Raw genomic sequence first — 56996 nt, forward strand, 5'->3', positions numbered from 1 at the left:
GGTCATGGCTGGGCCTCTTTTGCCATGCCCTCGTGGCCCTCGCCTGCGGGGCCGCGGCGCGGTGCGGCTGGTTGCCGCTCGGTGCAGTCGGTCATGGCTGGGCCTCTTTTGCCATGCCCTCGTGGCCCTCGCCTGCGGGGCCGCGGCGCGGTGCGGCTGGTTGCCGCTCGGTGCAGTCGGTCATGGCGGTAGTTCTCCTCGGCGTGGGATCGAGGCGGTGCCGGCCGGGCCGTGGCTGCGGCCCGACCGTCGAAGCGCTTCGATGAGGATCCGGAAAAGGCTCCGCCGGGACCAGGGATTACATCCGTGTTACGGCGGAGCCTTCTGAGGTTGGCACCAGGCATCGACGCCGGTCAAGAGGTACGGCGAGATCCGTCGATGCCCGGCGGCCGCTCACGCCGCCGGGGCCGGCAGCTTCCCCGCCTCGAGCCGGTCCAGCGCGAGCATCGCGCCGCCCAGCGCCGCCCCGTCCGGGTGCAGAGTGGACGCGGTGACCCGGCAGCCGATCTCACCCGGCGCGCGGGTCGCCAGCTCGGTCTCCACCGCCGGCAGCAGCCAGGGCGCGAGCGTGGCGAAGCTGCCGCCGAGCACCACGACCTGCGGGTCCAGCAGCTCGGCCAGCATCGCCACGCCGCGGCCGAGCAGCGTGCCGGTCTCGGTGAGGGCCTTGACGACGTGGGCGTCCCCGTTGCCGGCCAGCGCCGTGATCCGGTCCAGCTCCGGGGCGAAGTCGACGATCGGGCCGTCCTGCGCGGTGTCCGGCAGGGCGCGGCGGACCAGCGCCGGCAGTCCCGCGACGGCCTCCAGGCAACCCTGCCGCCCGCACCGGCAGACCGGGCCGGTGCAGTCGACCTGGAGATGACCGGCCTGCCCGGCGAAACCCCGCGAGCCCCGCAGCGGGCGGCCGTCGGCGACGATGCCGGCGCCGATCTCGACGCCGCCGATCACGGCCAGCAGATTGGGGGTGTCGGCGTCGGCACCGCCCCGATATTCCGCCAGGGCAGCCAGGTTGGCCGCGCTGTCGATGACCACCTCGAACTCGGGGTGGCGCAGGCCGCGTTCCAGGGCCGCGCCCAGGTCCAGCTCCGCGCGGCCGAGATGCGGCGCGAACCGGACCCCGCCGCCCGGCGCCACCATCCCGGGCGCGGCGACGGTCAGACCCAGCACCCTTCGCTCCTGGGCCGCCATCTTCGCCACCACCCGGCCGGCCAGCGCCGCGACGGCGGCCTCGGCCCGCCCGGGTGTGCCGTCCAGCCCGGGGTACGCCCGCCGCCACGTCAGCAGCCGCTCGCCGGTGAGGTCGACGGCGATCGCCACGAGGTGGTCGGCGGCCACCTCGATGCCGATGGCCGCGTACGGCCGGCTCTGCAGGGTCAGCATCGACGCCGGCCGGCCGATCCTGTTCTCGGTCAGGCCGGTCTCGCGCAGCAGGCGCCGTTCCAGCAGGTCGGTGACCAGGCTGGAGACGGTCGCCTTGTTGAGGCCCGTGGACGCGGCGATGTCCGCCCGCGAACAGGGCGCATGGGTCCGGACGAACCGCAGCACGACTGCCAGGTTCGTCGTTCTCACGTCGGACAAGTCCGCCGGCCGCGTCATGCCGTGCGTACTGATCACGTCAGTCCTGCCTCTCGCCGCCGGCCTTCCCCGGCCGGCCCGTTCATCATGCCGCACCGCCCCCGGCACCGGGTGCGGGCAGCTCTTGTGGGTCCATCGACGGTCGGCTAATTTGTTTGGCTACAAGCTAAACAAACTCTAGCGGGAGGCCGTCGCTCCCGTCGACCGTTTATCGAGGAGCACGTCGTGACACCACCCACGGGTCCCTCCGCCGACCGCCGGGGCTTCCTGAGCCTGCTCGGCCTCGGCGCCGTCGCCGTCGCGAGCGGGGGCACGCTGGCCGGCTGCGGTGACAAAGCCACCCGCGGTGGCGCCACGCAGAACCTGGACAAGCTCTCCGCCCTGATCCCGGAGCAGAAGGCGTTCCCCGGGATGCCCCAGGCCGACATCAAGGGCACCCGGCCGGTCCCGGACGGCTACACCAAGTACCCGGCCGAGCTGGTCGACGCCATCGCCGAGAAGCCCGGCACCGGGGGGCCGGCGATCCGGGCGATGGTCCCGGTGTGGGGGCCCGCGCCGCCGTCGGGCAAGAGCAACTCCTACCTGACCGCGATCAACGCCGAGCTCGGCGCGACCGTCGACTTCAGCGCCCAGGACGGCCTGGCGTACGCCGACAAGCTCGGCGCGATCCTGGGCGCCCGGGACGTGCCCGACCTGCTCTGCGTGCCCAACTGGGAGGTCGAGAAGCTCGCCCGGTTCAGTGACGCGGTCGGCGCGCTCTTCGAGGATCTGACGCCGTACCTGCAGGGCAGCGCGGTGCAGGCGTATCCCATGCTGGCCACCTTCCCGGCCGGGGCCTGGCGCGAGTCGTGCTGGAACGGGCGGCTGATGGCCGTGCCGAACCCGACCGACGGCCCGTTCCCGTGGGCTCTCTTCCAGCGCAAGGACCTGCTGGACAAGGCCGGGCTGACCGCGCCGAAGAGCATCGACGACCTGTTCGCCATCGGCAAGGAGGTGACCAACCCCGGCAAGGGCGTGTGGGCGTACTCCGACATCTTCGCCATGGTGCAGATGTTCCACAAAGCCCCGGGCACCGAGGACGGCTGGCGGCTCAAGGCCGACGGCACGCCCGAGTTCAAGTACGAGACGGCGGAGTTCCGGCAGGCCGCCGAGGTCATGGCCCGGCTCTACAAGGCCGGCTACGTGCACCCCGACATCGTGGCCAGCAAGGGCGCCGACGCCAAGCAGCTGCTGCAGAGCGGCAAGATCCTGTTCCACCAGGACGGCCCGGGCATGTGGCAGCCGATGCAGGCCGAGCAGCAGAAGATCACGCCGGGCTTCAACATCCAGCCGGTCCCGCTCTTCTCGGCCACCGGCGGCGACCCGCTGGCCTGGGGCGACGACGAGCCGATCTCGTACCTGTTCATCAAGAAGGGCCTCGGCAAAGCGCGGGTCGAGGAGCTGCTGCGCATCATCAACTGGTGCTCCGCCCCGTTCGGCACCAAGGAGTTCGACCTGCGCGAGTTCGGCGTCGCCGGCAAGCACCACACCCGCGACGCGGCCGGCCCGGTGAAGACCGAGCTGGGCTTCAAGGAGATCCAGAACCAGTACTTCTTCATCAGCGGCCGCAGCCCGGTGCTGCCGCCGTACCCGCAGACCCCGCAGTTCGTGCCCCAGGTGCTGGCCTACTCCAACGAGACGGTCAAGTACCTGGAGAAGGACCCGTGGGACGGCATCAAGTTCGAGATGCCGGCCAAGTTCAAGGCGGCCAACGTGCCCACCCAGGACAAGATCACCGACATCGTCCGGGGCCGGCGTCCGCTGAGCGACCTCGACACGGTGGTCAAGGAGTGGCGCGCGGCCGGTGGTGACGAGGCCCGCCAGATGCTCGCCACGGCACTGGCCGACGCCGGTAAATGAGCGCCGATCAGGCCAGCCGGCCGGCTCCCGCACTGCCACCGGAGCCGGCCGGGTCACCCCGGCCACCGCGCGACAGTCCGGCGGCCCGGCCGCGACGCTCACCACTGCGCGCCCGGCTGCGCCGCGACTGGCCCCTGCTGGCCATGGTCGCGCCGGGCGCCGTGGTCCTGCTGCTCTTCCACTACCTGCCCGTGCTGGGCAACATCGTGGCGTTCCAGGACTACAACCCGTACCTGGGTGACGATGCGCTGCAGGCGCTGACCTCGAGCCCGTTCGTCGGCCTGGACAACTTCCGGGATCTCTTCGCCGACCCGGCGTTCTGGGACGCGCTGTGGAACACGCTGTCCATCACCGCGTTCCAGCTGGTCTTCTTCTTCCCGCTGCCGATCGCCCTGGCGATCCTGCTCAACAGCATCCTGTCGCGGCGGCTGCGCGGCTTCGTGCAGACCGTCGTCTACCTGCCGCACTTCTTCAGCTGGGTGCTGGTGGTGACCTTCTTCGTGCAGATGCTCGGCGGCGCGGGGCTGCTGTCACAGGAGCTGCGCGACGCGGGCATCAACCCGCCGGAGATCATGTCCAACCCGGACACCTTCATCGTGCTGGTCACCGCCGAGGCGGTCTGGAAGGACCTGGGCTGGGGCACGATCGTCTTCCTGGCCGCGCTGGCCGCGGTCGACCCCAACCTGTACGAGGCGTCGGCCGTGGACGGGGCCGGCCGCTGGCGCCGGCTGTGGCACATCACCCTGCCCAGCCTGCGCCCGGTGATCGTGCTGCTGCTGATCCTGCGGCTGGGTGACGCCCTGTCGGTCGGCTTCGAACAGTTCATGCTGCAGCGCGACGCGGTCGGCCGGCAGGCCGCCGAGGTGCTGGACACGTTCGTCTACCACCAGTCCATCGCGACCGGCGACTACGGCTTCGGCGCCGCCGCCGGCCTGTTCAAGGCGATGGTCGGGCTGGTGCTGATCCTGGCCGCCAACAAGGTCGCTCACCTGCTCGGCGAACGGGGGGTGTACTCGCGATCATGACCGCGACCACGAATCTGCGCGCGTCGCGCCGCCGGCATCCCGAGCGGCCGGCCTGGGAGGAGGATCCCGGGATCGCCGGCCAGACCGCCAAGGGGGTGGTGCTGACGGCCGTCGTGCTGGCCGTGCTGGTGCCGCTGTGGGTGGTGCTGGTGACCAGCCTGTCGTCGCGGGAGACGATCAACGCCGCCGGTGGCCTGGTGGTGGTGCCGCGCGGGCTCGACCTCTCGGCGTACCGGATCATCTTCTCCGGTGGGCAGATCAGCAAGGCGCTGCTGATCAGCACTCTGGTCACCGTGGTCGGCACGGCGTTCAGCCTGGTCCTGACCGTGCTGGCCGCCTACGGCCTGTCCCGGCCCGGCTCGGTGCTGCACCGTGGCCTGCTCTTCTACTTCCTGCTGACCTTCCTGATCTATCCCGGCCTGGTGCCGAGCTATCTCGTGGTGACCGGGCTCGGTCTCAAGGACAGCCTGTGGTCGCTGATCCTGCCCAGCGCGGTCAGCGTGTTCAATCTCGTGGTGGTCCGGGCGTTCTTCCAGAACATCCCCAGTGAGCTGCTCGACAGCGCCCGGATCGACGGGGCGGGGGAGTTCCGCATCCTGCTCCGGATCGTGCTGCCGCTGTCGCGGGCGGTGGTCGCGGTGGTGGGCCTGTTCTACGCGGTCGGCTACTGGAACATCTGGTTCAACGCCCTGCTCTACATCGACGACAACGAGAAGTTTCCGATCCAGCGGATCCTGCAGAGCTACATCCTGGCCGGCCAGGCCCCGCAGACCTCGGGCGCGGTGGGGGTGGCCCTGCCACCCACCCTGGCGATCAAGATGGCCGTGGTGGTGGTGACGGTGGCCCCGATCGCCCTGGTCTATCCGTTCGTGCAGCGGCACTTCACCCGGGGCGTGATCGTCGGAGCGGTCAAGGGCTGAGGACGATCGGCACCGGCCGGCCGGCCGGCAGCGTCACCTTTCGGTACGCCGCCCCGGCCGCCGGTGCGCCCACCTCGATCCTGGCCTCGTGCCGGGCGCGGAGCACCGCCGCCACCCGGCCCGGTGCCCAGCTCAGCTCGAGGACGCGCACGGCGTCGCGGGCGGCCAGTCCGGTGACCCGGCCCCGCGGCCAGGCCCCGGGCAGCGCGGGCAGCAGATCCAGCCGGCCGTGCGCCGAGCGGACGAGCATCGCGGCGACGACGGCGGGCAGACCACCGGCGATGTCCACGTTGAACAGGGCGTCCCGGTTGTGGGTGGGCACCAGGTTGTCCCGCCAGTGACGGCTCGCCATCGTGACGACCGTGGCGTACGCCTCCTCGGCCAGCCCCAGCGCGGCCGCCGCCAGCCCGAGCTGCGCCAGCCCGTACCCCATCTCGTCGGACTCCGCGCCCGCCCACCAGGCCAGCCGGCTCCGCACGGTCGCCACCGCGGCCGCGCGCAGCGCCGGATCCCCGGTGATCAGCGGATCCGGCTCGTACCAGAGCGGCCACAGATGTGACGCGTGCCGGTGCGCGGGCTGATCGTCGAGCCCGTCGTGGCACCACTCGGCCAGCAACCCGTCCGCGACGCGATAGCCGGGCAGCGCCGCGAGCAGCGACCGCCACGCCGGCGCGGCCGGGTCGTCCGCGGCGTAGCGCAGCAGGTTGCCCAGCAGGTCGCGGACCACCGCGACGTCCATGGTGGCGTTGACGCAGGCCTGCGAGCCGGTCGAGGCCGGCGCGTTCTCCGGGGAGTACGACGGGCTGAACAGCGCCGTGCCGTCGCGCAGCTGCACGAAGTCGAGGTAGAAGTCGGCGGCCTCACGCAGGAACGGCAGCGCCCGGTCCCGCAGGAACACCCGGTCGCCGGTGTACCGCCAGTAGTCGACGTAGAGCCGGCTCATCCACGCCGCGCCCGCGGTCCAGAACGTCTGGCACCACACCGGGCCGAAATGGTTCTGCCGCCCGTGGCTGGACAGGTGCACCGGGGTCAGCAGGCCGCGGGCGCCGTACAGCCGGCGGGCGTTGTGGCGCAGGTCGTCGCGGTGGGCCTCGAGCAGGTCGAAGACCGGCAGCAGCAGCTCGGGGGTCGCGGTCGGCAGCAGCGCGGCGATCGCGGCGGGCAGGTTGCCGTCCAGCGTGTAGCCGCTGGACCAGGGTGGCGTCCAACTGCCGCTCCACACACCCTGCAGCGTCGGTGGCAGATCGCCGGCGCTGCTGACCACGGCGTACCGGCCGGCCTCGAACAGCCGCTCCACCAGGGCCGGACCCACCGGCTGGGCCAGCAGCCGGGCGGCGGGGGCGGCCCGGTCGGCCGGATCCGCGGCCAGATCCAGGTGTACGCGACCCATCAGCTCGCCGTGCACGGCCCGGTGAGCGTCGAGCAACGTGTCGAAGTCTCCGAGTACGTCCGGGTCGGGCTCGCCCGGCAGCAACGTCCGGATGACCAGGGTGGCGTCCGAGCGCACCACCGAGCCGTCGACGTCACCCGCCAACGCCCGGCAGCGCACCCGGTAGCCGGTCAGTGCGCCGGGCCACGTCGCGTCGAACTCGGCCGTCAGCAGGATGCCGTCCGCGCCGGAGTCGGTGCGAGCCCGGACCGGGCGTGGTGGCATGCCGTCGATCAGGCCCAGCGCCAGGCTGCCGGAGAAGCCCCCGGTCGCCGACAGCCGGACCACGATCGCGTCCGCCGGGCGCGAGGCGAAGATCTCCACCCGCGTCTCGCCGAGCTCGTCCCGCCATCGCAGGACGACCAGGCCGGTGACCGGATCGACGCTGCGCTCGAGATCCGCGGCCGGGCGGCGGGGGCGCACGGTGAGCGTCGCGGCGCCGACCAGGGGATCGATCCAGACCGTCTCCGCGTACGCGGGTTCGCCGGCCGCCGCGCGCTCGCACACCTCCTGAGCCGCCCGCGCGTACTGTCCCTGATCGAGCAGGTCCCGCAGCCGCGGCAGGATCGTCGCGGTGTCCGGCGCCGGCAGGGGCGCCCGCAGCGGCAGGAACAGCCGTTCGTGCGAGACGGTCAGCCGGATTCCGGCCGGGGTGCCCCAGCAGAGCGCGCCCTGCCGCCCGTTGCCGGTCACCAGCGCGTGCTCCCAATTGACAGCGTCCTGCACCGGCCCTAGTTTGGCGGGAATCCCAACAAACGACAAGCGGGGAGCGGCATGCCCGGGCTGCTGTACGGCGGGGACTACAACCCCGAGCAATGGCCGGCAGGCGTGCAGGCGGAGGACGCCGAGCTGATGCGCCGGGCCCGGGTGACCACCGCGACTGTGGGCGTCTTCGCCTGGTCGAAACTGGAGCCGGCCCCGGGCCGCTACGACTTCGGCTGGCTCGACGAGGTGCTCGACCGCCTGGCCGCCCACGGCGTCGGCGTGGCCCTGGCCACCCCCACCGCGTCCCCGCCACCGTGGTTCAGTCTCGCCCACCCCGAGGCGCTGCCGGTCAACGCCGACGGTGTGCGGCTCAGCCACGGCAGCCGCGACACGTACTGCGCGAGCGCACCGGCGTACCGCACGGCCGCCCGCCGCATCGCCGCCGCGCTGGGCGAGCACTACCGGGGCCACCCCGCGCTGGCGATGTGGCACGTGCACAACGAGTACGGCACCACCTGCCACTGCGACCTGACCGCCGCGGCGTTCCGGGCCTGGCTACGGCAGCGCTACGAAGGTCTGGACCAGCTCAACGACGCCTGGACCACGGCGTTCTGGGGCCAGCACTACACCGACTGGGCGCAGATCCGGCCGCCGCGGCGCACCCAGTACCTGCCCAACCCGGCCCAGGTGCTGGACTTCCGCCGCTTCACCTCCGACGAGCTGCTGGCCGCGTACACCGAGCAACGCGACGTGCTGCGCGCCGCCACGCCCGGCGTGCCGGTGACGACGAACTTCGTGCTCGGCGGATGGGTGCCGGTCGACCACGCCCGCTGGGCCCGCGAGGTGGACCTGGTCGCCATCGACCACTACCCGTCGGAGCCGGGGATGGCCGCGGAGGAACAGGCGGCGTTCGCGGCCGACCTGGCCCGCGGCTGGGCCCGGCAGAGCGCGGGCAGCCCGCACTGGCTGCTGATGGAGACAGCGCCGAACCTGATCTACACCGCCGACCGGATGCACACCAAGGAACCCGGGCGGATGGCCCGGCAGAGCCTGGCCGCCGTGGCCCGCGGATCGCAGGGTGCGCTGTTCTTCCAGTGGCGGGCGCCGCGCGGTGGGGCGGAGCTGTTCCATTCCGCGCTGGTGCCGCACGCGGGCCCGGACAGCCGGGTGTACCGCGAGGCGGTCGCGCTGGGCGAGGCCCTGGACCGGATCGGCGAGACGGCCGAGGGAGTGGTGGAGGCGCGAGTCGCGATCGGGTACGACGAACCCTCCGCGTGGGCGCTGCAGGGAGCGGGGTTGCCGTCCAACCGGCTGGACCACGCCGAGGAGGCGCAGCGGGCGCACCGGGCTCTGTGGCGGCGGGGGATTGTCTGCGACGTGATCGGTGTGCTGGAGCGGCTGCCGGCGTACCGGATGCTGGTCCTGCCCGGGCACTACCTGATGACCGACGGCCAGGCCGCTGAGCTGCGGGCCTGGGTCGAGGCCGGTGGGCATCTCGTGGTCACTCACCTGACCGGGATCGCCGATGAGCATGCCCGGGTACGGACCGGCGGCTATCCGGGGGCGTTGCGGGAGCTGCTCGGGATCCGGGTGGAGGAGTTCCATCCGCTCGGCCCGGACGACCGCGTCGCGCTCACCCCGGCGACCGCCGGCGACCTGTGGCCGGCGGCGAGCGGGGACCTGTGGAGTGAGACCGTGCACCTTGTCGGGGCGCACGCCCTCCTCGGGTATGCGGGTGGTGTCCTCGACGCCCTGCCCGCCGTCACGCGGCACGCGGCCGGGGACGGCATGGCGTACTACGTGTCCACCCGCCTCGATCCGGAGGCTTACGGGTACCTGCTGGCCACGGTGGCCGCGTCGGCGGGCGCCGGGCCCGAGCGGTCCGGCCTGCCGTCCGGGCTGGAGGCGGTGCGCCGGCAGACCGGTGACCAGTCATGGTTGTTCCTGCTGAATCACACCGGCGACGAGCACGAGGTGCCCGCCACCGGCGTCGATCTGCTGACCGGCAAAGCCGTGACCGGCGCGATCCGGCTGCCGGCCGGCGGGGCCGCGGTCATCCGCCAGGCCTGACCCGGGGCCGGGCCCCCGGTCCGCCGGCCGATCGCGCCGGGATCGCCGTCCGGCCGCGGCCGACGCCGCTAGCCGGTGACCGAGAAGGAGTTGGTGACGAAGTCCTTGCCGCCGGCCGCCGACGTGATCTCGTAGCCGAGCTGCACGTTGCCGATCGTCACGTCGCCGAACCAGCCGCGCGCCCGGATCCACTGGGCGATCGCCCGGATGTCCACCGTGCCTGCGTTGGTGTTGCTGGTCCGCACGAACGAGTAGACCTGGTTCGCCCCGTTCGAGCCGCGGTAGATGGCCCACGTGTGGCCGCCGACCGACGTGGTGGTCTGCAGGCTGCCCAGCGGGCCGACCGCGCCGTACTTGTTCATCCACAGCATGATCTCGTGCGCGTTGTCGGACGACCAGATGTCGTACGCCGTGGTGAACGCGACGCCGCTGGTCGGCACGGTGACGTTGAAGCTGCTGGTGGTCGTGCCCAGCGCGCTGACCCGCTTGCCGAGGTAGCGGGTGGCGTTCGGGTACGACTTGATGCCGCCGGTGTTGGGGTGGTCGGCCCACACGCCCCAGTTCGAGGCGGAGTTGGCCCAGATCGTCTGCGGGCCGTAGCCGGATCCCCAGACGTTGTTGTAGAGCGTGTAGCCGTTGCTCGACCAGGTGCCCCACCGGTCCGTCGACGACCACACGGCCGCCTGGGCCGGCGCCGCGACCACGGTGGCGGCCGCGGTCAGCAGCCCGGCGACGAGCACTCCGGTGAGCAGGCGCAGCGTACGTCTCATGATCACTCCCTCATTAGTATGGAGTCACAACTAACTAGAACGATACATGTCGACTAAACAGCGGACCTTGGCTGTGAGCGCTCCCAAACCCTCCGGCAACGTGTTTACAACATGCTCGTAACCGGATTACTGTGAGCGCTCCCAGCATTGAACGGCATCGATCGACAGGCGGTCGCGCATGTTCCTCCGTGAAGTCCGGAAGCGGATCGGCGTCCTCGGCGCCTTGTTCGCTGTCGCCCTGCCCGCCGCGGCCCTGGGCGCGCCCGCCGAGGCGCAGGCCGCGACGCTGTCGATGCGCGGCGCCGACGTCTCCACCCTGCAACGAGCCGTGGACCTGGGCGCGAAGTACTACACGGCGGCCGGCGCGGAGGCCGACCCGCTCGACATCCTCAAGGGCGCGGGCGTCAACTACGTCCGGCTGCGGGTGTGGAACAACCCGGCCAGCGGCTACAACAACGCCGCCAAGGTGCTGGCGTACGCGCGGACGGTCAAGGCCAAGGGTTTCAAGCTGCTGGTCGACTTCCACTACTCCGACACCTGGGCCGATCCCGGCGTGCAGACCAAGCCGGCGGCCTGGTCGAGCCACGGCATCAGCACGCTGACCAAGGACGTCTACGACTACACGTACGGGCTGTGCACCAGTCTCAAGGCGCAGGGCACCACCCCGGACAGTGTGCAGATCGGCAACGAGATCAACGTCGGCATGCTGTGGAACGACGGCAAGGTGGTCCACAACGACTTCACCAACCTGAGCCTGCTGCTGAAGGCGGGCTACAACGCGACCAAGGCCTGCAACTCCTCGACGCAGGTGATCATCCACACCGCCAACTCCGACAGTGACGCGCACGCCCGCTGGTTCTACGACGGCATCAGGGCCAAGGGCGTCGCCTGGGACATCACGGCCCTGTCGTACTACTGCAACTGGCACGGCACGATGGCCAACATGACCAGCGTCATCGCCGACATGATCTCCCGGTACGGCAAGCCGACGATCCTGGCCGAGACGGCAGCCCCGTTCACGACCAGCAACGCCGACAGCACGGGCAACAGCATCACCACCGCCTGCGCGGGCTACCCGGCGACCTGGGCCGGGCAGGCGGCGGCGTTCACCGCGGTGCAGAACGCGGCCAAGGCGGGCGGCGCGATCGGTGTCTTCTACTGGGAGCCGACGTGGACGGCGGTGCCCGGCAACGGCTGGAACCCGGCGAACATCGCGACCTCCGGTGACGGCTGGGACAACATGGCCGTCTTCAACTGGACCAACGTCTTCAACGGCTCCGTGAAGTGGATCAGCTGACCGGTCGCACTACCGGGCCAGGAAGTGCCACCCGAGCCAGAGCCAGGCCCCGAACACCACGACCCGTCCGCCGCGTGACCGCATCGCCGCGGTCAGCGCGGCGGACAACGGCCGTACGCCGGAATCCGGCCGCCGCGCAGCCAGCTCGATCGCGACGGCCACCGCCAGCAAGGCGGCGAAGCCGACGATGACGGCGGCGCGCGGCGTCACCGGTTCACCAGCCATACGCCGGAGCCCACCCACAGGCTGTAGCCGAGCACCCGGCCGGGATACGTGCTCAGCACCGGATCGGCCAGCGTGCTCAGCGTGGGATGCGCGAGGTCGTCCGGCCCCAGCCACAGGCCCAGCTCCAAGGCCACGCCCAGCGCCAGCAGGCCCAGCCACACGGCCGCCGAGCGCGCCCCGACCGGCGTCGCCGGCCGCGGCCGGCGACGCACTCCGAGCCAGCACAGCGGTGCGCCGGCCGCCAGCACGGCGACCAGGGCAGGACCGGTCAGGGGACGGCACGCCGCCGCGAGCAGCGCGTACGCCACCACCAGGCCGACGACCGCCGCCCGCCGGCGCCGTGCGTTCAATGGGCGCGCTGCCCGGCGCGCAGGGCGGTCAGGTACCGGCGTGACACCCGGTCGCCCATGTCCGTGCGGATGCGGTCGGCGATGGCGTCGAGCAACGGTTCGCGGATCTGCGGGTCGAGCTTGCGGTACAGCGACGTCGACCGCAGGAGGTCGGCGAATCCCTTGCCGTCGAACCACTGCACGGTCGGCCACCACCGCACGATCGGTGCATCGAACAGGGCTCCGGGTCCCTCGACCGCACCCCACCCCGTGTCGGTGGCACGCACCTCGTCTTCCAGCGGCGGGTGACCCCAGCCCGGGTTGCCGGGGGAGAACCGCTCGTGCAGATCGGCGGTCCCGGCGTACACCTCGGGCTCTCCCGGCCGGCGGACGACCACGTGGCCGAGCAGCGCCATCCACCCGCCCGGGCGCAGCAGGTCGTACGCCCGCGGCCAGCCGATCGACGGGTCCACCCAGTGCCACGACGTCGCCGCGACGAGGGCGTCGAAGCGCTGATCACGGGCGTCCCACTGCTCGAACGAGGACGTCAGCACCTCGACGTTGCTGAAGGCGGCGAGCCGTCGCCGGGCGATGGCGGCCAGCTCCGCGCCCGGTTCCACGGCGGTCACCGAGCATCCGAGCCCGGCCAGCGAGCGGGTCGCCTGCCCCGTGCCGCAGCCGACCTCGAGCACCGGGGACCCGGCGTGGATGCCGGTGAGGGCGGCCAGGTCCGCGAACAGCTCGTCGGGATACCCCGGCCGGACCCGGTCGTAGAGGTCGGGCACGTCGTTGAACACCCGGCCGAGGCGCCGGCGATCCGCGTCTGTCATCCCTCCATCCTGACGGATGCCGGGTTGCCTGCTGTCAGTAGTCTCGGTGTCATGGCTGAGCCACATCGGACGATGGAGGTCCCGGTTTGAACGCGGGTCTGGCCGTCAATCTCCTCGCCGTGCTGATCTCCGTATCCGCCATTGCCGCCTCCAGCCTGTTCGCCCTGCGCCAGCTGCGGTCGATGCGCCGGTCGGACGACACGCTGGTGGCGATCGAGCTGCTCACCCGCGAGTGCCGGACCACCGAATTCCTGCAGAGCGAGGACTACGTTCTGCACGAACTGCCGAAGACGCCGCCCGACGGCGGGATCGGCGCACTGCCCGCCGAGGCCCGGCAGCACGTCAGCCGGGTCGGCCTCTACTACAGCAGCCTGGGTTTCCTCGCCGTCTTCGGTGGACTCCAGGAGAAGATGGTCGTCAGCCTGATGCCGTGGCGGGTGCGCCGGGCATGGTTCGCGCTGGAGCCGTACATCGTGGCCGAGCGGGCGGTCCGCTCACCCACCCACTTCTCCTTCTTCGAGCATCTGGTCGTCATGGTCGCCGAGGCCGACCTGGCCGAGATCCACCGGAGCCTGCAGCTCCGCAAGATCGGGCCCAGGTCGGCCGAGTTCAAGCAGGCGATCCAGCCGCGGCCGGAACCGGCGAGCGCACCGCAGGTCAGCCGCCCTCGTACTTCTTGATGTCCTGGCGGAACGCGGTGCGCTGGCACTCCTGCTCGTCGTCGTAGGCCTTGTTGGCGCTGGTGTTGTCGCCGTACATCAGAGCCACCGGGTCGCCGCCGACGGTGACCTCGTGTCCCTTCTTCTTCAGGCACTTCGCCGTGTCGCGCAGCCGGTCGGTGTACTCCGGATTGGTGCGCGCCTCGCGTTCCATCCAGTTCTCCGGGTACAGGTGCTCGCACTCGGCGGTCGCCGCCTTGTGCTCGGCGATCGCCGGCTTGCTGCCCTTCGGCACGCGGGGCACGCCGTGGCTGAAGAGGCACTCCTGCCAGACCGCCACGTACCGTTCGAACTCCTCCTTGCCCTCGTCGGGGCGGACCACCGGCCGCTCCCGGACGGCCGTCGACGGGGGAGCGGCCGACGCGGGATCGGCGGTCCGCAGCGTGGCGATGTCGGGGCGTTTCTCGTCGGTCGCGGGTCCGCCACAGCCGGCCAGCGCGGCCACCGTCAGCACGGATCCGGCAACAGCGTGGAAGATCGTTGTACGCATGCGCCGACTCTCGACCACAACTGTGTGGATCCTGTCAGGTGGCGGCGAGCCGGGCGGCGTCGTGGATGCCGGCCGCGTAACGGTCCGGGTGCTCCCAGGCGGCGAAATGACCGCCGTGGGCCTCCTCGCGCCATCCGCGGACGTCGAAGAACCGCTCGGCGAACTCACGGGGCGCGTTCACCAGATCCCGCGGGAAGACAGTGAACACCGCCGGCGGCGTGATGCGGGCCGGCTTGGGTCCGGCCGCCACGTACGGCGTGAAGGACGTCCCGATGGCCCCGCTCACCCAGTACGCCGTGACCCAGGTCAGCAGCTCGTCACGGGTGAAGACGGACTCCACGTCGCCGTCGCAGTCGGTCCAGGTGCGCAGCTTCTCCACCAGCCACGCCGCGAGCCCCGCCGGGGAATCGCCCAGCGCGGCGGCCAGCGTGTGCGGCTTGGTGGACTGCTCGTGCATGTAGCCACCCTCGCGGGCCTGCCAGTCGCGGCCGCGCTCGACGTGGTCCCGCTCGGTCTTCGACAGGTCGGTGGGCAGCTCGGCCAGGAAGTGGTGCTGCGAGACGTCGGTGAGGTGCAGCGCCGCGACCCGCTCGGGAAAACGGGCGGCCAGCGCCTCGGCCACGTCGCAGCCGACGTCACCGGCCGAGACCACGTACCGGTCGTAACCCAGCGCGGCCATCGTCTCGGCGACCGGGCCGGCCATGTCGCCGGCCGACATGCCGTGCCCGGCGACCGGCGTGGCGAACGGGTAGCCGGGCAGGGCGGGCGTGACCACGTGGAAGTCGGTGAGCAGGGGTAGGAGGCGCTCGAAGCGCAGGACCGAGTCGGGCCAGCCGTGCAGCAGAAGCACAGCGGTGGCGTCGGCGCGTTCGGAGCGCTGGTGGATCGCCCGGGTGGCGGGCGTCAGCGTCCAGGGCAGCTGCCGGATCCTCTCCTCGTGGAGGCGCCAGTCGTACGAGTGCGCCCAGTAGTCCACGAGGTCGGCCAGGTAGTCCGGGTCGGCGCCGCGCTGCCATCCCCAGCCCCCGGGCAGCGGCACCCGCCGGTACGCCCGCAGCCGGGCCTCGAGGTCGTCGATGACCTCCTGTCTGGTGGTCTCGGGTGCAGAGTTCATCGTGACCCTCCGGTGAGCGGGCGGAAGAAGGCGGTCAGGTCGTCGGCCAGCAGCCCGGGCTCCTCGTGCGGGGCGAAGTGGCCGCCGCGGGGCATGACCGTGTACCGGGTGAGGTGGTAGGCGCGCTCGACCCAGCTGCGGGGTGGCCGGGCGCCGATCTCGGCGGGGAACAGCGCCACCGCGGTCGGGACCTCAACGGGCCCGCGGTCCGGCAGCAGCCCGCGGTCACCGGCGTAGTACGGCCGGAACGAGGTGGAGATCGAGTTGGTGAACCAGTACAGCGAGGCCTGGGTGAGCAGGAAGTCGTCGCTGAACCGGTGGGACACGTCGCCGCCGCAGTCGCTCCACGCCCGGTACTTCTCCAGGATCCAGGCGAGCAGGCCCGACGGCGAGTCGGACAGGCCCTGCGCGAGGGTCAGCGGGCGGGTGCGCTGCTGGTGGGAGTAGCCGCCCTCGGTGACGTGCCAGGCGGCCTTCGCGTCCAGGTAGGCGCGTTCCTCGTCGGTCAGGCCGGCCGGGTCGTAGGTGGGCGGGTCGCCGATGGTGAGCACGTGGATGCCGGCCACCGCCTCGGGATGGGTCTGCCCGAGCCGGACGGTGACGCCCGCGCCGAGATCCTCGCCGTGCGCGCCGTAGCTATGGAAGCCCAGCTCGTCGTGCATCAGCCGGTGCCAGATCTCATGCGTCGGCAGCACGTCGTCGGGGAAGGCCGGGCGTTGCGGTGACAGCCCGAAGCCGGGCAGGGACGGGACGATGACCGTGAACGCGTCGTCGGGGCTGCCGCCGTACCGGGAGGGCGTGGACAGTCGCTCGGCCAGGCCGGTCAGTTCCAGGAAGGAGCTGGGCCAGCCGTTGGTCAGCACGAGCGGCAGGGCCCCTTCGCGCTCGGCGTCGTAGCGCAGGTAGTGGACCGGGGTGCCGTCGATGTCGGCGTACCGGGACGGCAGCGCGTTGATGGCCGCCTCGTGCTTGCGCCAGTCATAGCCCGAGGCCCAGTAGTCGACCAGCCGGCGCAGCTCCTGGCCGTCGGTGCCGGCTTCCCAGGCGCCGACCGGCCACGGGGTGGCCCATCGGGTCCGGCGCAGCCGGTCACGCAGGTCTTCGAGTTCGGCGTCGGGGACGTTCATGGTTTTCTCCTCACATCGTCTCGACACCGTTGAACGCTAATACCGGTGTCGCATGTCCGTCAACACCGGTAATCGGTTAAGGTGGTGTCGTGGCCACGTTGCAGCTGATCGAGGAGTTCCTGAACACGGTCGACGAGCGGACTTTCAGCCGGCACGGGGAGAGTCACGTCGCCGGCGAGCACCTGACCTCTCCGGAGGCGCTGTCCGAGTGGCTGGCAGCTCACGAGCTGCCGGGCGCGGGGGCCGAGCCGCAGCCGGCCGACCTGGCCGCCACCGTCGCGCTGCGCACGGCCCTGCGGCAGGTGCTCCTCGGTGCGGCCGACAGTGTTACGGCCCTGGCCGGCTATCAGTTGCATCTCGCTGCGGATGCGTCGGGCGGACTGCGGATCGCCGCCGGGTCCGGCCGGCCGTGGCTGGACGTCATCCTCGAGACGGTGGCGCAGAGCGCCGCCCGCGGCGAGTGGCAACGGGTCAAGCTGTGCGTGGCGCCGGACTGCCACTGGGCGTTCTACGACACCTCGCGCAGCGGCCGCGGGCGCTGGTGTTCCATGGAGGTCTGCGGCAACCGCCACAAGACCCGCACCTACCGCGAGCGCCACCGGCAGGCCGGATGACGCTCGCGGTCGGTGGCGTCAGAGGTACGGGGTCTGCGTCAGCAGGTAAGCCTTGAAGCCCTCACCGACCCCGGGCTCCGGGGTGCCGGCCCAGTCCTTGATGAGCACGGCGCCGCCGGTGCAACCCCACGGGTTCCAGGTCCAGGCCAGGTAGCCCGGACCGTGCGCGTCGGCCCTGGAGGAGGGGCCGGGATCAGGCGGTCACGCCGTGAGGCGCAGGTAGTCCAGGTTGAAGCCGCCGGTCTCGCAGTACAGCGTCACCAGCTGGTCGCCCGCGGCCAGGTCGACCGGCACGTGCACCGACTGGTACGCCGCCCAGCCGCCCGTGTCCGGCACCGACACCTTGGCCAGCACCGTCCCGGCCGCGTCACGCAGGGACACCGCGTCGGGCGCCACCGCACCGGTGCCGTTGGCCACCCGCAGCTCCAGGTCGTAGCGGCCGGCCTGCGCCACGTCCACCCGGTAGGTGAGCCAGTTGCCGGGTGCCGTCCAGCCGATGTTCTTCCCGCCGCTGGCCGCCGGGTTGTTCTCGACGAACGACGCACCGCCTTCGACCCAGCCGTGCTGCGAGGTGTAGGACTCCGCCTCGACCCGGGCGCCGACCGGAGCGCCGTGCGGGCGTACGGTCACGTGCACGGTGACCTTGTCGGAGGCCGCGCCGTCGGTGACGGAGAACGTCAGGTCCTGCTCGCCGGCCACCGTCGGTTGCAGGGTCACCAGCCCGGTGCTCGCGTCCACGGTGACGCCGTCGGGCAGGTCGGTCGCGTAGTAGCCGAGCCGGTCGCGGTCCCGGTCACTGGCCGAGAGCTGGATCCGCGTGGTGCCGTACTGGTCGGCGACCACGGCGGGGAGCTCGCGCAGCACCGGCGCGTGGTTGCGGTGCGAGGACGGGACGTGGCCCGTCCAGCGGTACGTCGCGTACGAGTTCGCCGGCACGGTGGCGGTGAACGACTCGCCGCCGAGCACGACACGTACGGTGCGGTCGGCTGCCGTGCTGTTGCCCAGGACCGCCACGAAGCCGTCACCACGGTCGCGGAAGACCACATTGCTGACGCCGCCGGCGGTGGCGCCGGACTCGACCCGGACGTGCTGCGGGCCGAGGTAGCGGGCGAACTGGCCGAGCGCGTAGAGCTCGTCGCGCACGGTGAACGTACGGGCCGTGGTGTCCACCTTGACCAGCCGGTTCGGCCACTTGGTGGTGCGGCCGACCTCGTCCCAGTCGATGTTGTTGTCACGCGACGGCGTCCAGTGCAACGTCCCGCCGTCCTGATCGGTCGTCTGCGCCCACAACACGTACGACGAGGCGTCCAGTCGCAGGTAGCTCAGCACAGTGGCGGGGGACAGGTCGCTGGTCTCGGTCATGTGCACCGGCTTGCCGGTCTGCTCGTACGCGTCCCGCATCACCGCCGGATCACCCCAGTACGGGTGGAACGCGATGGCGTCACTGGCCGCCCGTACCCGGGGGTCGTCGAAAACGCGGTGGTAGTTCTTGGTCTCCGTGCTGTTCGGGTCCTTCCAGTCCCAGAAGTTGAAGTCGTGCACGTACAGCTCGGTGCGCAGCCGGTGCGCGGCCAGCTCGCGCTTGATGGCCAGGGCGAGCCGCTGCTGCTGGGCGATGCTGATGTCCATCGCCGGGTAGACCACGTCGATGCCGGGCTCGTTGAGCAGCGTCAGCGCGTCGATGCGGATGCCGTGCCGCGCGTACGCCTGCAGGTACTTCACGTAGTAGCGCGCGAAGACGTCGATCGCGTCATCGCGCAGCTTGCCGACCTGGTAGTACTCGGTGGTGCTGCCCGGCTTGAGTGCGACCTCGCCGGTGAAGCGGTTGTTGGTCTTCATCCACGCCGGTGCGCTCCACGCGGAGGCGAAGAAGGTAGCCTTCGGGTTGTAGCGCTGGATCAGCTTGACGGTGTCGATGATGTGCGCGTCGACGTCGCGCTTGATCGAGAAGTACTTGAGGTCGAAGTCCTCGCTGACCCCGGCGGGCAGCTCGTCGTAGGACCAGAAGGGCAGGTGCTCGATGAGGTCCGGGCTGCCGATGGTGAGCCGGAACCGGTCCAGGCCCGCGCCGGTCCGGGGATCGACCAGCAGGCGTACGGCCCGCTCGCGTTCGGCCGGGGTCAGCTTCCACAGGTTGGAGACGCTCGTCTCGTCCAGGGAGAAGCCGACCCCGGTGTAGTGCTGCCGCGCCCGGCTGGGGTCGATCACGACGGTCGCGTCGGTGGCCCCGCCGCGGTCGGGTCCGGTGCGGACACTGGGCAACGCCTGCCAGGCGTGGGCCCCGCCGGCCGAGTAGGTGCCGGTCACGACACTGCCGCGCACGGGCCGGCCGGCCGCGGCGGGCAGACCGGCGGCGAGCACGGTGCCCGCTGTCGCCACGACGGCGAGCGCCGCGCTGATGGAACGCCTCACGAGGCCTCCTGGGGATTGGGGGGAGGGCTTTTATTACAAGGTGACTTTACTGTGCCGACATCCAACCACGTCTATGCAGTCGCTCGATGCCCTCCAGCAGCAGGTCCAGGGCGAATTCGAACTCGAACTGGTCGTCGCAGCCCCCGCCGACGACCGAGTCCTCGGAGTGGGCGGCTGCCGTGGCGAGCTCGGCCACGTACGGGAACGCGCTCGCCAGCTGTGCCGCCATGGCCGCCGGGGGCGGCTCGGCAGCGGGCGCGGCGGTGAACAGCTCCTGGCTGAAGCCGATGATCCGGCTGCCCATCGCGTGCATGACGTGGTGGGTCAGGTCCAGGGAGAGCCCGCCCGACCGGAACAGACCGATCATCGAGTCCAGGTAGGCGAGCACGGCCGGGGTCGGTGTGCTGCGGGTCTCGATCACCTGCGCCGCCCAGGAGTGTCGTTGCAGGGCGCTGCGGGCCGAGAGGATCCGCTGCCGGACCGCGGCTTTCCAGTCCGTGTCGGCGACCGGCGGATCGATCTCGCCGACGACGACGTCGACCACGCCGTCGAGCAGTTCGTCCTTGTTGGCCACGTGCTTGTAGAGCGCCATCGGTACGACGCCCAGCGCGTGGGCGAGTCTGCGCATGCTGAGCGCCTCGATGCCGGCCTCGTCGGCGAGCGCGACGGCCGCCCGCAGCACCCGTTCCCGGCTCAAGGGCGTGCGTTTCTCCATGGGTGGCGACCTCCGGGGCTTGACAAGTGTACGGCGTACACCCTACCGTCCGCCATGTGGTGTACGCCGTACACCTGAACTGAGGAGGCCCGATGAAGGCGATCGTCCACGACCGGTACGGCCCACCCGACGTGCTGCGGTTCCAGGAGGTCGACAAGCCGGTGCCGACCGGGAACGAGGTGCTGGTCCGGGTCCGCGCCGCCGCCGTCAACGCTCGCGACTGGCACTTGATGCGCGGCGATCCGTACCTCGCCCGGGCGGCGTTCGGCCTGCGCGGCCCCAAGGTGCGGATCCGCGGCACGGACTTCGCGGGAGTGGTGGAGGCCGTGGGCGGCGAGGTGACCCGGTTCCGCGCCGGCGACGAGGTGTACGGCGAGGTCGAGGCGGCGTTCGCCGAGTACGTGAGCGTCCCGGACGACCTGGTGGAACGGAAGCCGGCCAACCTCAGCTTCGAGCAGGCCGCGGCGATCCCCCTGGCCGGCAACACCGCCCTGATGGGCCTGCGCGACGTGGCCCGCGTGCAGCCGGGCCAGCGGGTGCTCATCAACGGCGCCTCCGGCGGCGTCGGCACCTTCGCTGTGCAGCTCGCCAAGGCCTTCGGCGCGGACGTGACCGCCGTCTGCAGCACCCGCAACGCCGACCTGGTCCGGTCGCTCGGCGCGGACCACGTCGTCGACTACACCCGGGAGGACTTCACCCGGGCCGGACAGCGCTACGACGTCGTGTTCGACCTGGTCGGCAACCGTTCCCTGGCCGACCTGCGCCGCGCCCTCACGCCCACCGGCACGCTCGTGCTGTCCGGCGGCGGCGTGTCCGAGGGCGGCAGCCTGGTCGGGCCGATCGGCCTCGTGGTCAAGGGCCGGCTGCTGGCCCGCTTCGTCCGCCACCGGGTGACCACACTGGACGCGGTGCCCAGCGGAGCGAACCTCGCCACCCTGCGGGATCTCGCCGAGGCCGGCACGCTCACCCCGGTCATCGACCGCTCCCACCCGCTGAGCGAGACGGCCGAGGCCATCCGGTACGTCGAGGAGGAGCACGCCCGCGCGAAGGTCGTCCTCATCATGTGAGGGCCCCGGCGGGTCAGCTCTGCTGCTGCATGGACCACATCTGCCAGACCGTCGTACGCACCGAGCGGGGCTGCTCCAGCACGACCCGGACGGCGTGGGCCACGTCCTGCGGGCGCAGGTACTCGTCCAGCTCCGGGGAGCCCTCCGTGCGGCCCGCGCCGATGGCGAACTCCGTGGCGGTGCCGGCCGGGCAGATCAGCGTCACCCGGGTGCCCTCCGCGCGCAGCTCCCGGTCCAGCGAACCGGCCAGGCCCACCTGGGCGTGTTTGGTGCCCGCGTAGACGGCCTCGTCGGCGCCGCCGCGGAAGCCCGCCACCGAGCTGACGATCACCACGTCACCGCCGTCGCCCTGCTCCCGGAATCGGCGCACGGCCGACCGTACGCTCCACACCGTGCCCAGGTAGTTGGTCTCCACCATCTCGGTGAGCTGGTCGTCGCCCAGGTCGAGGATGCCGCCGTACGCGCCGATCCCGGCGTTGGCCACCATCGTGTCCAGCCGGCCCCAGCGCTCGACCGCGGCCGCCACCAGCGCGTCGTTGTGCGCCGGGTCACGGACGTCGCCGACGACCGGCACCACGTTGTCCTTGCCCAGCTCCTCGACGAGCTGCTCCAGCCGTTCCTCCCGGCGGGCACTCACCGCGACCCGGGCGCCGGCGCCGACCAGTGCGTGGGCCGTGGCGGCGCCGATGCCGGCGCTCGCACCGGTGACGGCGACAACCGTGTCGGCGAGGGAACGGGTGGGGGAGTACGGCATGGCTTCCTCCGAGCGGGTCACGGGCACGACCCCTCACGCTACGCCGGGTTCACGCACTCCACGCGGCGTCGGTGCCGAACAGCTCGGTGAGCGCGGGCCTACCGGCCGGTGTCACCCGCACCGCGCGCCCGGTGCCGACCCGGGCGATCCAGCCTTGTCCCAGCAGGTACGCGCAGACCGCTGCCCCGGCGGTCCCGGCGACGTGCTCGCGCCGCTCGGTCCAGTCCAGGCATCCCCGGACCAGCGGGCGCCGCGAGGCCCGGACCGCCGGCAGCCCGTCCAGCCACCGCAGCCCGGCCGGGGTGAGGGCGAACCCGGCGGCGCGCGTGAGCAGGCCGGTCCGTTCCAGAGCGTCGGTGACCGCCACCCCGAGGGCGCCGGCCAGGTGGTCGTAGCAGGTGCGGCCCCGGGACAGGGCGGCCGAGGCGGTGGCCGCGCGCAGGGTCCGGGCCGGTGCGGGTGCCGGTGGCAGGTGGGCGGCGAGGTCCTCGATGAGGTGGGCCACCTGCGGGCCGGCCAGGCGCACGTACCGGTGGCGGCCCTGTCGTTGCTCGCTGAGCAGGCCCGCCGCGACCAGTTTGTGCAGATGCCCGGTCGCGGTGGCCGGGGCCACCCCGGCATGGGTGGCGAGCTCGCCGGCGGTCCACGCCCGCCCGTCCAGCAGCGCCAGGCAGAACGCGGCGCGGGTGTCGTCGGCCAGCAGGGCGGCGAAGCGGGCCAGCGCGGGAGCGGTCATGCCGCCATTGTGCGGCGCTCATGCTTCGGCGCGAACCAAAGTGTCACGCCCAGGGCCGCCACCCACAGGCCCCACGCGGTGCTGCCGACGAGGCCGGCCGCGTCCCACACCGGGAAGCCGGGCACCGCGGTGGCCAGCACGTCACCCTGGTTCAGCAGGTACAGCACCGAGGCGCCGAGCCCGGCCCACCCGGTCCAGGCCGGCAGCAACCGGCTACGCAGCAGCACCACGCTGACCGTGACCGACCAGGCGATCACCAGCACCTGCCCGAGATGCTCACCCAGCAGCGCGCCGCCGAACTGGTGCTGCGCGGTCCAGGCCGCCTCGGTCGCGGCCCGCACGACCGGATCGCCGGCGGCCCAGGTGTGCGCCAGCGGCGGCACGACGAAGACCCAGCGCAGGAAGCCCACCAGCGACAGCAGCACGGACGCGGCGCCCACGGTGGTCGCGGCCCGCAGCACCGGGTCGTCGCGGCGGCCCAGCGCCGCGGGGAGCAGCAACAGGGGTACGCCGAGCAGCGCGTACGTCCAGGCCGTGGCGAACCATGTCCAGACCAGGGCCGTCCCGCCCGAGTCGGCGGCGGCGAGCACGACGGCGGCGGGCTCCCGCAGGATGTCGGGCCAGTCGAAGGTCGACGACAGTGCGGTGGTGGCGGCGGCGAAGGCGAGCGGGGCGCCCACCAGCAGCAGCCCGGTCACGCGGCGGAGATCCATGGAAACTCATCCCTGTACGGTGTGCAGTATTAGCGGACGGCCTAATGCTGTACGGTGTGCAGAGACAAGTCAAGGGGGTGTGGTGACGGATACCGGCCGGCGCAGACCGGGCCCGCGACGGGCGCTCACCGAGGACACGATCCTGGAGGCGGCCCTGGCCCTGCTCGACATCGGTGGCACCGAGGCGGCCTCGATCCGGCGCATCGCGGCAGCCGTCGGCGTGGCCCCGAACGCCGTCTACACGTACTTCCCGGACAAGAGCGCGGTCGTCGCCGCGCTGGTGGAACGGCTGCTCGGGGAGGTCGACCACAGTGTGCTCACCGATCAGCGCCGGCCCTGGCCCGACCGGATCGAGGCGCTCGCCCTCGACCTGCGGGCCCGGCTGCTCGCCCACCCCGGCGCCGTGCCGCTGCTGCTCAGCGGCCCGATGGACGGCCCGCACGCGCTGACGTTGGGCGAACGGCTGCTCGACGCCCTCGCCGACGGTGGCCTCGACCCGGCCGCCGCCGCCCGCGCCTCGTACGCGATCATCACCTACGTCCTCGGCGCGATCGCCCTGGAGGTGGCCGACGTGCCGCAGCCCGGCCCGCTGGCCCCGGAGCAGGAACGGATCGCCGCCCGCCGGGCCGCCTTCGCCGGGGTCCCGGCCGAGGCGTTCCCCCGCACCGCGGCCGCCGCCGACGTCATGGCCGGCTACGTCAGCACCGGGCAGTACGTGTGGGGCCTGCGCCGCCTGCTCGCCGGTCTCAGCGCCGCCGACCTAGACTGAGGCTCATGGCGAGCTGGTACGAGTCGCACATCGACCGCAAGATCCGCGAGGCCCAGGAGCAGGGCCAGTTCGACAACCTCCCGGGCGCCGGCAAGCCGCTCAGCGACCACGGCCGGGAGTACGACGAGGACTGGTGGGTCAAGGACTGGCTGCGCCGCGAGGGTGCGACCGCCGGGGCGCTGCCGCCCACGCTGGCGCTGCGCCGCGAGGCCCAGGATCTGCGCGACAACATCGACCGGCGCACCTCGGAGGCCGACGTCCGGGCCTACGTCGCGGGGCTCAACGAGCAGCTGCGCAAGGCGCGGGCCGGCCTGCTCGACGGTCCACCGGTGCTGCTGCCGCCGATCGACGCCGACAAGGCGGTCCAGGGCTGGCGCGAGCGCCGCGCCCGCAAGGCCTCCTGAGCCCTCAGGGGCGGCCCAGGCGGGGCATGACCATGCGGACCGCCACCGGTGCACCGGGTGCGCCGCCGGCCCGCGAGGCGTACTGCGGGACACCGACACAGGTGAAGATAAGGGTGGCCAGGTCGGTGGTCTCGCCGAGCAGGGCCGGGACCTCCGAGTCGAGGAAGGTCATGCCGCTGGCGCCGGCTCCGAGCGCGTACGCCGCCAGGTGCAACCGCCCCTCGACCAGCCCGGCCTCCAGCTGCGCCTCCCGGTAGCCCCGATCATCCAGACCGGACAGGGCGGTGGCGGCGATCGCCACGTACGCCGCGTCGCCGGCCAGCCCCTGGTCCAGGGCGATGCGCACCAGTTCGTCGCGCAGGTCCCCGGCGGGCAGTGGCTCGCTCAGGTCCGGCCAGCGGTAGAGGCCCGGCGCTACGTCGTCGACGCCGTGCACGGCCACCCAGTGCGGCACCCGTACCCCGCGCAGCGCCGCCGCCATCGGCCATTCCAGCGCCGTCCGGGGCAGAGTGCCGGAGCGGTCCATCCGGCGCTGGGAGCCGCGCCGGCGGATCACCTCGTCGAGCGACTCCGACGGTGACGGCTCGGGCAGCTCGGCCCCGCGCGGCCAGGGCTCGCCGAGCTCGTCGCGGTCCCCGGCGCGCTGGGCCGCCGTGCACAACGGCAGCTCGACCCGGGGCAGCTCGCCCGGCACCGCCGGTCCGCCCGGCCCGATGGCCGGCTCGCCGTCGCCGAAGGTGACCAGGGCCAGCGGATACTCATGGACGCCGTCCGCGCCGACCAGGGCGCTGACCGTGGTGTCCGGGAACAGCGAGCGCAGCCGGGGCGCCAGACCGGCGCTGTCGGCGGCGGCGGACAGCTGGGCGAGCACGGTGCCGGCGTCCCAGTAGAGGTGGCGCCACCCGCGTTCGGCGTAGCGCCAGCCGGTGCGCCACGGGACGCCCGTGATGATCAGTGTGGTGGCGGTGCCGGTGGCGGCCGGGCCGACCGTGACGAGGGCGTGCTGCTGCGGGTCGTACCAGTGCACGCCGTCCGGGATGCCCGCGACGCCGCGCGTGCTCGCATAGAGCTCCAGCGGGAAGCGGGCGCCGGCCGAGCCGGCGGCGCGGAACAGGATCCGGCGCCCGGCCCGTTCGGCCGTGCGGACGACGCCGGCGCCGAGGAAGAGCACCCGGCCCAGCTGGGCGGCATCCAGCGGCAGGGCCGGAACCGGTACGCCGGCCAGCACGGCTGTCGCACTCACTCCCGGATCGTCGAGCTCACGCGGCAGGGCGATGCGGGGCGAGGTGCCCGGAAAGGCCTTGACCGGCGGCGGCAGCGTCGCCGGGTCGTTGGGCACGAGATCATGGCGTACGCGGGGATCGTCGGCGGGCAGGTCCCACTCGCGTCCCGGCTCGTAGGAGGTCAGCCGGTGCAGCAGCCCGGCCCCGCTGTCGAGGTTCACGGGGCCATCCTGCCGGTTACGACTTCTCGCTCACCTTGAGGGGCTCGCCCGTCAGGGTGTCGCACCGCACGAAGGCCAGGTTGATCTGCACGTCGGTGAACCACAGGACCGGCAGCGTCAGCGGCGGTGGCGACTCCGGGGTGAACGTCACCGGGATGACGCCGAACAGCTTGCCCTTGAACGACGGGGTGTAGAAGCGCACGTTGCCGTCGGTGGTGAGCTTGTTGCTCTCGATCAGCGTGGTGCGGCCGCCGACCTCCGGGATGGTCAGCTTGAACGGCTCGTTCACCGCCTTGGACATGCTGAACTTCAGCGCGGCCAGCTTGCCCTTGGCCGTGTCCAGCTGCACCACCCCGTCGTAGGTGGAGTTGTACATGGTCAGCGAGGCGGTCTCCAGGGTGCTGCCCTTGGTGGACACCATCGGGACGTCGTCCGGGCCGGCCACCTTGAAGACGCGCGGCCCCAGGCACGGGATGTCGCTGGAGCTCGGCGTCGGCGACGCCGAGCTGGGCGAGGTGCTCGGGGTCCCGGACCCGTCGGGCTTGCCGGACGGGCCCGGGACGGGCGAGGACGGCTCGCCCGACGGGGTCGCGGTGCCGGTCGGATCCGGGGTGGCCGGCGGTTCGGTGGTCGTGCTCGGCTCCGGCTCGGGTTCGGCCTGCTCGTTGTCGCCGATACCGAGCAGGTCCCCGACGCCGTCCACGAGCCCGTTCCAGCCGTCGACGATCGGGTTGCCGGTCCCGTCGCCGTCACCCTCCTCGCCGGCCTCGGCATCACCCGAGGCCGACGGGCCGGCCGAGGCGGAGGTCTTGGCCGTCGGCGTCTTCTTCGCGGCCGTACGGCTCGGCGAGGGCTTGGCCGACGACTGGCGGGCCGCTTCCTTCTTGGCCGCGGCGGCCGGGCGCGACGGCAGGCCCTCGGGGCATTCGGGCTCGGCACGGGCCGGGGTGTTGCTGCCCGCGACCAGCAGGGCGGCGGTCATCGCCAGCGGGACCAGGGTGATGACGAAGGTCTTTCGGTGCACGCCGTTGGACGGCCGGGGCGGTTCGGCCTGCGGGGGCTCGTCGCCGGGGTGGCCAGGCTCGGCGGGGAACTGCTGGGTGGGCTCCGCCGGGCGCAGGGGAGCGGGCGCGCTCCGGTGGTCGTCCGGGCCGCCGATGAACCCCGGCACGATCATGGTGGCCGCGGGGTCGTGCGCATGCCGGTCCTGCTGCGGCGCCGGGTCCTCGTCGGTGTCGGGCGCCGCCGGGTCCTCGTCGGCCGCGGCCGGGGCGGGTGCCTGCGGCTTGGACCGGGTGGGCGCCCAGGCGAGCACGAGCGCGCCGCCGACGATGCCGAGCAGCATGCCGAGCCCGAAGCCACCGAGGTTCAGCCCGACCAGCGAATAGACCGCGGTGAGCAGGCCGAGCACGCCGTAGAACAGGCGCTGTCCCGGGGTGACCCAGCTCAGCACACCGGCCAGCACGAGCAGCAGCGGGAGCAGGTAGGACAGGAAACCCTCCGGGCCCATGTGGACCTCGAGATCGCCGAGGGTCAGGTTGGCGCTGAGGAACAGCTCCAGCCCGGCGATCAGGAGCAGCAGGCCGCCCCAGAAAGGCCTGCTTCGCCGCCAGCGGCGGAAACCGCCGTCCGACGCGTTGGTTGTTGCCACGTACTCCTCCAGAAAATCGTGCTGGGCCCCCCGGCATGGTGGAGGCCCGCGGCCGGTGATCTCCGCGGGCCTCGGGTACTACCTCAGAAGCACTCCGGTGGGTTGCCGTCCTTACCCGGGAAGTTGATCTTCAGGTTGAGCCCGGTCAGCGTGAACGTGCCGGCCGTGGTGGAGACCGCGGTCTGCTTCAGGTCGGTGATCACGACGCGGGAGGCCTCCTGGCCGAACGAGCCCAGCGGGCCGCTCGCCTTCGGGCCGCCCTGACCGAGGGTGGACGCGTCCTGGCCGATGTTGATGTCGGTGAACTCCGCGTTGCCGTTGAGCTCCGTCATGCCGATCAGCAGGTTGGTCGCCTTCGCCGGGGCGTTGGCGTCGCGGCCGGCCCGGATCGTCAGGCTGATCGGCGAGCCCGGGGCCCGTACCGACTGGCACAGGTTGTAGAGCTTCGCCGAGGCGATGCCGGACATGGCGACCGGGACATCGCGGTCGCCCTTCGTCGCGGTGTCGAGCTGCTCGCCGTACTGCGCGAAGCCGACGCCGTCGAGCTTGTCGGCCGAGATCTTGAACGGCTGGCCGGAGATGGCGAACGAGGCGGCGAACGCCCCGTTGGCCAGGCCGAAGACCAAGGCACCGGCGGCCGCGGTGGGGACCGCCACCGCTACGGCGAAACGGCGCCAGTTGGTGCGACCGTAGGCCGGATCGCCTTGCGCATCCTTCACGGATCCTCCTTGTGGGAACTACAACGGCTGCGACCGCACCGCCATGCGGCTCGCATCGCGGGCGACTCCAGGTCAACCGTTGGTATGCAGGCCCGTCGATGCGGCCGTCTTAACGTGCGGGAAATGTTGCCTCCAGCCGCGGATGAGGACAAGTGCCCTGGCTACCGGTCAGTAACAGGACTGCCCCGAGATTGATCACTGTGGGTCACGGCAACCGTGGTGCGCCTCCGTGAGATGCGTCGCTAATGGACACATCGGTCGACCGACCGGCCTGTGATCGTCACCACACGTACGCGGGAGGCCCAAGTTACGGATCGGTAACAACTTTCAGGAAGCTCTCAGGTCTGTGCACTCAGCGTGCGTGCACCACCGGTTCAAGTCGCGGCAATACCTGCCGAACTAGGTCACGAGGGCTGATGCCGCCGTGCGGAGAGGAACGGGCGTTGAGTCGAGACGAGCAGCAGCGCCTGGCCGCGTTGCACGAGTATCGCGTGCTCGACGCGCCCGCCGACGACGAGCTGGAGGCGGTCGTCCGGGTCGCCGCGATGGTCGCCGGGGTGCCCACCGCGACCCTGAACCTGATCGACGAGCACCGCCAGTGTCAGCTCACCACCGCGGGTTTCACCGGCGGTGACTCCGCCCGGTCCGACTCGATGTGCGCCCTGCGGTTCCAGGCCGGGCAGTTCGTGCACATCCGGGACGCCCGCACCGACCCCACCTACCGCGACAACCCGTGGGTCACCGGGGTGCTGGCCGACGTGCGCTTCTACGCCTCGGCGCCGCTGGTCACGCCGCAGGGACACGCGCTGGGCACCCTGTGTGTCTTCGACTCGGTGCCCCGGGAGCTGACCGGCGAGCAGATCGAGCGCCTGGAGGACCTGGCCGGGGTGATCCTCGCGCTGTTCGAGCGGCGCCGGCAGGCTCGCGTCATGGCCGAGCTGGCCGCCGAGGCCGAGGCCCGCCAGCGGTTCACCGACACCGTGCTGGACACCATCGACGTGGCGGTGGTCGCCGCCGACCGCTCCGGGCACCTCACCGTCTTCAACCGGGCCGCGCGTGACTGGCACGGCCTCGACGCCGACCCCTCGGTCGAGCCCGCCGACTTCGCCGAGCACTACCGGCTGTTCCGCGCCGACGGCGTCACTCCACTGCCCAGCGAGGAGATCCCCCTGCTGCAGGTCCTGCCCGGCGGCGCGGTCAGCGACGCCGAGCTCGTCATCCGCCCCGACGACCGGCCGGCGCGGCACGTCGTCGTGGGCGGCCGCGCCCTCACCGCCGCCGACGGCATCCCGCTCGGGGCGGTCGTGGCGATGGCCGACGTCACCGCCGACCGGGCCCGGCAGCAGGCCCTGCGGGACGCCCACGCCGAGCTGCTGCGCTCCAACACCGAACTCGAGCAGTTCGCCGCGGTGGTGAGCCACGACCTCGCGGCGCCGCTGGCGGTCGTCAACGGCTATCTGGAACTGCTCGGCGACCACTACGCCACGGAGATCGACGCCCAGGGCCAGAAGTGGATCGGGGCCACCGTGCGGGCGGTCGGCCGGATGCAGGCGCTCATCGAGTCGCTGCTGAGGTACGCCCGGGCCGGCAGCGGCCCCTGCCGGCGCGAGGACGCCGAGCTCGGTGAGCTGGTCGACCAGGCCCTGACGGATCTACGGGAGAACATCCGCCGCAGCGGTGCCACCGTCCGGGTCACGCCCCCGCGGATCACCCTGCCCGGTGACCCCACCCTGGTGCGCCAGCTGTTGCAGAACCTCATCGGCAACGCGGTCAAGTACCGCGACCCGGCCCGGGACTGCCAGGTCGAGGTGTGCGCCCGGCGGCAGGAGGACGAGTACGTCGTCACGGTCCGCGACAACGGCATCGGTATCCCCGCCGACCAGCGCCGCCGGGTCTTCGAGATGTTCGCGCGCGCCGAGGCGGGCGGCCCGGCCGGGCACGGTGTCGGGCTCTCCACCTGCGAGCGGATCGTCACCCGCCACGGCGGCCGGATCTGGGCCGACGCCGCACCCGGCGGCGGCACCGCGATCTCCTTCACCCTGCCGGTCTCCCGTACCCCCGCGGGGGGCTGAGGTGGCCTCGGTACGGGCCCGCGTCGACGCGGGAGTCATCGCGGTCCTGGTGCTGTTCATCGGCGTCGTGGTGACCCAGTTCGTGGTCAGCGACAACCTGCAGAGCCGGCACGAACGGCGGGTGGCCCGGGTCGAGGCCGCCCGCGACGCCAACACCGCGGTGCTGCAACACATGACGGACGCCGAGACCGGCGTACGGGGCTTCCAGCTCACCGGCGACAAGAGCTTTCTGCAGCCGTACGACCAGGGGCGCATCGGCGCGTTCACCTCCTTCGACGAGGTCGCCGCCCGGACCACCGACCCGACCGTGCTGCGGCTGCTCACCGCCGAGCGGGCCGCCGCGTCGCGCTGGCTGTACGCGTTCGCGTATCCGGTCGTCAACGCCGGGGTGGCCGATCCCGGCTACTCGCAGACCGGCCGGGGCAAGGAGCTGTTCGACGACATCCGTACCGCCAATGCGGCCGTGGGGGAGGCGCTGCAGGCCGACATGCGCCGGGTCAACGCGGCCGACCGGCGCGCCGCGCGGCTGGCCCAGATGCTGTTCGCGCTGCTCGCCATCGGCTTCCTGGGCGTCACCCTGGCCCTCGCCGGAGTCGCGCGCCGGCTGCTGCTGGCCCCGCTGGAGCACATCCGGATGACGCTGCAGCGGCTGGCCGCCGGGGAGCTGTCGGCCCGGGCGGTGCCGGCCGGACCGGGGGAGATGCGCGCTGTCATCGGTACGCTGAACCGGCTCGCGGCCGAGACGCAGCGGCTGCTGGCCGAGGACGATGCCCGGGTCGCCCGTACCGAATTGCGCCAGGCGGTGGCGGTCGCCCTGCGGGAGACCTGTGATCCCGCCGCGACCGCCTGCCGGGTCGCCGAGCTCGTCGGCCGCGCGCTGGGCGCCGACGCGGTCCACAGCCGGATCCCGGTCGGCGGCACCGACGAGGTCGACGTGCGCTGGCCCGACAACGCGCCGCCGATGCCGGACTGGGCCGTGCGGGAGGTCCTGGCCGGAGAGGCCGGCACCGTGCGGCTCGTGCCGGACGTCGCGGGCGGCGTGGCCGTGGCCATCGGCGGCGACGCCGACTGCCCGCCCGGCTTCATCCACGTCGTGCGCGCCGACCAGCCGGACTGGACCGCCGACGAGCGGCGCCTGCTCGCCGCCGTGGCCCGCGAGGTCGACCACACCGTGCGCCAGCAGCGCCTGCAACGCCGCCAGGCCCGGCTGATCACCGAGCTGCGGGTGCTCGACGAACGCAAGGACGCCTTCGTCGCCACCGTGACCCACGAGCTGCGTACCCCGCTGACCAGCATCCTCGGCTACACGGAGATGCTGGCCGACGGTGACGGCGGAGACCTGTCCCCGTTGCAGCAGCGCGGTGTCACCGCGATCCTGCGCAACGCCCACCGGCTGCAGGAGACGGTCGCCGACCTGCTGCTGCTGGACCGGGCCAACAACACTGTCGGCGCGACCACGGCCCGGGTGGATCTGGCCGAGGTGATGGCGGCGCTGCGGACCGAGTTCGAGCCCCTGGCCCGCGGCCGCGACCTCACCCTGACCGGCGAGGCGGAACAGGTCTTCGTCGACGGAGACGCCCGGCAGCTCGAGCGGGCGATGCGCAACCTGCTGGACAACGCGGTGAAGTTCACCGGGCCCGGCGGGGCGGTCGCCTACCGGCTGCGGGCGGTGGGTGGCGCGGCGGTGCTGACCGTGACCGACACCGGGATCGGCATCCCCGAGGGCGACGTGGCCGGCCTGTTCACCCCGTTCCACCGGGCGGCCAACGCGATGGACCAGGCCGTGCAGGGCTCCGGGCTGGGCCTGGCCATCGTGCGCAACATCGTCGCCGAGCACGGTGGCTCGGTCACCGCCGCGTCCCGGCTGGGCCAGGGCAGCACCTTCACCGTCACGCTGCCGGCCGCCGAGGCGCCGCACCCGGCCTGAGCCGTCATCGGGGCCGGCTGAACGCCGCGGCAACGCCCGCCGTGCACGGCAACCCGCCCGCAACCGGACCGGGCACCCGTTCGCACCCCGGCGGGCCGACGCTGATCTCACCCCCGAAACAAGGAGATCTTCCGATGCGTCTGCGTCGTACTGCTGTTGCCGCTCTGCTGGCCGCCGGGATCGTCGTTCCCGCCGTCGGTACGGCCGCCACCGCCTTCGCCCAGCCGGCCGGTAAGCCGGTCTCCGCGCAGAAGGCGACCCCGAAGCCCAGCAAGACCAAGAAGCCCGTCCGGATCCGGTTCGAAGCGTCCGGCAAGGTCACCGCCGTCGACGCCGCTGCGGGCACCGTGACGCTGCTGGCCACCGGCGGCACCAAGGACGTCCGCAAGAAGACCGTGATCGTCACCGTGCCGGGCAGCCTGCGCGTGGTCGTCAACGGGAAGCGCACCACGCTCACGACGGTGGCGGTGGGCGCCAGGATCACCGTCAACGGCACCCGGGCCGGCACCGCCTACACCGCCACGAAGGTCTCGGTGACGCAGAAGAAGAGCTCGGTGGTCAAGCCGAAGCCGACGCCCACCCCGACGCCCACCCCGACGCCCACGCCGCAGCCGACGCCCCCGGCCGACGACATTCCGGCCGACGACACCCCCACGGCGGAGCCCACGCCGACCACCAGCCCGGAGCCGGACGAGGACCCCACTGAGGACCCCGAGGACGAAATCTCCGACGACTTGTCCGCGTAACGCCACGAAACGCCCCGTTCCGCACCCCGGAGCGGGGCGTTTCCGCTGAGCGTCGATACTCCCCGTGAGACCGTCGAGGGACGGATCACCGTCGGGAGGGACCAGCCGTGACCTACGTGACGTCGCCGCATTCCGGCGACACGCCCGGCGACTTCGGGCGCGACCTGCTCAGCAACCTGTACTACCAGCGCGGCACGACCCTGGAGTCGGCCAGCGCGCAGGACGCCTACCACTCGCTCGCCCTGACCGTGCGGAACCGGCTGGTCGACCGCTACATCCGCACGGCGGCCGCGCACTACCGGGCCAATCCCCGGTTCATCTACTACCTGTCGGCCGAGTACATGCTCGGCAAGCAGCTCGACCAGAATCTGCTCTACTCGGGCACCGAGGACAGCGCCCGCCGCGCGCTGGAGGGTCTGGGGCTGTCGGGCTCGGACCTGGACGCCCTGGACGTCGAGCCCGGCCTGGGCAACGGCGGCCTGGGCCGGCTCGCCGCCTGCCTGCTGGACGCCATGGCGACCCAGGACATCCCCGCGGTCGGGTACGGCATCCGCTACGACTTCGGCATCTTCAAGCAGGCCTTCCACGACGGCGGCCAGGTCGAGCGGCCCGACGACTGGACCTTCTACGGCAACCCGTGGGAGTTCCACGCCTCCGACGACCAGCAGACGGTCGGCTTCTACGGCCACGTCGAGCCCCTGGAGGGACTGCGCAAGAGCTGGGTGCCGGGCGAGGTCGTGCTGGGCGAGCCCAGCCACATGCTGGTGCCCGGGTACGGGACGAGCACGGTCAACATCATCCGGTTGTGGCGCGCCCGGGCCGCCCGGGAGTCCTTCGACCTGTCCCGCTTCGGCGCCGGCCAGTACGGCGAGGCGGTCGAGGAGATCGTCCGCTCGGAGAACATCAGCAAGGTCCTCTACCCGGACGACAGCACCGAGCTCGGCCGCGAGCTGCGCCTCAAGCAGCAGCACTTCCTGGTCACCTGCGCGCTGCGGGACATCGTGCGGCGGTTCCGGCTGCGCAACAACGACTGGGACGACTTCGCCGGCAAGGTGGTCATCCAGCTCAACGACACCCACCCGGTGATGGCCATCGCCGAGCTCATGCGGATGCTGGTCGACGAGGAGGGCCTGGAGTGGGACCGGGCCTGGTCGATCACCCGGCGGGTGTTCGCGTACACGTGTCACACCCTGCTGCCCGAGGCGCTGGAGACCTGGCCGGTGGCGCTGGTGCAGCGGCTGCTGCCCCGGCACATGGAGATCATCTTCCTGATCAACCATCTGTTCCTGCAGGAGGTGGCCGCCCGCTACCCGGGTGACGACGCCAAGCTGCGGGAACTGTCGATCATCCAGGAGGGCGGCGAGCAGCGGGTCCGGATGGCGCACCTGGCCGTGGTGGGCAGCTCGGCGGTCAACGGCGTCGCCGAGCTGCACTCGCGCCTGCTGGCCGCCACGACCCTGCGTGGATTCGCCGAGCTGTGGCCGGGACGCTTCCACAATGTCACCAACGGCATCTCGCCGCGCCGGTTCGTCCGGCTGGCCAACCCGCGGCTGTCCGACCTGATCAGCGGGCGGATCGGCGGCCCGGAGTGGCTGACCGACCTGGACCGGCTGGTCGAGCTGGAGCCGGCCGCCGACGATCCCGGCTTCCGCGAGCAGTGGCGCGAGGTCAAGCGGCGCAACCGCGAGGATCTGGCCCGGCACGCGCTGGCGGCGACCGGCGTGGCGATCGACCCGGACGCGCTCTGCGACGTGATGATCAAGCGGTTCCACGAGTACAAGCGACAGTTGCTGCGGGTGCTGCACGTGGTCGCGCAGTACCACCGGATCCGCCGGGACCAGGTCCAGGACGTGGTGCCCCGTACGATCGTGTTCGGCGGCAAGGCGGCGCCGGGCTACTACGCGGCCAAGCGGATCATGCGCCTGGCCAACACGGTGGCCGACCTGGTCAACGAGGACCCGGTCGTCTCGCCGTACCTGAAAATGATCTTCCTGCCGGACTACAACGTCTCCCGGGCCCAGCTGATCATCCCGGCCGCGGACCTGTCCGAGCAGATCTCGCTGGCCGGCAAGGAGGCCTCCGGCACCAGCAACATGAAGCTGGCCCTCAACGGCGCGCTGACCATCGGCACCCTGGACGGCGCCAACGTGGAGATCCGCGACCGGGTCGGCGCGGACAACTTCTTCCTGTTCGGACTGGACACCACCGAGGTGGACGCGGTCCGGGCCCGGGGTTACGAACCGCGCGCCTACTACGACCGGGACGCGGAACTGCGGGAGGTGCTCGACACGGTGGCCCAGTACGACAAGGAGATCGTGGACGACCTGCTGAACCGCGACGAATATCTGACGCTGGCCGACTACCGCGCCTACGTGGACTGCCAGGACCGGGTGGCCCGGGCGTGGCGCGACCGGGAGGGCTGGACCCGCACGTCCATCCTGAACACGGCTCGCAGCGGCTTCTTCTCCTCGGACCGCACGGTACGCGACTACTGCCGCGACATCTGGCACGTGACCCCGCTGCACATCGACGGCTGAGCCCCGACAGCTCACGCCGGCAGCACGAGGTCCAGACCGAGCCAGCCGGCCAGGTCTGAGATCTCGTGCTGCACGGCGGCCGTCGTCGCCGGGGTGAAGGGGACGTCCTGGTGGATCGCGTGCACCCGGAACACTCCGACCCGGCGGTCCGCGGCGGCGTCCAGCTTGCCCACCAGCCGGTCGCCGTCCAGGATCGGCATCGCCCAGTAGCCCCAGCGGCGTTCGGCGGCCGGTTTGAACATCTCCAGCTGGTAGTGGTACTCGAACAGCTCGGCCAGGCGCCGGCGGTCGTAGACCAGGCGGTCGAGCGGCGACAGCAGCGCGACCCGGCCGGTGAAGCTCTGATCCAGGTGCTGGGGGTCGACCCGCCAGTGGCCCTTCACGCCCTCGACGATCGCCGGCTCGCCGGCGGCGCCCACGTCGTCGGGCTCGCCCGGGCTTTTCGGCGCTTTCGCCCGGGCGATGCCCAGCGCGCTGAGCCGGCGTGCGTCGCGGCGGCGCAGCGCCTCCTCGTAGGGCACCACGTCGTCCGGGTAGACGCGCTCGGCCAGATCCCACAGGCGGTCCGGGCCACGCCGGCCGGCCGCCGCCACCTCGCCGCGCTGGACCAGGAAGCCGAGCAGCTTCGTGACGTTGCGGTTGTCCGTCCAGCCCGAGGAACGCCACGGGATCTCGCAGGTGTCCGGCAGCTCGCGGGTGGTCAGCGGGCCGTCGGCACGCAGCCGGTGCAGGATGTCGAGCCGGCAGCCGTTGTTGGCGTCGACCCACTCGCGCAGGTCCTCCTGCCACTCGCGCAGTGGTGGCCGCCCGGGCCACTCGGCCATCTCGGCCCGGTACAGCGCGATGTCCTCCGGCGGGCGGACCATGCCGTGCAGCTCCAGCAGGGCCTGCTCGTCGAGGGCGTCGCGCAGCTGCCCGGGCCGGTACGCCGAGCCGAGCCGGCTCCACAGCACCAGGTCGGCGCTGGGCGCGACGGCGGTGGCCGGGTCGTTCTGCAGCAGCGTCAGGCGCCGCACGACGTCGAACAGATCGGTCGGTGAGCGCGCGTCCAGCAGCTGGGCGCGCACGGCGATGCCGCGCGCATCGGCCCGCGACAGTTTGTGCACGGTCATCGCCCGACTCTAGGTGCGGGGTACGACAAAGGGCCCGGAACCGCCGCAGCGGTCCCGGGCCCCTTGGTGCCGAGGATCAGCCCTTGACACTGCCCGCGAGCAGGCCGCGGACGAAGTACCGCTGGAGCAGCAGGAAGATCGTCACCGGCACCAGGATCGACACGAAGGCGCCCGCCGACAGCAGGTGCCAGGCCGTGCCGCGGGTGCCGCTGAGGTTGGCCAGCGCCACGGTGATCGGGGCGACCGCGTCGCCGCCGCCCGCGAAGGTGAGGGCGACCAGCAGGTCGTTCCACACCCAGAGGAACTGGAAGATGCCGAACGCGGCCAGGGCCGGTCGCAGCAGCGGCAGCAGCACCCGGAAGAAGATCGACACGTGTCCCGCGCCGTCCACCCGGGCCGCTTCCAGCAGGGTGGCCGGTATCTCCCGCATGAAGTTGTGCAGCAGGTAGATCGCCAGCGGCAGGCCGAAGATGGCGTGCGAGATCCAGATCGTCCAGAAGGTGTTCGCCAGGCCCGCGTCCACGTACAGGGTGAGCAGCGGGATCAGCGTCACCTGCAGGGGCACGATCTGCAGCGCGAAGATCGCCAGGAACAGGATGTTGCGCCCGGGGAACTTGATCCAGGCGAACGCGTACGCGGCCAGGCAGGCGAGACTCATCGGGATGATCACCGAGGGGATGGTGATCACCAGTGAGTTCACGAAGAACGAGCCGAGCCCGGCGCCGCTCTCCGCGTCGAGCACGGCCTTGTAGTTGTCCATGGTGAACTTCGGGTCGGAGAAGAAGGTCCACCACCCGGTCGTCTTGATCGCCCGCTCGGGGCGGAACGACGACACCAGCAATCCGAACGTCGGCAGCGTCCAGAGCACCGCGATGATGAGCGCCGCGAGCGAGGCCCACGGCGAGGTGAGCTTCTTCTTCGCGACCGCCGCCGCGTTCGGCTTGTCCGGGGTCAGCGGTGGCGTCGTGGTGACCGGCGTGACGGTGGTCATAGCGCCTCCGAACTGCGGATCTGCCGGATGTTGTAGGCGACGATCGGGATGACCAGCAGGAACAGCAGCACCGCCAGGGCCGAGCCGAGGCCCTGGTTGTCGCTGCGGAAGCTCTGGCTGTAGAACTCGTTGGCGATGACGCTGGTGTTGAACTGGCCGCCGGTCATCGTGCGCACGATGTCGAAAACCTTCAGCGTGCCGATGCCGATGGTGGTCAGCACGACCACCACCGCCGGGCGGATGGCCGGCAGGGTCACGAAGCGGAACATGCCCCACGGGCCGACGCCGTCGAGGCGGGCGGCCTCGATGATGTCGTCCGGGATGGCCTTGATGGCCGCGGACAGCACGGTCATCGCGAAGCCGGCCTGGATCCAGATCATGACCACGATCAGCAGGAACGTGTTCAGCGGCGAGTCCACCAGCCACTGCTGCGGGCTGCCGCCGAGCCAGACCAGGACCTGGTTGAGCAGCCCGATCTGCTTGACGTTGCCCTGATCGGGGCGGAACTCGTAGACGAACTTCCAGATGATCGACGCGCCCACGAACGAGATGGCCATGGGCAGGAAGATCAGCGCCTTGGCGAAGGACTCCATCTTCGCCTTGTCGACCAGGATGGCGTAGAGCAGGCCGATCGCGGTGGCCACGAACGGCGTGACCACGACCCAGAAGACGGTGTTGCGCAGCACGGTCAGCTGGTCGTTGTCGGTGAAGATCGTCTTGTAGTTGTCCAGGCCGATGAAGGCGCTGCCGGCCGCGTTGAAGAACGACTGGTAGATGGTGCGGACACCCGGGTAGACGAGCCCGACGAGCAGCATGATCAGCGTCGGGGCGAGATAGGAATAGGCGACGATTTTGTCACCGCGGCGGCCGCCGAAGCGCCCCGCGATGAACAGGATGATGCCCACGACCGCGGCGAAGAGAAGGATCGCAGCGAACATCTGCGTGAACTTCTCGGCGGTGGTGTCGGCGGTGTCGAACACGCGACCCGTACCTCCTCTGGAGAGCGGCGGGGCCGGTCGCCTTTCGGCGACCGGCCCCGGGTGAAGATTCAGATCACTTGGGCCAGGCCTTCTCGATGTTGTCCACCGTCACCTTGGTGTCCTGTCCGGTGATCCAGCTCGTCGTCTGCTTCCAGTAGGCGTTGGAGCCCACGGCGGCCGGCATCTGGTCCGAGCCGTCGAAGCGGAACTGCGTGTTCGGGTCGAGCAGGATCGTCGCGGCCAGCTTGTCGATCGGGTTGCTCAGGTTGTTCGGGTCGAGCTTCTTGTTGGCGCTGACCCAGCCCTGGGAGGCCTTGGCCTTGATGTTCGCCCAGGTGTCGGTCGACAGGTACGTCTGGAAGGCCTTGACCTCCGGACGGTCCGCGAACGCCACGTTGAACTCACCGCCGCCGAGGACCGGCTTCTCCGTGGCGGTCTTGCCCGGCAGGTAGAACGCGAAGACGTCGCCGTCCTCGGCCACCTTGGTCTCCTTGGGGAAGTTCGCCGCGTAGAAGCTCGCCTGGCGGTGCAGCGAGCAGGTGCCGTCCAGGATCGGCAGACCGGCGTCCTGGAAGGTGGTCGTGGCGATGCTCTTGACGTCGCCCAGGCCGCCGTTGACGTACGCCGGGTTCTTCAGGTACGCGCCGACCGCGTCCAGCGCCGCCGTGGACTCGGGACCGTTGAACGGGATCTCGTGCTTGACCCACTTGTCGAAGGTCTCCGGGCCGCTGAGGCGCAGCATCATGTCCTCGTGCCAGTCGGTGAGCGGCCAGCCGGTCGCCTCACCGCTGCTGATGCCCGCGCACCACGGCTTCTTCTTGTCCGCGACCATCTTGTCGGTCAGCGTCTTGAGCTCGTCGAGCGTCGTCGGCACCGTGTAGCCGGCGTCCTTGAACTCGCTCGGCGAGTACCAGACCAGCGACTTGACGCTGGCCCCGGAAGGCGCGCCGTAGAACTTGCCGTTGACGGTCGCGTACTCCTTCCAGTTCTTGTCCCAGAACTTGTCCACGTTCGCCGCGGCCTCGGCCGGCGCCTCGACGGCCTTGCCGGTGGCCACGAGCTGCTGGAGCAGGCCGGGCTGCGGCACGATCGCGACGTCCGGCGGGTTGCCCGCCTTGGCGCGCACCAGGATCTGGGTCTCGAAGGACTTGTCGCCCTCGTACTTGATCGTCACACCGGTGCACTGCTCGAAAGGCTTGTACGAGTCCTTGTACGCCTTGTCCTCGGGCGTCACGATGCTCGCGAAGACCGAGACCGTCTTGCCCTTGAGGTCTCCGAACGAGCTGAACTGCGCGCAGTCGATCGTCTGCGCGGCCGTGTTGGAATCGTCGTCCGAGTCGTCACTGCCGCCGCAAGCGGCCAGGCCGAACACCAGGCCGATGCCCAGCGTGCCGGCGAGCGCGCTCCTGAAGCGCGGGCTATTGGATTGACCGAACATACCTCTCCCTATCTCACATCACGCCGGGGCGTGACATCACCGTCACCGTCTCCGGTTCCCCCGGTTGCCAGTCAAGAGGTGGAAACGGTGTTTCGCAATGTTTCCGCTTGATCAACCGAGTAACGATTCGGCACCGGGCCAGCGGAGACCTTAAACGGTTAAGAAACCTAACCGTAAACGAGCGCACCGGTGTCACCCCGGACGTGCACCCGCACCGCTACCGCGTACCGGTGTAGTAAGTGGGCGCGGCGTGGCCGTGCCGAGCCCGAACGCCCGCAGGAGGATCGCGATGCCACCCGAGCGGTCCGGCTCGTCGCCCCGTACGGTCGCGACCGACCCGGTGGTGCTCGCCCTGGCCGGGGTGTCCGTGGCGGCGATCGGCTGGCTGCTCTGGGGACCCGGCGGCATCGCGTCGCACGTGCTGCTGCGCGCGTGGCTGGGCCCGGCGCTCAATCTGGTCCTGCTGGCCGGCGCGGTACGGCTGGCCCGCCGGTCCGGGCGCGACGCCGCCGACCGCCGGTTCTGGCGAGCGATGACCGCCATGGGCGCCCTGCTGCTGACCGGTCACCTCGGCCGGCTCGCCGGCGCGCTGCGGAGCCCCGACGCCGGTGCGGTGCCGACCGGCCAGTTCCAGAGCGTCTGCGTGCTGGCGGGCGTCACCGTGCTGGTGGTCGCCGCGCTCACCCACCCGCGCCCGCCGGCGCCCAGCCGGGTCCGGCTGCGCTACCTGCTCGACACCACCGCGGTCGGAACCGCCGCCGTCGTGGCCATCTGGTTCATGGCCGACCGCTCGGCCGCCCTGGGCGTCGGCTCGGCCGCGTCCATGGCCGCGGTCGCCATCGCCCTGGTGACCACCTTCGCCGTCATCCGGCTCGTCATGGGCGGGCACAGCCCGATCAGCTCGGCCACGGCCGCTCCGCTCGTCGCCGCCGCGGTGGTCCAGTGCGTCAACGGCGGCGTGCTGCCGGGCAGCGCCGGGTGGCGCGTGCAGCTGGCCCTGCAGATCACCGCCGTGGCCCTGGTCAGCGTGGCCCCGAGGGTGCAGGAACTCGCCGACCGGGCGGCCGCAGGCCGGCCGGCGCGGCGCCGCCGGACCTACAGCGTGCTGCCGTACGCCATGCTCGGCCTCGTCTTCGCCGTCCTGCCCGCCGTCCTGCCGTCCGGGCTGGGCGCCACCGCCCATGTCGCGCTCGGCGGCCTGCTGGTGATCACCGCCGTCGTGGTGGCCCGGCAGCTGCTCACCTTCGCCGAGAACGAGTCGCTGGTCCGGCGCTCCGACGCCGGCCTGGAGACGCTGCGCCGGCAGGAGGAGCGGGTCCGGCTGCTGCTGGAGTACTCGACCGACATCACCTCGCTGATCGACCACACCGGCGCGATGGTCTACCTGACCCCGGCCACCCGGATGCTCGGCTACGAACCGGGCGAGATGCTCGGCGTCCGGGTGATCACGCTGATCCACCCCGACGACCTGCCCGCGCTGCTGGGCGACCTGCAGCAGCTGATGGCCACGCCCGGCGCGACCTTCACGTACCAGGCGCGCTACCGGCACAAGGAGGGCTCCTGGCGCTGGCTGGAGGTCACCAGCCGCAACCTCACCCACGAGCCCAGCGTGGCCGCTGTGGTGAGCAACGCCCGCGACGTCACCGACGCCCGCGAACTGCAGGACCGGCTGCGGCACGAGGCCACCCACGACGCGCTCACCGGGCTGGCCAACCGGGTGCTCTTCGGCCGCCGGCTGGCCGCGGCGGTCGGCGGCGGGGTCGCGCTGCTGCACATCGACCTGGACGGGTTCAAACCCATCAACGACACGTACGGCCACCACGCCGGGGATGCCGTGCTGGTGCGGGTGGCCGAGTGCCTGCGCGCGGCTCTGCCGGACACGGCGGTCGCGGCCCGCCTGGGCGGCGACGAGTTCGCGGTGCTGCTGCCCGGGGCCGACACGGACACCGCCGGCCCGGTCGCCGAGCGGTTCCGGGCCGCGCTGGCCGAGCCCGTCGAGGTGGACGGGCACCGCCTGACCATCGGCGCCAGCGTCGGCGTGGTGGCCGGCACCGGGGTCGACCCGGAGGCCCTGCTGCGCCGGGCCGACGAGGCCATGTACCGCATCAAGCACGCCACCCGGCGCTGACCGGCGCGCGGTCTCAGGGCAGCCGGGCGCGCAACGCGTACCCGAAGCCGCGGTGCGTCGCGATCAGCGGCGGGCCGAGTCGCTCCAGCTTGCCGCGCAGCGACGCGACATGGGCCTTGACCAGCTCGTGCCCGCTGCCCGGGACGTCCGGCCACACCCCGGCCCGGATCTCGTCGTGCGACAGCACCCGGCCCGGATCGCGCAGCAGCAGGCGCAGCAGCTCCCGCTCGGACGGTGACAGCGCGACCGGCTCCCCGGCCCGGCGCACCTCGCCGGTGTCCTGGTCCAGCTCCACGTCGGCGTAGCGCAGGACCCGGTTGCCCGGCGCGCCGGCCCGGCGCCGCAGCGCGGCGTGCACCCGGGCCAGCAACACCTCGACGTCGAACGGCTTGGTGATCCAGTCCTCGTCGCCGTAGGCCAGCTCGGCGACCAGGTCGTCGCGGGTGTCGCGGGCGGACAGGAACACCACCCCGGTCTCCGCGCCCTCGGCCCGCAGCCGCCGGCGCACGTCGATGCCGTCGCCGTCGGGCAGCGACACGTCGAGCAGGACCAGGTCAGGTCGCTGCTCCACGGCCTTCTCCACGGCCTGCGCCGCCGTCCCGGCGGTGTCGACCGCGAAGCCATGGCCGGTCAGCACCGTGGACAGCAGGTCCACGATGGTCGGCTGGTCGTCGACGACCAGGATCCGTGCGTTTCCCGTCATGTCGCCCCCATGAGACACAGCGTGAGCACCCGGCGGGTACACCCCCGACAGTCCTCCCGGTCGGGACATGGAGGAAAGACCCTGCCCACATGGCAGGAAGCCGGCAGCGGCGGATCACGCTCTCCCAGCCGTGCCGCGCCGGCGAATGACGCCCAGCCGCCGGGTCAACTCCACCGGACCACCTTCCCGGCGAGCTGAACGCCCGGCGGCGGGGCAGTCACAGCTCGGTCCAGCCGGCGACCGTCCGCAGGGCCTGCTCCCAGCGCTGGTACCCCGGGTCGGTGAGGCCCAGGGTGCGGCGCAGGGCCAGCATCTGCCGGCACTTGGCCAGCATGGCCGCCTGCCGCCGGGGCCAGGGCGGGCGGCTGCCGTATCCGGCGAACAGCTCGGTCAGCGCGCCGGCCTTGCCCGGATGATGGGTACGCACGATCCACTCGCACCAGGCCAGGTCTTCCACCGGGTCGGCGCCGGGCCGGGCCCATTCCCAGTCCAGGATCCCGGTGATCTCGTGGGTGCCGGGGTCCAGCAGAACGTTGTTGGGGCCGTAGTCACCGTGCGTCACGTCGGCCGCGACCAGCCGGCGCACCATCGCGCCGCACGAGTGCAGCACCGGCCCGGCGTGCCCGGCGTCGATCAGCTCCTGACCGTGCACCCCGCGCAGGTGGGTCAGGTGCAGCTCCCCGGTCGGTGCGGACAGCAGCACCGGCACCGGCAGCCGCCCGGCCAGCAGCTGGAGCATGTCGCGTTCGGTGGCCCAGCGGGTGCGGTCGTCCGGTCCGGTGAAGCGCTTGACCACAACGGCGCCGTCACCCCGGGTGTCGTTGGTGTACCCGTGCCGCAGAGGCTGCATCCGTCCCGCCGTTGCTGGAGCGTATGAGGGGTGAGGATAACCGTCCACGCGCCGGAAACACACCGCGCGTACCGTAACGTTCCAGGTCAAGCAGGGTGCGTCGAAACAGGGGGACCGCACGTGGATCTGCACACGGTCGTCGAGGTGGTCAGTCCGGCCGCGGTGGGGCAGTGGCGGCCGGGGGACGCCTGGCTGGCCGGCGGGACGGCGTTGTTCGCCGAGCCGCAGACCGACGTGACCCGGCTGCTCGACCTGGTGGCCGCGGGCTGGACCCCGATCACCGTGCCCGGGCACGGCCTGGAGATCGCCGCCACCTGCACGGTCGCCGACCTCGCCGGGTACGCGGGCGCCGAGCACTTCACCGCCTTCCACGAGCTGGCCACCGCCTGCTGCCGGGCCTTCCTGGCCTCCTTCAAGATCTGGAACGTGGCCACCGTCGGCGGCAACCTGTGCGCCGCCCTGCCCGCCGGGCCGATGATCGCGCTGACCGCGGCGCTGGACGGCGAATGCCTGATCCTCGGCCCGGACGGCGAGCGACGGCTGAGCGTGGTCCGGTTCGTCACCGGCGACGGCTCGACCGCCCTGGCCCCCGGTGAGCTGCTGCGCTCGATCACCCTGCCGGCCGCCGCGCTGACCGGCCGGACGGCGTTCCGCCAGGGCTCGTTGTTCGCCCACGGCCGGTCCGCCGTGCTGCTGATCGGCCGCCGCGCCGGCGCCGGGCTGGTCCTGACCGTGACCGCTGCGACCGTGCGCCCGTTCCAGCTGCGCTTCGCCGAGGTCCCGGACGCCGGCGAGCTGGCGGCCGCCGTACGGGAGACCATTCCGGACGACGCCTATGTGGACGACGTGCACGGCCTGCCCGCCTGGCGCCGCCACCTGACCGGCCGGTACGCCGAGGAGATCCGCGCGGAGCTGGCGGGATGAGCGTGCGGATCAACGGCACCGACCACGAGCAGCCGCCGCGGCCCGGGCAGTGCCTGCGCACGTACCTGCGCCAGGAGGGCTGCTTCGGCGTCAAGAAGGGCTGCGACACCGGCGACTGCGGCGCGTGCACCGTGCACGTCGACGGCCGCCCGGTGCACAGCTGCGTCTATCCGGCGTTCCGGGCCCAGGGCCGCCAGGTCACCACCATCGAGGGCCTCGCCCCGCCGGACGGTCTGCACCCGGTGCAGCAGCGCTTCCTGGACGCGCAGGGCTTCCAGTGTGGTTTCTGCACCGCCGGCATGATCATGACGACGGCCGCGCTGGACGAGACCAAGCTCGCCGACCTGCCGCGCACGCTCAAGGGCAATCTGTGCCGCTGCACCGGATACCGGGCCGTCGCCGACGCGATCAACGGCGTCCGCACGGTCGAGGAGCCCGGCGCCGGGGCGGCGATCGGCGCCGGCCTCGGCGCGCCCGCCGGCCCGCAGATCGTCACCGGTACGGCCCGCTACACCTTCGACGTCGACGTGCCCGGCCTGACCCACCTCAAAGTGCTGCGCTCGCCGCACGCGCACGCCCGGATCACCGCCGTCGACACCGCCGAGGCCCTAGCGGTGCCGGGAGTGCTGGCCGTGCTGACCCACGAGGACGCCCCGCGGCGGTACTTCTCCACCGCCCGCCACGAGCACCCGACCGAGGACCCGGCCGACACCCGGGTGCTCGACGACGTCGTGCGGCACGTCGGCCAGCGGGTCGCCGCCGTGGTCGCGGAGACCGAGGCCGCCGCGGAGGAGGGGTGCCGGCGGTTGCGGGTCGCGTACGAGATCCGGCCGGCCGTCCTCGACCCGGAGGCCGCGATGCGGCCCGGTGCCCCCGCCGTGCACGGCGACAAGGTCACCGGGCACCGCATCGCCCGCGCGGCCGACAACGTGGTGGGGGAGCTGCACGCCGAGCTGGGCGATGTCGAGGAGGGGTTCGCCGGCGCCGACGTCGTCTACGAGCAGACCTTCCGCACGCCCCGGGTGCAGCACGCCGCGCTGGAGACGCACGGCGCGATCGGCTGGCTCGACGACGCCGGGCGGCTCACGCTGCGCACCAGCTCGCAGACCCCGTTCCTGACCCGGCGGGCCCTGGCCGAGCTGTTCGAGCTCGATCCCGACCAGGTGCGGGTGCTGACCGGCCGGGTCGGCGGCGGCTTCGGCGGCAAGCAGGAGATGCTGGTCGAGGACCTGGTGGCGCTGGCCGTGCGGCGCACCGGCCGGCCGGTGAAGCTGGAGTACACCCGCGCCGAGCAGTTCACCTCGGCGACCACCAGGCACCCCTTCACCGTACGGATGAAGGCCGGGGCCCGCCGCGACGGCACCCTGACCGCGCTGTCCCTGCGGGTCGTCTCGGACACCGGCGCGTACGGCAACCACGGCCCGGCGGTGATGTACCACGCCTGCCACGAGTCGATCGCCGTCTACCGCTGCGCGAACAAGAAGGTCGACGCGTACGCGGTCTACACCAACACCGTCCCCTCCGGAGCGTTCCGCGGCTACGGCCTGGGCCAGGTGTCGTTCGCCGTCGAGTCGGTGCTCGACGAGCTGGCCCGGCGGCTCGGGATCGATCCGGTACTGCTGCGGGAACGCAACATCGTGCGTCCCGGGGAACCGCTGGCCGCGCCCGGCGACCACGCCGACGACCTGATCATCGCCAGCTACGGTCTGGACCAGTGCCTGGACGCCGTACGGTCGGCGGCTGCCGAGCCGATCACTCAGCCGGTGCCGGACGGCTGGCAGGTCGGGGAAGGCATGGCCCTGGCCATGATCGCCGCCGGCCCTCCGGGCGGGCACTTCGCCGACGCCGCGATCACCCTGCTGCCCGACGGCCGCTACGAGATCGCCGTCGGCACGACCGAGTTCGGCAACGGCAGCACCACCGTGCACACCCAGCTGGCCGCGGACACGCTCGGTACGACCCCGGACCGGATCCTGGTGCGCCAGTCCGACACCGACGTGGTCGCCCACGACACCGGCGCGTTCGCCTCGACCGGCGTGGTCGTGGCCGGTCAGGCCGTCCTGCACGCGGCCCGGGCCCTGCGCGAGCGGCTGCTGGTGCTGGCCGGGCCGGGCGCGCTCCGGCTGGGCGTGGACGCCGTGACCCTGCAGCACGGTCAGGTCAGCCTCAAGGACCTGGCCGCGTCAACCGCCGCACCGGTACGGGCCGAGGGCCACTGGACCGGCACCCCGCGCTCGGTGGCGTTCAACGTGCAGTGGTTCCGCGTCGCCGTCGACCCGGGCACCGGTGAGCTGCGGATCCTGCGCAGTGTGCACAGCGCCGACGCGGGCACCGTGCTCAACCCGCTGCAGACCCGCGGCCAGATCGAGGGTGGCGTCGCCCAGGCGCTGGGCGCCACGCTGGCCGAACACGTGGACATCGACGCCGAGGGCCGGGTCACCACGGCCGGGTTCCGGCAGTACCACCTGCCGACCCTGGCCGACGTGCCGCCGACCGAGGTGGTGTTCGCCCGGACCGAGGACGCGATCGGCCCGCTCGGCGCCAAGTCGATGAGCGAGAGCCCGTTCAACCCGGTGGCGCCGGCCCTGGCCAACGCCCTGCGCGACGCCACCGGGGTGCGCTTCACCGAGCTGCCGTTCACCCGCGACCGGATCTGGCGGCGCCTGGAAGCCGGCTGAGCCCGGCTCAGCTGCGCAGGAAGAGCAGCACGGCCAGGACCCGGCGGCTCTCGCTGCCGGTGGCGGGCAGGCCGAGCTTGCCGAAGATGCTGGACACGTACTTCTCCACCGCGCGCAGGGTGATCACCAGGCGGTCGGCGATCGCTACCCGCACGGCAGGTCCGCCCGTACCCGGGTGCCGCCGCCGCTGGGCGTCCACACCCGCAGCAACCCGTCGAGAGCCTCCACCCGGTCGGCGAGGCCGCGCAGGCCGGTGCCACGTTCGGTGTCGGCCCCGCCGACGCCGTCGTCGACGACCTCACGGCCTGGCCGTGGCGGTGGAGTCGCTGGCGGCCCGGGCCCCGGTGCCGGTGCGGCTGACCGTCGACCTGCCCGGCCGCGTCGGTGAGGCGATCGAGGTGGCCGCGTACTACGTCGTGTGCGAGAGCCTGGCCAACATCGGCAAGCACGCGCGGGCCACCGCGGCGACGGTCGAGGTGTCCCGGACCGGCGACGACCTGGTGACCGGGGGCCGGTTCTCTGGTTGATCCGTCCCCGGCCGGGCTCAGAAGCGCGACGGCCGGTACGGCGCCAGCACCGCCTGCGGGGTGCCGAGCAGCTCGGCGGCGGCCAGCCGGCCGAGCAGGGCGCCGAGCGTCATCCCGCTGTGCGTGACGATCAGGTAGGCGTTGTCCGGTGCGGACAGCCGGCCGATGATCGGCTTGCCGTCCATCGGCAGCGGACGGACGCAGACCCGGCCGGTGACTTCGGATCGCGGGTCCAGCGCCGGCAGGATCGCCGCGGCCCGGGCGAGCAGTTCGGGCAGCAGCCGATCGAGGTCCCGCGGGTCGGTGTGGACATCGACGCCGGCGTTGAGGTCGCCGGCTTCCAGGTAGAGCCCGGACGGGAGCAGCGGCCGTATCGACAGCTCCGGGGACTGGACCACCCGGTGGATCGTCGCTGAACCGGTCGCGGCGTGGCCGACCAGGCACGGCGCCGGGGACCGCGGCGCGTCGCCGGGTTCGAGGGCGACGGTGACCCCGATCCCGGCCAGCAGAGCCGGGGCGGCGGCGCCGGCGCAGAAGACGTACGCGTCGGCGGTGACCCGGCGGCCGTCGACCAGCTCCAAGCCGGTCACCGCTGTGCCGTCGGACTCGACGGTTCGCACGGGGGAGCCGGTCAGGGTGATGGCACCACGGCTGCGCGCCCGGGTCACCAGTGCCCGTACCGCGGCCTCGCCGTGCAGGAACCCTTCCGCGGGGAAGAACGCCGTGTCGGCATCGGCCGGCAGCCGTAGCCCGGGCTCGAGGTCGGCCACCTGCGCCGAGGTGAGGAAAGTTGCCGGGTAACCCCAGTCCCGTAGCCGGGCCACGCGACCGGTCAGCTCCTCGCGGCCGTCGTCGGTGCCGCTCCAGGCGATGCTGCCGGTGGGCACGTGCCAGGACGGGTCACCGAACTCGGCGGCGAGCGTGCGCCAGGCGTCGATGCCCTGCACGGAGAGGTCGTGGTAATCGCGGGGGTGTTTGTTTCCCGAGTTGAGCCAGGCCAGGCTGGTGCCGCTGGCGCCGCTGCCGGGTTGCCGCGCCTCGACGAGGGTGACCCGGGCACCGGCCCGGCAGAGCTGGTCGGCGGTGGCGGCACCGATGATCCCGGCGCCGACGACGGCGAGGTGGGGCATCGGCGGGCTCCGGGCGGACGGGTACGGCGGTGCCCCGACCGTACTACGGGACACCGCCGGCCGCAGTGGGCTGTGCACGTGGGCGGCTCGGGTCAGCGGCGGGCCTCGTACACGTTGTTGAAGGGGGTTTCGCTCGCCCGGCGGAAGCGGGTGAAGCCCGCGTCGGTCACCAGTTGCCGCACGGCCGCCTCGCCCGCCTGCGCTCCCAGCGCATATCCACCCGGCTGGGACATCGCGCTCGGTACGCACAGGAACGTGGAGAACCCGTAGTAGACCCGCCCGACCGGGTTCATGTTGTCCGCGACCGTGTCACCCGCGGCCGGTTCCACGATCATCCAGGTGCCCTCCGGGGCCAGTGCGTCGCGGATGTGGCGGGCCGCGCCCAGCGGGTCGCCCATGTCGTGCAGGCAGTCGAAGGTGGTCACCAGGTCGTAGTGGTCGCCGCTGAACTGCTGGGCGCCGGCCGCCTCGAAGCTGACCCGGTCCGCGACGCCGGCATCCGCCGCGCGTTTGTGGGCCAGGTCGATCGAGCCCTGGTGGTAGTCGGAGGCGTGCACGGTCGAGCGCGGGTACGCCGTGGCCATCAGCACCGACGACGCGCCGAGGCCGCAGCCGACGTCGGCGATCCGGGCGCCGGAGCGCAGCCTGGCCTCGACGCCGTCCAGCGCCGGGATCCAGCTCGGTACCAGGTTGGCGATGTAGCCGGGGCGGAAGAACTGCTCGCAGCCGACGAACACGTCCGCGTCCTGTTCGTTCCAGCCCAGGCCGGCGCCGCTGCGGAAGGCCTCGGTGATCCGCGGCTCGGCGCGCAGGGCACCGAGGGCGAGCAGGAACGCGCCGGGTGCGTACAGCGGGCCGTCCGGGTTGGCCAGCGCGAACGCCTGCTCCTCGCTCAGGACGTACCGGTCGTCGCCGTCACGGTCGACGTAGCCGCCCGCCGCCTGGCCGCGCAGCCATTCGGTGACGTACCGCGGGTCGGTCTCGGTACGCTCGGCCAGCTCCGCGGGCGTGAGCGGACCGCCGGTCAGCGCCTTGTAGAGGCCGAGGCGGTGCCCGATGACCACGTTGCCGGCCGCGACGGTGGCGCCCAGGTCGCCGACGAAACGGCCGATGAACTCGTTCAGCTTGTTCTCGTTGATTGCCATGCCGCCACGGTGCTGCGGGGCGTTGCGCCGCCGTTGCAACCGGGCTGCAATGGCGGGGGAGAGGGTGGCGCGATGAGGGCACGGGAACCCGACGCCGAGGGCTGGGTCGACCACGACGGCGTCAAGGTGGGCTACGCGGTGTACGGCAGCGGCGACCGGACGGTCCTGCTCGCGCCGAGCTGGCTGGTGGTCGACTCGCGGATCTGGAAGTTGCAGGTGGCGTACCTGGCCCGTTACTTCCGGGTGATCACGGTGGATCCGCGGGGCAACGGGCGCTCCGACCGGCCGGCCGATCCCGCGGCGTACACGGACCGGGCGTACGCGGAGGATCTCGTCGCGGTGCTGGACGCGGCCGGGGTGGACCGCGCGACGGTGGTCGGGCTCAGCCGGGGTGCGTGGCGGGCGGCGCTGGCCGTGTCCGAGCATCCGGAGCGGTTCACCGGCCTGGTCGCGATCGCGCCGCGGGTGGCCGGTCTGGCCCCGCCGCTGCCGGAACGCGCGGTGTTCGACTTCGAGGCCGACCGCGAGCACTACGCGGGCTGGCAGAAGTACAACCGGCACTCGTGGCGCCGCGACTACCGGGGCTTCGTCGAGTGGTTCTTCGCCACGCTGCTGCCCGAGCCGCACTCCACCAAGCAGATCGAGGACTGCGTCTCGTGGGCGCTGGAGACCGGGCCGGAGGCGCTGATCGCCGGCGAGGACGCGCCCGAGTCGGTGTCCGGTCTGCCCGCGGTCGAGGCGGTTCTGCGCGGCCTGGACTGCCCGGTGCTGGTCATCCACGGCGAGGACGACCGGTGCGTACCCGTCGGCGTGGGGGAGCGCTTCGCCGAGCTGTCCGGTGGCCGCCTGATCCGGATGGCCGGGGCGGGCCACCTGCCGCCGGCGCGGCATCCGGTGCCGGTCAACCGGTGGCTGCGTGACTTCGTGACCGGCTCGAGCCCGGCGCCGCGGCGGTGGACGCGCGCCCTGGACCGACCGCGCCGGGTCCTCTACCTGTCGTCGCCGATCGGGCTCGGGCACGCCCGCCGCGACCTGGCCATCGTGGCCGAGCTACGCCGGCTGCGGCCCGGCGTCCAGGTCGACTGGCTGGCCCAGCATCCGGTGACCGCGCTGTTGAGCGCCCGCGGCGAACACGTCCATCCGGCCTCGCGGTGGCTGGCGTCCGAGTCGCGGCACATGGAGGCCGAGGCCCACGGGCACGACCTGCCCGCGTTCGCGGCGATCCGGCGGATGGACGAGATCCTCGCGGCCAACTTCATGGTCTTCGCCGACCTGGCCGAGGAACGACGGTACGACCTGTGGGTCGGCGACGAGGCCTGGGACGTCGACCACTTCCTGCACGAGAATCCCGAGCTGAAGACCGCGGCGTACGCCTGGCTGACCGATTTTGTCGGCTGGCTGCCGACCGCCGCCGGCGGGCCGGCCGAGGCCGCCCTGACCGCCGACCACAACGCAGAGATGATCGAGCACATCGAGCGCTTTCCCCGGGTACGCGACCGCGCGCTGTTCGTCGGCGACCCTGAGGACATCGTCGCGGGCGTGTTCGGCCCCGGCCTGCCCGCCATCGCCGGCTGGACCGAGCGGCACTACGACTTCACCGGCTACGTCACCGGTTTCCCGCCGGCGGACATCGCCGACCGGCCGGCGATACGGGCCGAGCTCGGCTGGGGACCACACGATCGGGTGTGTGTCGTCGCCGTGGGCGGCACGGCTGTCGGCGTGCACCTGTTGCGGCGGGCGCTGGCGGCGTACCCGTCGGCGGCCCGGCAGGTCCCCGGCCTGCGCATGGTCGTGGTCGCCGGCCCGCGGCTCGACCCCGCCGAGCTGGCCGTCCCGCCCGGCGTCGAGGTGCACGGCTACCTGCCCGACCTGCACCGCCACCTGGCCGCCGCCGACCTCGCGGTGGTGCAGGGCGGACTGAGCACCACCATGGAGCTGACCGCCGCCGGCCGGCCGTTCCTCTACGTGCCGCTGGAGAACCACTTCGAGCAGCAGTCCCACGTCCCGCACCGGCTCGCCCGCTACGGCGCCGGACGCCGGATCGCCTTCGCCGACACCGGCCCCGAGCAGATCGCCCGGGCCATCGCCGAGGAGATCGGCCGGACGGTGCACTACCGGCCGGTCGCCACCGACGGCGCCGCCCGTGCTGCCCGGCGGCTCGCCGATCTGTTCTAACCCAGCAGGTGGGCCAGCCCGTAGCGGTGGGCCAGCTCCTCGGCCCGGGCCAGCTGCGGCGCGGACTCCGCCCCGGCGGCGGCTGCCGCCTCGGCGTCGAGCAGCAGCGTGGAGACCTGCACGGACCGCCAGGGCACGCGGTCGGCGGCGGCCAGCAGCGGAGCGATCACGGTACGGGCCCGAGCCGCCTCGCCCCGGCCCAGCCAGCCCCGCCCCACCGACAGGTAGGCGTCCGCCCCGAACAACCACGCGGTGCCCGGGGGCGTCTCGATGGCGGCGACCAGCGCGTCCGCCTCTTCAAGCAGGGTCAGGGAACCGGTCGTCGCGGCCAGCGGACCGAGGCACCGCACCAGGTAGGCCTCGCCGCCCTCGCCGCGCCCGCGCTCACAGCCCTCCTCCAGCAGCGCCACCGCTTCCGCCTGCGCGCCCGTGGCGAGCAGTGTCCCGGCCAGCTGTGCGCAGGCGGCCACCCGCCACCACGGGTGGTCGGTGTCGCTGGTCAGCGCGTACGCCTGGCGCCCGTACCCGATGGCCCGCCGGTAATCACCGCGGAGCTGGTGCACCCAGCCCAGGTTGCCGGCGAACCAGCCGGCGTACGCGCCGTAGCCGCTGCGCCGGTTGGCCTCCCGCGCCGCCTCGATCCGGTCCAGGGCCTCGCCCCACCGGCCCGCGGCGATCGCCGGGAAGGCGCCCTCGAACAGTGTCCACTGCAGACGCCACAGGTCGTTCTGCTTGTGCAGCAACGGTTCCAGCTCGTCGAGCACCGGCACCAGCCGGCCGATCTCGCCCAGGTAGGCCCAGCTGGTCTTCAGCCCGTCCAGGGCCACCGCCAGGGCCCGCTCGTCATGGCCGGGGCGGGTGGTCCGCACGGCCCGCTCGGCGTAGGCCAGCGACTCGGCCAGCTTGAGCCGGTTGCTGGAGACCACCGCGAGCCGGCTCAGCAGGTCGGCCTCCATCGTGCGGTCGGCCAGTGACTCGGCGATGGCCAGGCCGTCGCGCAGGTGCCGCACGCACCGCACGATCGACTGCCCGAGCGCGATCGGCACATCGCCGCCCAGCTCGCGCAGCCCGATCATCTCCAGCCGCCGGTCGCCGACGCGCCGGGCGGTGCGCACCGCCGCGTGGAAGTCGGCCATCGCCGCCGGGTACGCCGCCAGCACCTCCCGCACCCGCCCCCGGGCCTGGTACGCCCGCCCGCTCACCTCCAGCGCGCCGGCCCGCTCCGCCGCGTCCAGCGCACTGGTCAGCAGCGCCTCGGCGTCCGCGGCGGCGAACCGGTGACCGGCCTGCTCGCCGGCCACCAGGTACGCCCGGGCGGCCCGGTCCCAGTCCCCGGCGGCGTGCGCGTGCGCGGCCACCTGCTCGGGATGGTCGCTCAGCAGCTCGCCGGCCCGCCGGTGGTACGCGACCCGGGCCGGGGCCGGCGTCGTCGTGTAGAGCACCTCACGGATCAGGTCGTTGGCGAACTCGTAGGCCCGCCCGGCGACCACCAGCAGCCGTGCGGCGAGCGCCTGTTCGCAGCGCCGTACGGCTTCAGCGGCCGGCACCGCGAGCAGGTCGGCCAGCAGATCGGGCTCCATCGTGGCGTCCAGGATCGCCGCCGCCCGCAGCAGCTCCTCGACCGCCGTACCCGTGCGCGCCACCCGGGCGAGCACCGCCGCCTGCAGCGATTCCGGGATCCCGTCGTCGCCGGCGGCCAGGGCCCGCAGCGTCTCGACGACGAACAGTGCGTGCCCGCCGGTGCGGTGCAGGATCCGCGGGGCCAGCCGGGCCTGCCCGGCGCTGGTGGCCAGGCTGGTCACCGCGTCGGCCGGGAGCGGGCCCAGCTCCAGCGGGGTGGCGACCTCGGCCAGGGCGCGCAGGGCCGCGGCGCCCTCTTCCGCCCGGACCGTGGCCAGGACGAGCAGCCGTCCCCGGGCGTGCCGGGCGAGGTAGTGCAGCAGTTCCACGGTGGCCAGCCCGGCGTTGTGCAGGTCGTCGAGCAGCAGCAGGGCCGGCTGCCGGGTGGCGATCCCGGTCAGGTACCGGGTGACGGCCTGGTAGGCGCGGGCCCGGGCGAGATCGGGGGCGAGCGCCGCCCCCGGTGCGTCGCCGAGGAGCGCACCGATCTGCGGGACCAGCTCGGCCAGGGCGGGGGAGGCCAGCGACCGCACCAGCGCGGCGGACGAGCGGGCGGCGTGCGCGCCCAGCGCGTCGACGAAGGGCTGCAGGAACAGCGAGCTCTCCGCGGCGTAGCAGCGCACCGACAGCACGACCCCACCGGTACGCCCGGCCAGCTCGACGATCTCGCCGGCCAGGGTGGTCTTGCCGATCCCGGCCTCGCCGCTGATCAGCACCAGTGCGGGCCGGCCGGTCGCCGCCTCCCGCCAGGCCCGGGCCAGCCGGGTGGTCTCGTCCGCGCGGCCGGTCAGCGTCGACTCCGCCGCGGCCGGCTCGGCGGGGGTGACGGCGGCCGGTCGTTCCTCCCGCAGGACGCTCAGGTGGACCGCGCGGGTCTCGGCGGCCGGATCGGTGCCGAAGTCCTCGGCCAGCGCCCGGCGCAGCCGTTCATAGGCCGACAGTGCCCGGGCCGGCTGGGCCAGCGCGGCCTCCGCGCGCATCAGCAGCCGGTACGCGGCCTCGTCGTAGCCGTCCGCCGTGATCGCCGCCGTCGCCAGCTCGCGTGCCACTGCCGCCTCGCCGGTGGCCAGGGCGGCCTCCGCGGCCAGCTGCCGGGCCCGGCGCAGCAGCTCAGCCGCCTCCGTACGGGCGGGCCTGGCCCACTCGGCGTCCCGGTCCTCGGGCAGCGCCGGCCCGGCACCGAGCAGGTCGAGCACCCGTCCCGCCACCGCGGCCGCCAGCCCGGGCTCGCCGGCCGCAGCACGCCGGGCCGCGTCGGCGAGGTCGACCGCGGCCAGATCCAGGTCGACGAGCACCGCGGGCGGGCGGCCCAGCCGGTAGCCGTCGCGCGTGCCGGTGACGAGCTCCGGGCCGAACCGGGACCGCAGCCGGCTGACCAGCGTGGCGACGTTGTCGGCGGCCCGGCGGGGCGGCGTGTCGCCCCAGAGCACGTCGACGATGCGGTCCATCGGCACCGGCCCGGCGCGCTCGACGGCGAGCAGCTTGAGCAGCGTGCGGGCCTTGCGGCTGCCGGTCACGGGCACGTCGGTGGCAGCACCGCTCCAGCGGATCGCGAACGCTCCGGCCAGGCGCAGGCAGACCGCGCCGGCCGCCTCGGTGGCCACGCCGCCAGCGTACGAGCGTCGCCACCGGCCGGAACCCCCCGCGCGGGGCAAGATTCCCGACAGGTTGACGCAACCAGTGGATTGCTATACCTTCAGTGGCAACTAACTGGTTGCTATATGGGAGCAGACATGACATTCCCCGACCGGATCGAACGCACCCTCCAGCTCGGCCAGCCGCCTGAGCGCGTCTGGGCCGCCCTGACAACCGCCGAAGGGCTGGGCACCTGGTTCGGCAACCGCGCCGAGGTCGACCTGCGCGTCGGTGGCCGGGCCACGCTCACCTGGGACAGCGGCGACACCGCCGTGCTCACCATCGAGCGTCTGGAGCCCCCGCGCGTCTTCGGCTACACCTGGCCGGTCAACGGCCTGCCCGCCGACGACCCGCGCCGCACCTACGTCGAGTTCACGCTGGAGCCGCACGGCGACGGCACCACCCTCACGATGGTCGAGAGCGGCTTCGCGCAGCTGCCGGACGACGGCGAGCACAAGAAGGCCTACTCGGGCAACACCGAGGGCTGGACGAACGAGCTGGGCGAGCTGGTCGCGTACCTCGATGCCCGGTCCTGAGCCCGCGGACCTGGAGCTGGTGGCGCAGGAGGTCTTCACCGCGCTGGCCGATCCCAGCCGGCGGGTGATCCTGGCCGCGCTCGCCACCGGCGGGCCGGCCACCGCCACCGACCTGGCCGCCCAGCTGCCGATCACCCGCCAGGCCATCGCCAAGCACCTCGGACTGCTGGCCGAGGCGGGTCTGGTGGTGGCCGAGCGCGGTGAGCGGCGCCGGGTCCGCTACCGGGTGGACTCCGCGCCGATGAAGGTGGCCCAGCAGTTCCTGGGCGCCCTCGCCCGCGACTGGGACGGCCCGCTGGCCGCCCTGCGGGACCACATGAAGTGACCTGACCGCACTCTGACAGGAGTCCCCGATGTTGCTACCCACCTGCCTCACCCCCTCGGCGCGGGCGTCATGAGCGCGCCGGCCGGGAACCTGCCCGAGGTGGTGTCCCGCGAGCAGTGGCTCGCCGCCCGCCGGGAGCTGCTCGCGCAGGAGAAGGAGCTCACCCGGGCCCGGGACAGGGTCAACGCCGCCCGCCGCCGGCTGCCGATGGTCCGCGTCGACCAGCCGTACACCTTCGAGGGCCCGGCCGGGACGGTCAGCCTGCTCGACCTCTTCGAGGGCCGGCCGCAGCTGG

At 72.5% G+C, this 56996-nt stretch carries 49 protein-coding genes (1 of these 49 cut by a window edge); 22 read left to right on the plus strand and 27 right to left on the minus strand.

Annotated elements, in window-relative coordinates; genetic code table 11:
• Window positions 1–393: 393 nt before the first annotated feature.
• Window positions 394–1569 (minus strand): ROK family transcriptional regulator, encoded by a 1176-nt coding sequence (locus tag ACZ6S4_RS28145; protein WP_465477768.1) that lies wholly within the window; start codon window positions 1567–1569, stop codon window positions 394–396.
• Window positions 1570–1800: 231 nt separating this feature from the next.
• On the opposite strand from ACZ6S4_RS28145, the gene ACZ6S4_RS28150 reads away from it, so the two are divergent.
• Genes ACZ6S4_RS28150 through ACZ6S4_RS28160 form a run of 3 tightly spaced genes read left to right on the plus strand, consistent with a single transcriptional unit; the run spans window position 1801 to window position 5419 of the window.
• Complete coding sequence (locus tag ACZ6S4_RS28150) at window positions 1801–3474, plus strand: extracellular solute-binding protein (protein ID WP_465477769.1); 1674 nt, start codon at window positions 1801–1803, stop codon at window positions 3472–3474.
• The gene (locus tag ACZ6S4_RS28155) at window positions 3471–4499 is read left to right on the plus strand and encodes an ABC transporter permease (RefSeq protein ID WP_465477770.1); all 1029 of its coding nucleotides are present in this window, start codon (window positions 3471–3473) and stop codon (window positions 4497–4499) included. The genes ACZ6S4_RS28150 and ACZ6S4_RS28155 overlap by 4 nt, the downstream gene beginning before the upstream one ends.
• Window positions 4496–5419 (plus strand): carbohydrate ABC transporter permease, encoded by a 924-nt coding sequence (locus ACZ6S4_RS28160; RefSeq protein ID WP_465477771.1) that lies wholly within the window; start codon window positions 4496–4498, stop codon window positions 5417–5419. Before ACZ6S4_RS28155 ends, ACZ6S4_RS28160 begins: the two co-directional genes overlap by 4 nt.
• On the opposite strand, the gene ACZ6S4_RS28165 is transcribed toward ACZ6S4_RS28160, so the two are convergent.
• The gene (locus ACZ6S4_RS28165) at window positions 5409–7574 is read right to left on the minus strand and encodes a glycosyl hydrolase family 95 catalytic domain-containing protein (protein ID WP_465477772.1); all 2166 of its coding nucleotides are present in this window, start codon (window positions 7572–7574) and stop codon (window positions 5409–5411) included. The genes ACZ6S4_RS28160 and ACZ6S4_RS28165 overlap by 11 nt on opposite strands.
• 48 nt (window positions 7575–7622) lie before the next feature.
• Between ACZ6S4_RS28165 and ACZ6S4_RS28170 the strand changes: the two genes are divergently transcribed.
• Entirely contained in the window at window positions 7623–9623 is a 2001-nt protein-coding gene (locus ACZ6S4_RS28170) for a beta-galactosidase (RefSeq protein WP_465477773.1), read from the plus strand.
• Between the two features lie 68 nt (window positions 9624–9691).
• Here the strand turns inward: ACZ6S4_RS28170 and ACZ6S4_RS28175 are convergent, their stop codons facing one another.
• On the minus strand, window positions 9692–10393 hold the full coding sequence (locus ACZ6S4_RS28175; protein ID WP_465477774.1) for a GH12 family glycosyl hydrolase domain-containing protein: 702 nt from the start codon (window positions 10391–10393) through the stop codon (window positions 9692–9694).
• A 178-nt stretch (window positions 10394–10571) separates the two neighbouring features.
• Here ACZ6S4_RS28175 and ACZ6S4_RS28180 point away from each other — a divergent pair, with 178 nt between their 5' ends.
• Complete coding sequence (locus ACZ6S4_RS28180; RefSeq protein ID WP_465477775.1) at window positions 10572–11690, plus strand: glycoside hydrolase family 53 protein; 1119 nt, start codon at window positions 10572–10574, stop codon at window positions 11688–11690.
• 9 nt (window positions 11691–11699) lie between these two features.
• On the opposite strand, the gene ACZ6S4_RS28185 is transcribed toward ACZ6S4_RS28180, so the two are convergent.
• Genes ACZ6S4_RS28185 through ACZ6S4_RS28195 form a run of 3 tightly spaced genes read right to left on the minus strand, consistent with a single transcriptional unit; the run spans window position 11700 to window position 13074 of the window.
• The gene (locus ACZ6S4_RS28185; protein ID WP_465477776.1) at window positions 11700–11900 is read right to left on the minus strand and encodes a DUF6186 family protein; all 201 of its coding nucleotides are present in this window, start codon (window positions 11898–11900) and stop codon (window positions 11700–11702) included.
• Window positions 11897–12265, minus strand: coding sequence for a hypothetical protein (locus ACZ6S4_RS28190; RefSeq protein WP_465477777.1), 369 nt, complete (start codon window positions 12263–12265; stop codon window positions 11897–11899). The genes ACZ6S4_RS28185 and ACZ6S4_RS28190 overlap by 4 nt, the downstream gene beginning before the upstream one ends.
• Window positions 12262–13074 (minus strand): class I SAM-dependent methyltransferase, encoded by an 813-nt coding sequence (locus ACZ6S4_RS28195; protein ID WP_465477778.1) that lies wholly within the window; start codon window positions 13072–13074, stop codon window positions 12262–12264. The genes ACZ6S4_RS28190 and ACZ6S4_RS28195 overlap by 4 nt, the downstream gene beginning before the upstream one ends.
• An 86-nt stretch (window positions 13075–13160) precedes the next feature.
• On the opposite strand from ACZ6S4_RS28195, the gene ACZ6S4_RS28200 reads away from it, so the two are divergent.
• The gene (locus ACZ6S4_RS28200) at window positions 13161–13754 is read left to right on the plus strand and encodes a DUF4760 domain-containing protein (RefSeq protein WP_465477779.1); all 594 of its coding nucleotides are present in this window, start codon (window positions 13161–13163) and stop codon (window positions 13752–13754) included.
• Here the strand turns inward: ACZ6S4_RS28200 and ACZ6S4_RS28205 are convergent.
• From ACZ6S4_RS28205 to ACZ6S4_RS28215, 3 genes are read right to left on the minus strand one after another with little or no spacing between them, the layout of a single operon-like run.
• The gene (locus tag ACZ6S4_RS28205; RefSeq protein ID WP_465477780.1) at window positions 13732–14283 is read right to left on the minus strand and encodes a hypothetical protein; all 552 of its coding nucleotides are present in this window, start codon (window positions 14281–14283) and stop codon (window positions 13732–13734) included. The two genes, ACZ6S4_RS28200 and ACZ6S4_RS28205, sit on opposite strands and share 23 nt — an antisense overlap.
• Before the next feature lie 34 nt (window positions 14284–14317).
• A complete protein-coding gene (locus ACZ6S4_RS28210) occupies window positions 14318–15397 on the minus strand; it encodes an epoxide hydrolase family protein (RefSeq protein WP_465477781.1) in 1080 nt (359 codons plus the stop codon).
• Window positions 15394–16524, minus strand: a complete 1131-nt coding sequence (locus ACZ6S4_RS28215; protein WP_465477782.1) for an epoxide hydrolase family protein — start codon at window positions 16522–16524, stop codon at window positions 15394–15396. Before ACZ6S4_RS28215 ends, ACZ6S4_RS28210 begins: the two co-directional genes overlap by 4 nt.
• 89 nt (window positions 16525–16613) lie before the next feature.
• On the opposite strand from ACZ6S4_RS28215, the gene ACZ6S4_RS28220 reads away from it, so the two are divergent.
• A complete protein-coding gene (locus ACZ6S4_RS28220) occupies window positions 16614–17138 on the plus strand; it encodes a CGNR zinc finger domain-containing protein (RefSeq protein ID WP_465477783.1) in 525 nt (174 codons plus the stop codon).
• 201 nt (window positions 17139–17339) lie between these two features.
• Here ACZ6S4_RS28220 and ACZ6S4_RS28225 read toward each other — a convergent pair whose 3' ends face one another.
• Window positions 17340–19550: a carbohydrate-binding protein gene (locus ACZ6S4_RS28225; protein ID WP_465477784.1), complete on the minus strand. Its 2211-nt coding sequence runs from the start codon at window positions 19548–19550 to the stop codon at window positions 17340–17342.
• 46 nt (window positions 19551–19596) lie between these two features.
• Entirely contained in the window at window positions 19597–20265 is a 669-nt protein-coding gene (locus ACZ6S4_RS28230; RefSeq protein WP_465477785.1) for a TetR/AcrR family transcriptional regulator, read from the minus strand.
• A 92-nt stretch (window positions 20266–20357) separates the two neighbouring features.
• Here ACZ6S4_RS28230 and ACZ6S4_RS28235 point away from each other — a divergent pair, with 92 nt between their 5' ends.
• Window positions 20358–21332, plus strand: a complete 975-nt coding sequence (locus ACZ6S4_RS28235; protein ID WP_465477786.1) for an NAD(P)-dependent alcohol dehydrogenase — start codon at window positions 20358–20360, stop codon at window positions 21330–21332.
• 13 nt (window positions 21333–21345) lie between these two features.
• Here the strand turns inward: ACZ6S4_RS28235 and ACZ6S4_RS28240 are convergent, their stop codons facing one another.
• The 3 genes from ACZ6S4_RS28240 to ACZ6S4_RS28250 are packed head-to-tail and all read right to left on the minus strand — an operon-like array spanning window position 21346 to window position 23535.
• Window positions 21346–22113: an SDR family oxidoreductase gene (locus ACZ6S4_RS28240; protein WP_465477787.1), complete on the minus strand. Its 768-nt coding sequence runs from the start codon at window positions 22111–22113 to the stop codon at window positions 21346–21348.
• Between the two features lie 22 nt (window positions 22114–22135).
• A complete protein-coding gene (locus ACZ6S4_RS28245; RefSeq protein ID WP_465477788.1) occupies window positions 22136–22822 on the minus strand; it encodes an ArsR/SmtB family transcription factor in 687 nt (228 codons plus the stop codon).
• A complete protein-coding gene (locus ACZ6S4_RS28250; RefSeq protein ID WP_465477789.1) occupies window positions 22819–23535 on the minus strand; it encodes a DUF4386 domain-containing protein in 717 nt (238 codons plus the stop codon). The genes ACZ6S4_RS28245 and ACZ6S4_RS28250 overlap by 4 nt, the downstream gene beginning before the upstream one ends.
• A gap of 82 nt (window positions 23536–23617) precedes the next feature.
• On the opposite strand from ACZ6S4_RS28250, the gene ACZ6S4_RS28255 reads away from it, so the two are divergent.
• Entirely contained in the window at window positions 23618–24304 is a 687-nt protein-coding gene (locus ACZ6S4_RS28255) for a TetR/AcrR family transcriptional regulator (RefSeq protein ID WP_465477790.1), read from the plus strand.
• A 5-nt stretch (window positions 24305–24309) separates the two neighbouring features.
• A complete protein-coding gene (locus ACZ6S4_RS28260) occupies window positions 24310–24708 on the plus strand; it encodes a DnaJ family domain-containing protein (RefSeq protein WP_465477791.1) in 399 nt (132 codons plus the stop codon).
• A 4-nt stretch (window positions 24709–24712) separates the two neighbouring features.
• Here the strand turns inward: ACZ6S4_RS28260 and ACZ6S4_RS28265 are convergent, their stop codons facing one another.
• The 3 genes from ACZ6S4_RS28265 to ACZ6S4_RS28275 all read right to left on the minus strand — a co-directional run bounded on the left by ACZ6S4_RS28265 (window position 24713) and on the right by ACZ6S4_RS28275 (window position 28522).
• A complete protein-coding gene (locus ACZ6S4_RS28265) occupies window positions 24713–26152 on the minus strand; it encodes a SagB/ThcOx family dehydrogenase (protein WP_465477792.1) in 1440 nt (479 codons plus the stop codon).
• Window positions 26153–26168: 16 nt separating this feature from the next.
• Window positions 26169–27803: a DUF6114 domain-containing protein gene (locus ACZ6S4_RS28270; protein ID WP_465477793.1), complete on the minus strand. Its 1635-nt coding sequence runs from the start codon at window positions 27801–27803 to the stop codon at window positions 26169–26171.
• Between the two features lie 83 nt (window positions 27804–27886).
• Window positions 27887–28522 carry a DUF6230 family protein gene (locus ACZ6S4_RS28275; protein ID WP_465477794.1) on the minus strand — a complete coding sequence of 212 codons (636 nt, stop codon included), beginning with the start codon at window positions 28520–28522 and terminating at the stop codon, window positions 27887–27889.
• A gap of 443 nt (window positions 28523–28965) precedes the next feature.
• On the opposite strand from ACZ6S4_RS28275, the gene ACZ6S4_RS28280 reads away from it, so the two are divergent.
• The 4 genes from ACZ6S4_RS28280 (at window position 28966) to ACZ6S4_RS28295 (ending at window position 35804) form a co-directional block, all read left to right on the plus strand.
• Window positions 28966–30594, plus strand: coding sequence for a sensor histidine kinase (locus ACZ6S4_RS28280; protein ID WP_465477795.1), 1629 nt, complete (start codon window positions 28966–28968; stop codon window positions 30592–30594).
• 1 nt (window position 30595) lies between these two features.
• Window positions 30596–32521, plus strand: a complete 1926-nt coding sequence (locus ACZ6S4_RS28285; RefSeq protein WP_465477796.1) for an ATP-binding protein — start codon at window positions 30596–30598, stop codon at window positions 32519–32521.
• A gap of 134 nt (window positions 32522–32655) precedes the next feature.
• Window positions 32656–33267, plus strand: coding sequence for a hypothetical protein (locus ACZ6S4_RS28290; protein ID WP_465477797.1), 612 nt, complete (start codon window positions 32656–32658; stop codon window positions 33265–33267).
• 107 nt (window positions 33268–33374) lie between these two features.
• Complete coding sequence (locus tag ACZ6S4_RS28295) at window positions 33375–35804, plus strand: glycogen/starch/alpha-glucan phosphorylase (protein WP_465477798.1); 2430 nt, start codon at window positions 33375–33377, stop codon at window positions 35802–35804.
• An 11-nt stretch (window positions 35805–35815) separates the two neighbouring features.
• On the opposite strand, the gene ACZ6S4_RS28300 is transcribed toward ACZ6S4_RS28295, so the two are convergent.
• From ACZ6S4_RS28300 to ACZ6S4_RS28315, 4 genes are all read right to left on the minus strand, one after another.
• A complete protein-coding gene (locus ACZ6S4_RS28300; RefSeq protein WP_465477799.1) occupies window positions 35816–36916 on the minus strand; it encodes a DNA glycosylase AlkZ-like family protein in 1101 nt (366 codons plus the stop codon).
• Between the two features lie 76 nt (window positions 36917–36992).
• A complete protein-coding gene (locus ACZ6S4_RS28305; RefSeq protein WP_465477800.1) occupies window positions 36993–37907 on the minus strand; it encodes a carbohydrate ABC transporter permease in 915 nt (304 codons plus the stop codon).
• A complete protein-coding gene (locus ACZ6S4_RS28310; protein ID WP_465477963.1) occupies window positions 37904–38845 on the minus strand; it encodes a carbohydrate ABC transporter permease in 942 nt (313 codons plus the stop codon). Before ACZ6S4_RS28310 ends, ACZ6S4_RS28305 begins: the two co-directional genes overlap by 4 nt.
• 115 nt (window positions 38846–38960) lie before the next feature.
• Window positions 38961–40325, minus strand: a complete 1365-nt coding sequence (locus ACZ6S4_RS28315; RefSeq protein ID WP_465477801.1) for an ABC transporter substrate-binding protein — start codon at window positions 40323–40325, stop codon at window positions 38961–38963.
• 289 nt (window positions 40326–40614) lie between these two features.
• Between ACZ6S4_RS28315 and ACZ6S4_RS28320 the strand changes: the two genes are divergently transcribed.
• Window positions 40615–42453 carry a diguanylate cyclase domain-containing protein gene (locus ACZ6S4_RS28320; RefSeq protein WP_465477802.1) on the plus strand — a complete coding sequence of 613 codons (1839 nt, stop codon included), beginning with the start codon at window positions 40615–40617 and terminating at the stop codon, window positions 42451–42453.
• 13 nt (window positions 42454–42466) lie between these two features.
• Here the strand turns inward: ACZ6S4_RS28320 and ACZ6S4_RS28325 are convergent, their stop codons facing one another.
• Together ACZ6S4_RS28325 and ACZ6S4_RS28330 are read right to left on the minus strand one after the other, a co-directional pair.
• Window positions 42467–43156, minus strand: a complete 690-nt coding sequence (locus tag ACZ6S4_RS28325) for a response regulator transcription factor (RefSeq protein ID WP_465477803.1) — start codon at window positions 43154–43156, stop codon at window positions 42467–42469.
• Window positions 43157–43373: 217 nt separating this feature from the next.
• Window positions 43374–44006: a phosphotransferase gene (locus ACZ6S4_RS28330; RefSeq protein WP_465477804.1), complete on the minus strand. Its 633-nt coding sequence runs from the start codon at window positions 44004–44006 to the stop codon at window positions 43374–43376.
• A gap of 120 nt (window positions 44007–44126) precedes the next feature.
• Here ACZ6S4_RS28330 and ACZ6S4_RS28335 point away from each other — a divergent pair, with 120 nt between their 5' ends.
• Together ACZ6S4_RS28335 and ACZ6S4_RS28340 are read left to right on the plus strand one after the other, a co-directional pair.
• Window positions 44127–44930, plus strand: a complete 804-nt coding sequence (locus ACZ6S4_RS28335) for an FAD binding domain-containing protein (protein WP_465477805.1) — start codon at window positions 44127–44129, stop codon at window positions 44928–44930.
• Window positions 44927–47608, plus strand: coding sequence for a molybdopterin-dependent oxidoreductase (locus ACZ6S4_RS28340; protein WP_465477806.1), 2682 nt, complete (start codon window positions 44927–44929; stop codon window positions 47606–47608). The genes ACZ6S4_RS28335 and ACZ6S4_RS28340 overlap by 4 nt, the downstream gene beginning before the upstream one ends.
• 7 nt (window positions 47609–47615) lie before the next feature.
• Here the strand turns inward: ACZ6S4_RS28340 and ACZ6S4_RS28345 are convergent, their stop codons facing one another.
• Window positions 47616–47762: a hypothetical protein gene (locus ACZ6S4_RS28345; protein WP_465477807.1), complete on the minus strand. Its 147-nt coding sequence runs from the start codon at window positions 47760–47762 to the stop codon at window positions 47616–47618.
• A 157-nt stretch (window positions 47763–47919) separates the two neighbouring features.
• On the opposite strand from ACZ6S4_RS28345, the gene ACZ6S4_RS28350 reads away from it, so the two are divergent.
• A complete protein-coding gene (locus tag ACZ6S4_RS28350; protein ID WP_465477808.1) occupies window positions 47920–48135 on the plus strand; it encodes a hypothetical protein in 216 nt (71 codons plus the stop codon).
• A gap of 17 nt (window positions 48136–48152) precedes the next feature.
• Here ACZ6S4_RS28350 and ACZ6S4_RS28355 read toward each other — a convergent pair whose 3' ends face one another.
• Together ACZ6S4_RS28355 and ACZ6S4_RS28360 are read right to left on the minus strand one after the other, a co-directional pair.
• Complete coding sequence (locus ACZ6S4_RS28355) at window positions 48153–49265, minus strand: NAD(P)/FAD-dependent oxidoreductase (RefSeq protein ID WP_465477809.1); 1113 nt, start codon at window positions 49263–49265, stop codon at window positions 48153–48155.
• Between the two features lie 92 nt (window positions 49266–49357).
• Window positions 49358–50410, minus strand: coding sequence for a class I SAM-dependent methyltransferase (locus ACZ6S4_RS28360; protein WP_465477810.1), 1053 nt, complete (start codon window positions 50408–50410; stop codon window positions 49358–49360).
• Between the two features lie 72 nt (window positions 50411–50482).
• Between ACZ6S4_RS28360 and ACZ6S4_RS28365 the strand changes: the two genes are divergently transcribed.
• The gene (locus ACZ6S4_RS28365) at window positions 50483–52585 is read left to right on the plus strand and encodes an alpha/beta fold hydrolase (protein WP_465477811.1); all 2103 of its coding nucleotides are present in this window, start codon (window positions 50483–50485) and stop codon (window positions 52583–52585) included.
• Here ACZ6S4_RS28365 and ACZ6S4_RS28370 read toward each other — a convergent pair.
• A complete protein-coding gene (locus tag ACZ6S4_RS28370) occupies window positions 52582–55809 on the minus strand; it encodes an ATP-binding protein (RefSeq protein WP_465477812.1) in 3228 nt (1075 codons plus the stop codon). The two genes, ACZ6S4_RS28365 and ACZ6S4_RS28370, sit on opposite strands and share 4 nt — an antisense overlap.
• Window positions 55810–55938: 129 nt before the next feature.
• Between ACZ6S4_RS28370 and ACZ6S4_RS28375 the strand changes: the two genes are divergently transcribed.
• From ACZ6S4_RS28375 to ACZ6S4_RS28385, 3 genes are all read left to right on the plus strand, one after another.
• Window positions 55939–56376 carry an SRPBCC domain-containing protein gene (locus ACZ6S4_RS28375; RefSeq protein WP_465477813.1) on the plus strand — a complete coding sequence of 146 codons (438 nt, stop codon included), beginning with the start codon at window positions 55939–55941 and terminating at the stop codon, window positions 56374–56376.
• The gene (locus ACZ6S4_RS28380; RefSeq protein ID WP_465477814.1) at window positions 56363–56701 is read left to right on the plus strand and encodes an ArsR/SmtB family transcription factor; all 339 of its coding nucleotides are present in this window, start codon (window positions 56363–56365) and stop codon (window positions 56699–56701) included. The genes ACZ6S4_RS28375 and ACZ6S4_RS28380 overlap by 14 nt, the downstream gene beginning before the upstream one ends.
• Window positions 56702–56770: 69 nt before the next feature.
• Window positions 56771–56996, plus strand: the 5' portion of a protein-coding gene (locus tag ACZ6S4_RS28385; RefSeq protein ID WP_465477815.1) for a DUF899 domain-containing protein. It continues 566 nt past the right edge of the window; the window shows 226 of its 792 coding nt (coding positions 1–226); it begins with the start codon at window positions 56771–56773; its stop codon lies beyond the right edge, outside the window.

It is taken from the genome of Actinoplanes sp. NPDC051405, from assembly GCF_055586185.1.

Coding starts and splice junctions, on each gene's coding strand:
- ACZ6S4_RS28355 (WP_465477809.1), bottom strand. CDS start 49,265: ATGCCCCACCTCGCCGTCGTCGGCGCCGGGATCATCGGTGCCGCCACC.
- ACZ6S4_RS28290 (WP_465477797.1), top strand. CDS start 32,656: ATGCGTCTGCGTCGTACTGCTGTTGCCGCTCTGCTGGCCGCCGGGATC.
- ACZ6S4_RS28380 (WP_465477814.1), top strand. CDS start 56,363: ATGCCCGGTCCTGAGCCCGCGGACCTGGAGCTGGTGGCGCAGGAGGTC.
- ACZ6S4_RS28305 (WP_465477800.1), bottom strand. CDS start 37,907: ATGACCACCGTCACGCCGGTCACCACGACGCCACCGCTGACCCCGGAC.
- ACZ6S4_RS28320 (WP_465477802.1), top strand. CDS start 40,615: ATGCCACCCGAGCGGTCCGGCTCGTCGCCCCGTACGGTCGCGACCGAC.
- ACZ6S4_RS28155 (WP_465477770.1), top strand. CDS start 3,471: ATGAGCGCCGATCAGGCCAGCCGGCCGGCTCCCGCACTGCCACCGGAG.
- ACZ6S4_RS28315 (WP_465477801.1), bottom strand. CDS start 40,325: ATGTTCGGTCAATCCAATAGCCCGCGCTTCAGGAGCGCGCTCGCCGGC.
- ACZ6S4_RS28260 (WP_465477791.1), top strand. CDS start 24,310: ATGGCGAGCTGGTACGAGTCGCACATCGACCGCAAGATCCGCGAGGCC.
- ACZ6S4_RS28235 (WP_465477786.1), top strand. CDS start 20,358: ATGAAGGCGATCGTCCACGACCGGTACGGCCCACCCGACGTGCTGCGG.
- ACZ6S4_RS28300 (WP_465477799.1), bottom strand. CDS start 36,916: ATGACCGTGCACAAACTGTCGCGGGCCGATGCGCGCGGCATCGCCGTG.
- ACZ6S4_RS28215 (WP_465477782.1), bottom strand. CDS start 16,524: ATGAACGTCCCCGACGCCGAACTCGAAGACCTGCGTGACCGGCTGCGC.
- ACZ6S4_RS28375 (WP_465477813.1), top strand. CDS start 55,939: ATGACATTCCCCGACCGGATCGAACGCACCCTCCAGCTCGGCCAGCCG.
- ACZ6S4_RS28205 (WP_465477780.1), bottom strand. CDS start 14,283: ATGCGTACAACGATCTTCCACGCTGTTGCCGGATCCGTGCTGACGGTG.
- ACZ6S4_RS28250 (WP_465477789.1), bottom strand. CDS start 23,535: ATGGATCTCCGCCGCGTGACCGGGCTGCTGCTGGTGGGCGCCCCGCTC.
- ACZ6S4_RS28175 (WP_465477774.1), bottom strand. CDS start 10,393: ATGAGACGTACGCTGCGCCTGCTCACCGGAGTGCTCGTCGCCGGGCTG.
- ACZ6S4_RS28365 (WP_465477811.1), top strand. CDS start 50,483: ATGAGGGCACGGGAACCCGACGCCGAGGGCTGGGTCGACCACGACGGC.
- ACZ6S4_RS28160 (WP_465477771.1), top strand. CDS start 4,496: ATGACCGCGACCACGAATCTGCGCGCGTCGCGCCGCCGGCATCCCGAG.
- ACZ6S4_RS28340 (WP_465477806.1), top strand. CDS start 44,927: ATGAGCGTGCGGATCAACGGCACCGACCACGAGCAGCCGCCGCGGCCC.
- ACZ6S4_RS28330 (WP_465477804.1), bottom strand. CDS start 44,006: ATGCAGCCTCTGCGGCACGGGTACACCAACGACACCCGGGGTGACGGC.
- ACZ6S4_RS28180 (WP_465477775.1), top strand. CDS start 10,572: ATGTTCCTCCGTGAAGTCCGGAAGCGGATCGGCGTCCTCGGCGCCTTG.
- ACZ6S4_RS28245 (WP_465477788.1), bottom strand. CDS start 22,822: ATGACCGCTCCCGCGCTGGCCCGCTTCGCCGCCCTGCTGGCCGACGAC.
- ACZ6S4_RS28195 (WP_465477778.1), bottom strand. CDS start 13,074: ATGACAGACGCGGATCGCCGGCGCCTCGGCCGGGTGTTCAACGACGTG.
- ACZ6S4_RS28210 (WP_465477781.1), bottom strand. CDS start 15,397: ATGAACTCTGCACCCGAGACCACCAGACAGGAGGTCATCGACGACCTC.
- ACZ6S4_RS28310 (WP_465477963.1), bottom strand. CDS start 38,845: ATGTTCGCTGCGATCCTTCTCTTCGCCGCGGTCGTGGGCATCATCCTG.
- ACZ6S4_RS28230 (WP_465477785.1), bottom strand. CDS start 20,265: ATGGAGAAACGCACGCCCTTGAGCCGGGAACGGGTGCTGCGGGCGGCC.
- ACZ6S4_RS28325 (WP_465477803.1), bottom strand. CDS start 43,156: ATGACGGGAAACGCACGGATCCTGGTCGTCGACGACCAGCCGACCATC.
- ACZ6S4_RS28170 (WP_465477773.1), top strand. CDS start 7,623: ATGCCCGGGCTGCTGTACGGCGGGGACTACAACCCCGAGCAATGGCCG.
- ACZ6S4_RS28360 (WP_465477810.1), bottom strand. CDS start 50,410: ATGGCAATCAACGAGAACAAGCTGAACGAGTTCATCGGCCGTTTCGTC.